Source organism: Bacillota bacterium (assembly GCA_013178045.1).
Classification (GTDB): domain Bacteria; phylum Bacillota; class Ch66; order Ch66; family Ch66; genus Ch66.
The window spans coordinates 57,672-115,342 of the sequence record JABLXP010000005.1 but is presented as its reverse complement, the minus strand read 5'-3'; the positions used below and the strand labels follow the sequence as shown (position 1 = coordinate 115,342).

Sequence of the window (57,671 nt, the reverse complement as noted above, 5' to 3'; positions counted from 1 at the left end):
AATGTCAACAAGTGGGGCAAGCGGCGACTGGCCTACGAAGTTGAGGGTTTCCGCGAAGGCTATTATACTCTGATCAACTTTACCGGGGAACCCGCTACAGCTCAAGAACTCGAGCGGGTACTGAGAATAACTGATGAAACGATGAAGTACCTGATTACCCGGAAGGATGCTTAAGAAAACAGGGTGGTGTTTATATGCTGAACCGGATCGTTTTGATTGGTCGTTTAACGCGGGACCCGGAACTCCGTTACACTCCAAACGGGGTGGCGATTGCCACTTTTACCCTGGCGGTTGACCGGCCATTTACCAACCAGCAGGGGCAGAGGGAAACTGACTTTATTGACATAATTACCTGGCGCCAGCTGGCTGAACTCTGTGCTAATTATCTGTCAAAAGGGAAGCTGGCGGCGGTTGATGGAAGATTAGAAATCCGCCCCTATGACACCCCGGACGGCCAGAGACGAAGGATTGCCCGAGTTGTAGCCGAGAATGTCCGTTTCCTGAGCCCGAAGGAGACGGTAGGTTCATCTAACGAAGCAGCGAATCTGGGTAATATCGGTAGTGAGATCAGTTTTAATGATGATGATATCCCATTCTAACCTGGAATGGTGTAAGGAGGTAAAACCTGATGCGACGTGAACGTGGGCGGAGGCCACGCAAGCGCGTGTGCAGCTTTTGTATAGAAAAAGTGGAACACGTCGATTATAAAGAAGTGAATAAACTCCGCAAGTACATAACTGAGCGGGGTAAAATCCTGCCGCGGCGGATTTCCGGCAATTGCGCTAAGCACCAACGGCAGGTGACGACTGCCATCAAACAGGCGCGCAATATCGCCCTGCTGCCGTTTACGGCCGAATAACCAGAAAAAATCAAGAGTATAACAGGGGAGCAAACCGTTTGCTCCCCTGTTATTTTAACCGGGATTGTATAGCAGTGTTTGTTGTCTAATTATCTTGAGTTTCCTGCTCATCTCGTGTAACTTGTTTTGGCTGTTTTCGTAGAGCGTTGAACGTAACAATACAAAAGATGCCAGCCATAATCAAGAGGGCAATGTAGCGGCGAACCAGTAGTGTGATTGCTGTCCAGTCCTGCCCGAGCAGGGTGCCCAAAGTAATAAACGTGGTAACCCAAAGCAGCCCACCGAAATAGGCATAAAAACTAAATTTCTGGAATGGCATCTCGGTCATGCCGGCAAAGTAAGCTGTCAGCTGGCGGATACCCGGGAAGAAATAACCGATCGGTAAAGCAAAACGGCCGTATCGTTCAAACCAGTTGTGCATAGTCCCGAGCTTCTGGGGAGTGACGCGGATAAATTTCCCGTACCGCTCAATCAAAGGCAGACCAAGGTAGCGGCCCAGGCTGTAGGTAACTGTTACTCCGAGGATACTGCCCAAAAAAGAGGACAAGAGGGTGTAGGAGTAGGTGAGCTTCCCCTGAGAGATGAGGTAACCGGCCAGGGTCATCAGGCACTCGTCGGGGATGGGCAGCCCAAAAACTCCCAGGGCGAGCAACCCGAATAAACCGCTGTAGCCGTGGTCCAGAACAAACTGAAGAAGCTTTTCTGAATGCATCTAGCTACCATTCCAGTCTAGGTGAATTTGCTATGCTTATTATACCCAGTGGATCTAGTGGTGGTAAAGGAATTATCTGCTTGTTACGGAAAGAAAAATGAGGGTGCCAAGTGTTCTCAAAGGCAGGAAAACCCTATTTTTTTGCCGAATAGTCCTTAAGACTGTTTGCCGAAGGGGCCAAGGGGGGAAACACCGTGGAGCCATCGCCGCGAGAATTCAATATCACCAGAAATATCAGAGTGATTGAATGGTTGAAAGCAGAACTGGTTGAGGCCGTGGCTGCTCTCTTTAAGGGCATGCTTAAGGGTAGCGAAGAAGCGATCGTAGACGGCCTGGCGAGCATCCTGATTACGGCTTACATATTAGGGAGACGAGTCGGGATCAGCTTCAGCCGTCTTGATTTAATGATTCAGACCAAGCTTAAATTAAGTATACATGAGGCCCACGAAGTAGAGAAATGGTACGGAGACCTTTCGGCATTGTATGAATACCTTGTCAATAATAAGAAGAGGTGACGGGTTTGAATTCAAGGTCAACGACACGACCACTGGTGGAAGGGGCCTTTTTGGCGGCCCTGGCGGCATTGCTGGCCCTGGTGGGGATTTATCTTCCATTATTGTCGGGTTTGGTTGATCTCATCTGGACGATCCCACTGATCGTGCTGGTGGTGCGCCAGGATTTACGGTTGGGCATCCTATCACTGCTGGTCAGCGGTTTGCTGATCTTAATGTTTTCCGATCCTCTCCGGGCTATATTTTTGCTGCTCCAGTTTGGCGCGGTCGGGTTGTTTTACGGGGTTGCCTTTAAGCGGCGGCTGATGCCGGGGCTGGCCCTGCTGGTCGGCGTAGCCATCGCCATTGTTTCGATGGCTGCGGTTATGTGGATCGGATTTTTGATGACAGGCTTGAGTTGGACCGACATTCAGCAACAAATTCAGGCCAATGTTAACCCAACGATTGAGTTTTATCGGCGCCTGGGGCTGCTCCAGGTGTATGCCAACCAGGGCATTTCCGAAGAGATGCTTCGCCAAATGACGGTACAAATGGTCAATCTTTTGTTGCGCCTGCTCCCTGGCATGTTGATTACCGGTGCGGCGATGGCGGCGGTGGTGAACTACTTCGCGGCTTACGCGGTGCTGAAACGGGTCCGCATTCCCGTGGCCAAAGTAGCTTCTTTCCGCGAATGGCAACTGCCCTGGTACCTGACCTGGGGAGTCATCCTGGGCTTCGCGGCCTGGTTAGGTGGAGATTACCTGAAAGCCACCTGGTTGGTAACGATTGGGCAGAATATCCTGGTGATATATGCCCCGTTTCTCCTGGTTTTCGGCTTGTCGGTGGTAACTTATTACTACCAGACCAGCCGCATACCCAAACTGGCCAAGTATGGTTTGCTGATCGTAGCGGTTCTGTATCTACGGGTCACGGTAATGATGCTTATTTTCTTGGGGCTGTTTGACCCCTTGTTTGACTATCGAAAGTTAAGGCGTCAGTCGTAGGCAGATAGAAAGGAGATCCAATAAGCGTGCCACGGAAAGATGGGATGGGACGAAAACTGTCAGCCCTGCCGCTGCTCTGTCTGGTGCTAGCCCACTTACTGGTGATTGGCGTCCTGGGATATTATTCCTGGCGCTGGGCGGCAGTGACTAGCTTTGTCTTTCTGCTCGAGGCGATCTTTTGGTGGCATGAGCGCCGCGGCCGGACTGCCGAATTTCTTGAACGAATAAGTGCCCTGGAAACGAAAGTCAATGTTTTAACCGAGGAAATAATTCAACAAGTGCCGATTGGGACGGCGATCATTGATTCCAATGGATTAATTGTCTGGCATAACGATGAGTTTGGTCGCATCCTGGACCAGGCCGGCCCATTGCGGGGGCGGATCGGGCAGTACCTGCCCCAATTGCGTTTTCGTAAGACTAACTTGTATCAGGAGTTAAGCAGTTCCCAGATCGCCATCCGGGATAAAATTTACCGGGCGACGCTGGGCCGGCTTGGCCAGAAGGAATGGGGCCGACGGATCATCTACCTGGAAGATGTAACTGAACAGGTTCTGGCCGCCCAGCGTTATCTGGACGAGCGCCCGATCATCGGCTTTCTGCAGTTGGACAATCTGGCAGAGGTTTTGGCGAACCTCGAAGAAGATCAAAAACCCGTCCTGATCGCGGCGGTTGACCGGCTGCTCTCCGAATGGACGCTCCAGTTGGAGGGCTACCTGCGCAAGTTCGCGGAAGACCGCTACTTGGTGATCATGAGTGCCCAATCACTGCGGGACTGTCAGAAAAACCGTTTTGAAATCCTCGACCGTCTGCGCGAGATCAACCTGGGTAACAAGATGCCAGTGACCTTAAGTATTGGTCTGGGGGCCGGGGAAGAAACAGCGGTTGATCTAGCGCGCCTGGCACAATCAGCCTTGGATATCGCTCTTGGACGGGGAGGCGATCAGGTGGTGATCAAGACCCCGGAGCGGGTCTGGTTTTACGGTGGTCGGTCACGGGGTGTCGAAAAGCGCACTAAAGTCAAGGCCAGAGTAATCGCTTTTGCCCTGCGCGACCTGATCCGCGAGGCGGGCAATGTGGTGATCATGGGGCACGAAGGGGCTGATTTGGATGAGCTGGGGGCAGCTCTGGGCCTGGCAAAAGTGGTGAGTGCCTTTGAACGCCCGGTCCACATCGTACTGGATAATTTAAATGCTCTGGAGAAAATGGTTGATCTGATCAATAAAAACGAAAACTACCGCGGGGTTTTAATCAGCGGTAATGAGGGATTACGTGTCACCAAACCCGATACCCTGCTGATTGTCGTGGACACCCACCGCCCGACCCTGCTGATTGAACCCCGGCTGCTTGAACTGGCGGGAAGCATTGTGGTCATCGACCACCACCGGCGGTCGGAGGAATTTATTGATACAGCCAGTCTGGTTTACCTGGAGCCCTATGCCTCTTCAACCAGCGAACTGGTAGCCGAACTCCTGCAGTACCTGGGGGAAGAGGTAGAGATTACGAAACTGGAGGCCACCGGGCTCCTGGCGGGGATTATTATGGACACCAAGAATTTTACTGCCCACACCGGGGCCAGGACCTTTGAAGCGGCTTCTTTCTTGCGCCGTGCCGGGGCGGACCCGACTGTTATCCAGGAGTTTATGCGGGATGATTTGGACGCGGTGGTCCGGCGAGCGGAAATTATTAAGAATACAGAGCTTGTCTTTGATGGCATTGCCGTCAGTACCTATGATGAACTCATTCCCCAGCCCCAGTTGACGGCGGCGCAGGCGGCCGACGCCCTGTTAAATGTTGATGGGGTTAAGGCCTCGTTTGTCATTTGTCGAACATCTGATGGAGTGGCCATCAGCGCTCGCTCACAGGGGGAGATCAACGTTCAGCTCTTAATGGAGAAACTGGGTGGTGGTGGGCACTTGAACGTGGCGGCGGCTCAATTATCCAGGGTTGACCCGGCTGAGGCCCGGGTTCGCCTCATGCGGATCTTGCAAGAGAATTTTAAGGAGGGGGAAAAGCCGTGAAAGTTATTCTGAAGCAAGACGTCAAGAACATCGGCCGTAAAGGCGACGTGGTAGAAGTAGCGGAAGGTTATGCCCGTAACTTTTTACTGCCCCGGCGGCTGGCGGTTGAGGCTACGGCGGGAAGAGTGAAGGACCTGGAGGTGCAAAAGCAAATCGCTGCTTCCAAAAAGGAAAAAGAATTACAGGAAGCCAAAGCCCTGGCGGCAAAACTGGAAGGGCGTCTGGTCCGTTTCCGCACCAAGACGGGTGAATCGGGCAAACTGTTTGGTTCAGTGACCACCAAGGAAATTGCCGAAACCTTGGTTAAGGATTTTGGATTGAATATAGATAAACGGAAACTGGAACTGCAAGGCCCGATTAAGGTTGTTGGTACATACCAGGTTGTGGCCAGGCTTTACCCGGGAGTTCAGAGCACTTTTAAAGTAGAAGTTCTTCCCGAGTAAGATGTTTGTTCCCCTTGCGCTCCGCAGGAACCAAAATCAGATTCAGTAGTACACTCTGAGGATAGAAAGGGGTACTAAAAAGTGAAGGGCTTTATTGATAAACTCCTGAGTCAAAAGAGCGTTCTTGCCGATAAACTTACGGAAGAAGAACAACTCAAACGTCAGGTCGGTGCCCTGTACAACCTGCTAGCGAATCTTTATGGATCAGACAAGCTGATTCTAAAGGCCAGCAAGGTGGAGGCCCTGGATTTGATGCGGTCGGGGATCCTGGAAGAACGTGTCCTGGGATTACAGAAACTGGTGTTTGGCGATCCTACAATTGATACTTTGCCCAAGTACGCCCAACTACCGGGTATTATCAACCAGATTGAAGAGGAACTGGCCGATTTTATTGCCCGGCGTTCGGTCGAAGATAAGATCGAGAAAAAGATCAATGAAAAAATGCAACAGCGGTATGAAGAGTATGTCAAAGACATCAAAATGCAGATCGTCAAAGAACATACTGGGCCAGAGAATGCGCAAACCCTCAAGCGGTTGGCGCGGTTGGAAAAGTTAAACCAGACCAGGTTAACCCAGTCGGCGATTGAGCTTCTGAAGCCCAAGTCGTTAGACGAGATTGTGGGACAGGAACGTGCGGTGCGAGCATTGGTCTCGAAGCTGGCTGCTCCGTTTCCCCAGCACATTCTGCTTTATGGACCACCGGGAGTCGGGAAAACTACCACGGCCCGTCTGGCGTTGGAAGCGGTAAAGCAGTGGGGTGGTTCAGTATTCAGCCCGGATGCTCCGTTTATCGAGGTCGATGGGACCACTCTGCGCTGGGACCCACGAGAAGTAACGAATCCGCTGCTGGGTTCGGTCCACGACCCGATTTACCAGGGGGCACGCCGCGATTTGGCGGAAACTGGCGTACCGGAACCGAAACTCGGGTTGGTTACCGATGCCCATGGCGGGATCCTGTTTATTGATGAAATCGGGGAAATGGATCCCATTCTGCAGAATAAATTATTAAAAGTCCTGGAAGACAAGCGGGTCACCTTCGAATCTTCGTATTACGATCCCCATGACGCCAATATTCCGCAGTATATCAAGAAAATATTTGAAGAAGGGGCGCCGGCAGATTTTGTCCTGATCGGGGCGACCACCCGGGACGCTGCGGAGATTAATCCAGCGATTCGTTCTCGTTGTGCGGAAATATATTTTGAGCCTCTCACCCCACCCCACATCCAGGAGATTGTGCGAAACGCTGCGCAGAAATTAGGGATCCGGTTGGAGCCGGGCGTTGCCGAGATCATCAGTGAGTACACGATCGAGGGACGGAAAGCCAATAACATCCTGGCTGATGCTTATGGTCTGGTCTTATACGAAAAAAAGAAAAGTGCGAAGGAGCGACCGACGGGCCAGGGAACGGAGGAGCCGGTTATTATAACCAAACAGCACATCTACGAAGTTCTCCAGATCTCCCGCCTGTCTCCCTTTGTCACCAGCAAGGCGACCACGAATGCAGAAGTTGGGAAGATCTTTGGTCTGGGAGTAGCCGGTTATGTGGGTTCAGTCCTGGAAATTGAGGCGGTAGCCTTCCCCGCCAGGGAGAGGGGAAAAGGATACGTACGGTTTAATGACACTGCGGGTAGCATGGCCAAAGATTCGGTCTTCAATGCCACTTCGGTACTGCGCAAACTGACGGGGGAGGATCTGGGTAATTACGATATTCACGTCAACGTGGTCGGCGGGGGGCGGATCGATGGCCCTTCGGCGGGAATGGCCATCACGTTAGCGATCATGAGTGCGGTCAAGAACCTCCCGATTTTGCAGAACGTGGCGGTAACGGGTGAGATTTCGATTCAGGGTCGGGTTAAACCCGTGGGTGGAGTTTTCGAAAAAATCTATGGGGCAAAACAGGCGGGGGTAAGCACCGTTCTGGTACCCAGGGAAAACCTGAAGGATGTTCCAGTTGGGCTGAAAGGGGTCAAGGTGATCGGTATCGGCAGTATTGAAGAGGCCATGCCTCACGTTTTCTCCTGCCTTCAAGAACAGCCTTTAGTGGGGTAAACTGATTGTAGGAGGGTTCCCTTTTGAGCGTCTCGTTTGACAAAATCCCACCACAAAACCTGGAAGCCGAGCAATCGGTCTTAGGCGCGATGATGCTCGACGCGGACGCGGTCAGCGTTGTCGAAGGCATCCTTCGTCCGGATGATTTCTACCGGGACGCTCACCGCGTTATCTACGAGGTGATCATCAGTCTCCATGAGCGCAACGAACCAATTGATATCATTACTGTCACGGATGAATTGCGACGGCGAAATGCGCTGGATAAAGTAGGCGGAGTGGCTTACATCACTCTGCTGGCTGACAGCGTACCCTCGACGGCCAGTGCGGAGTATTACGCCAAAATTGTGGTTGAGAAGGCACTCTTGCGGGGTCTGATCAGCATCTCTTCGCGGATCAGTTCAAAGAGTTATGAAGGCAATATTGAGGTTACTGATCTCATTGATGAAGCCGAGCGGATGATTGTGGAACTGTCTCAACGCGGCGTGGGGCAGCCTTTCGCGCCGGTGCACGATATTTTGCTGGAAACCTTTGACCGACTGCAGCGGCTGTACGAAAGGAAAAGCAGCATTACCGGGGTACCCACTTATTTTACCGATCTGGATCGACTGCTGGCCGGCCTCCAGCCAAGCGAGCTGATTCTGCTGGCTGCCCGGCCAGGTATGGGCAAGACCAGTTTTGCTCTGAACATTGCCCAGAATGCCGCCATCAGACAGCGGGTGCCGGTGGCCATCTTCAGCCTGGAGATGTCGAAGGAGCAACTGGTGCAGCGGATGCTGTGCGGTGAGGCGATGATCGACCAGAACCGTTTGCGGACAGGTCAGCTTCTGGAGTCTGATTGGACAAAACTGGTCGAAGCGGTTGGACCGCTTTCAGAAGCACCGATATACATTGATGACACCCCGGCCATCAGTGTGGCGGAAATGCGGGCGAAAACCAGACGGCTTAAAGCCGAAAAAGGGCTTGGCCTGGTAGTGGTGGATTATCTGCAATTGATGCAGGGACCCCGCCGGGCAGAGAATCGCCAGCAGGAAATTTCTGAGATTTCGCGTTCGCTAAAAAGTCTGGCTAGAGAGCTGAATGTGCCTATTCTGGCTTTATCCCAGTTAAGCCGGGCGGTGGAACAGACTCAGGAGAAGCGGCCTAATCTGAGCCACCTGCGCGAATCAGGCGCACTGGAACAGGACTCTGACGTGGTAATGTTTATTTATCGGCACGATTATTATTTTCCCGAATCAGAAAAAAAGAATATCGCCGAAATTATCGTCGCCAAGCACCGGCACGGGCCGGTTGGTACGGTTGAACTTGCTTTTTTAAAGGAATACACCAAATTTTTTAATCTGGCCAAGGAGCCAGGTTAATGTTGGCTCCCTTTTTATTGACACTGGTCAGCGGGCCTGGTAAGATAGAGATGGTCGATCCGATCAACATAAAGTAGAGTTGGCCGGAAAAACTATAAATACACGAAGTTGTCCTGGGAGTAAAAATCTGTCCTGACTCAATGGGAAGCCATGCGGTTCTCGGTTGAGTCATTATTTATGTTTGGATCAGCTTAGCGGAGGTGTTACGAGTGCCAGCAGTGGTCTTAATCGGAGCGCAGTGGGGAGATGAGGGTAAGGGTAAGATTACTGATTTCCTGGCGGAACAGGCAGACCTGGTTGTTCGTTATCAGGGCGGTAGTAACGCGGGTCACACCGTCGTGGTTGGTGATCAGGAATTTCGTCTTCACCTGGTTCCTTCCGGCATTTTGTATGCCAAAACAGTTTGTGTGATTGGTAACGGGGTTGTCGTAGACCCGCAGCTTTTAATTGAAGAAATTGATGGATTAGAGGCTAGAGGAGTCAGCGTGCAAAACCTGCTGATCAGCGGCCGGGCGCAAATCTTGATGCCTTACCATAAACGGATTGACGAACTTGAGGAGGAACGCCGCGGAGACTACAAGATTGGCACGACTAAACGGGGGATTGGGCCAGCCTACATGGATAAAATTGGCAGAGTTGGCTTGAGAATGGTTGATTTAATGCATAAGGATGTCTTCGCGTCCAAACTGAAGCGAATCGTGGAAGAAAAAAACCACCTGTTTAAACAGGTATACGGGGTACCGGGATTTGATTATGAGCAACTGCTAGAAGACCATCTGCGTTATGCCGAACGACTCCGTCCCCATGTAACTGATACCTCGGTGGTTATTGACCATGCCATTGTGGCCGGCAAAAAAGTCCTGTTTGAAGGGGCTCAGGGTACCTTGCTGGACATTGACCACGGAACCTATCCGTACGTGACCTCTTCGCATCCAATCGCGGGTGGCGCCTGTGTTGGTGCGGGGGTTGGACCTACCCGTATCAGCCGGGTGGTTGGGGTGGCCAAGGCCTATACCACCCGAGTAGGGGAGGGGCCCTTCCCGACCGAGTTGTTTGATGAGCTGGGCAACCGGATCCGCCAGCGCGGCCGTGAATATGGGACTACAACCGGTCGACCCCGCCGGTGCGGCTGGCTTGATGTAGTCATTCTGCGCTACGCTGCCCGGGTTAACGGGCTTGACCAGATTGCCATCACGAAATTGGACGTCCTTGATGACCTGCCGCACATCAAAATTTGTACGGGTTACCGGTACAACGGCGAAGTCTTGCGCGAACTGCCGGAGAGCCTGGAGGCCCTGGCCGGTTGTGAACCTATTTATGAGACCCTGGAAGGGTGGCAGCAGGACATTACCGGGGTGACCCGGTTCGAAGATCTGCCGGTAAATGCCCAGAGGTACCTGCGGCGAATTGAGGAATTGACCGGAACGCCGATTAGTCTGGTGGCGGTGGGACCCAAACGTGACCAGACGATCGTCCGGGGTGAGGTATACTAAAGTGTTGGCGAACCCATGGAAAATGGGAAAAAGAGGTTATTGACAAGCGCTTTCCCATCATGTAATATATATCACTGTGAGACACATTTTGTGGGCCATTAGCTCAGTCGGTAGAGCACCTGACTTTTAATCAGGGTGTCGGTGGTTCGAGTCCACCATGGCTCACCATCTTTATCTAATAATATCTGGCCCGTTGGTCAAGTGGTTAAGACACCGGCCTTTCACGCCGGCAACAGGGGTTCGAATCCCCTACGGGTCACCATGGGCGATTAGCTCAGTCGGTAGAGCGCATGCCTCACATGCATGAGGTCGGCGGTTCGATCCCGTCATCGCCCACCAGGAGGAATTTTAGTTTTACGGAGCTGTGGTGTAGTGGCCTAACATGCCTGCCTGTCACGCAGGAGATCGCGGGTTCGACTCCCGTCAGCTCCGCCATCTTCTCTTAAATTTTATGGCGGCTCAGTAGCTCAGTTGGTAGAGCAGCGGACTGAAAATCCGTAAATCTGGATAATACGTGCGGAAGTAGCTCAGTGGTAGAGCACCGGCTTCCCAAGCCGGGTGTCGCGGGTTCGAATCCCGTTTTCCGCTCCACAATGAAAACACTTCTTTCCTGAAGTTCAGGTTAAGAAGTGTTTTTGTCTTACCTTAAACCAGCTGGCCAGGCAGGAGGTGCTCTCTTTTTTTCTTGGTTAGAAACGCTTGCCCTGTTATCTAAACCCTGGTACAATTAAAAAGCGCCCTATTCACTCCCTATTCACTTTTATAAAAGGAGCTAACGCCATGGTCGGTTTGGAGAAAGCCTTAACCTATTTGGCCTTGATCGTCATCGCTTGGCTGGGCGGGCGGCTGGCAGCTAGACGGATACCCCCCGAACGACGGCGCGGGTTTGGGCTCATGGTAATTCTTTTGGTCATCATCCCCTTAGTCATTTTGAATGCTAATCTAGAAATATTTCCACGTGGAACAACCAGATTGGCGCTGATGCTGCTTAGTATCGGGTGGATTGTCGGGGTCTCTAAAGTATGATATAATACTATCTGCAATTCTAAGAGGAGGTTTGTGCGTGATGGAAAAGAAAACTGTCCACATTCAACCCGTAGTTAAGTTCTCGTTAACCGAAACCAGTAAATCCGGCGGTTGCGGTGAGTGTCAAACTTCCTGCCAATCAGCCTGCAAGACTTCTTGCACGGTCGGTAACCAGGTCTGCCAGAACCGAAACTAATGCCTTTCGAGCATATCCTCTTTTTAGACGCGGGTTCATTCGTAGTCTCCTGGTCTAAGGGGATTATTTTTTTGCGGAGGTAAGTATGCTCCAAATAGAAGGTTATGACTTCAACAGCGGCATCCATAAGTTCCAGTTCAACGACTACCGTATCCTGCTGGATGTTAACAGCGGCTCAGTGCACTTGATTGATGAAATCACCTGGGATCTCCTTGATGCCCTGGAACAGACCAGGGGCAATTGGCTACAGGCCAGACAAGCGCTTGAAAAGAAGTATTCGGTTGGAGAAATCGAGGAAGTGGGAGCGGAGCTCCAGCAATTGAAAAACGAAAGGGTCTTATTTAGCTTTGATGATGTTCCTGAGCGGATAAACCACGATGAGCCGGTGGTTAAATCGCTCTGCCTCAACGTAGCGCACGATTGCAATCTTCGTTGTGCATATTGCTTTGGGACGACCGGGAACTTTGGTGGCCCGCGGGGATTAATGCCGCTCGAAGTTGGGCAGGCGGCTGTTGATTTTTTAATTGCCCACTCCAAGGCCCGCCGGCACTGCGAAATTGATTTCTTCGGCGGTGAACCTTTGCTCAACATGGCCGTAGTCAAGGAGATCATCGCCTATGCCCGGCAGCGCGGACGAGAGACAAACAAGGAGTTCAGGTTCACCCTCACGACCAATGGGACGCTGTTAAACAGTGAAAACCAACAGTATCTTAATGATGAGCAGGTCAGTGTCGTGCTTAGTTTAGATGGACGAAAGGCTGTTCACGATCGACTGCGCGTCAAAGCAAATGGTAGTGGGACATATCAGGAGCTGTTGCCACTGCTCCTTGAATTTGTCGCCTCGCGCGGCTACCAGAACTACTATATCCGTGGGACTTACACCCGATATAACCTGGACTTCGCCGAAGACGTCAAGCACTTGGTCGGGCTGGGTTTTGATCAGATCTCACTGGAACCGGTGGTGGCCCCTGCGGGTACCAATTACGGGCTGCGGCTGGATGATCTGCCCCGGCTATTTGCCGAGTATACGGAGTTAACCCGTTATTACGAGGAAACACGAAAACAAGGCCGACCATTTACCTTTTTCCACTTTAATCTCGATCTCGAACGTGGGCCATGCCTGCCCAAACGTCTGTCAGGTTGTGGGGCCGGCCATGAATACCTGGCAATTACTCCAACGGGAGACATCTATCCCTGCCACCAGTTCATCGGCCGAGAAGGGTATAAAATGGGCAACCTGCTGGAGGGGGGACTGGTGAGAACAGATCTGGTGGCCATTTTCCGCGGGGCAGATATTTACCGAAAGCCGGCTTGCCGGCAGTGCTGGGCGCGGTTCTACTGCAGCGGTGGCTGTCATGCCAATGCGGTGGCGTTTAACGATAACATTTTTACCCCTTATCAACTGGGATGTGCGTTGACAAAAAAACGTTTAGAGTGCGCTATCTATCTCCAAGTACTACATCGCCTGGTTTAGGCGATTTTCTTTCTAATATCAACGTCTAGATCCATTGGGTTCGTTCGCACTCTGACTTAGGGGTTTACGACCAGGTTTTTCTATGTTATAATAAGTGCAGGTTGTGTTTCCAGCTTTTAGTCCGAAAGGATTGAAGTTATGAAGGAACTTAAAGAGAACTTTATTGCTGCTCAGATTAAATTTAACAATGAGGTGGTTAAACCCTGGTTTCGCAAAACCAAGCGCCAACTAAACAAGGTGCGCGATAGATATCCCCGACAATTAATCATTGTGGTAATGCTGGTCATGATTGTGGTTTCTGTTGGTATATATTACCACACTACCAAAAGCGCCCTGGCGGTAATGGTTAATGGTAACGAGGTGGGATTGGTCAGTAGCGAGTCAATAGCCAAACAAGCCATTGAAGAGTTGAAAAACAAAAAGAGTACGGCGCTGGGTGGACAAGTAGTACAGATCGCTGACCAGATTACATACACGCGGACTTATGGACAACGCAAGGAGCTTTTGTCTAAAGGAGAACTCGAAAAGCTTCTGGAGAAGCAACTGCGGCTGGTTACTACCGGGGCGGTAGTGTTGATCAATGGAGAAAAACGTCTGGCGGTAGCTAATCCAACAGTTGGGGAACAGGTTTTAAACCGGGTCAAAGAGTATTACGCCAGCCAAATAGAAGGACAGGAACAGCTCCTGGCCGTTACCATCGAAGATAAGGTGGAGTTTAAAGAAGAGACTTTAGCCGTTAACGACATTCTCAGTCCGGAGCAGGCCGTGGATCTTTTGATCAACGGAGCGGACCAGACAGTCAAATACAAAGTAAAAGCGGGTGACTCGCTCTGGTCGATCGCCCGAGCACACGGTCTACTGATAAAAGATCTCCTCGACGCTAATCCGAATTTGACGGAGAAACTGAATATTGATCAGGAAATAAGCGTGGTGAAAGTCCAACCGCTACTCACGGTGGTTACCAGTGTGCGCGGCCAGGGGACAGAAGTGATCCCCTATCAGGTAAAGGTTGAACGGGACCCCAATCAATGGCGAGGCACCGAGACTGTTAAACAAGCGGGGACGGAAGGGAGTAAAGAGGTTACCTACGAACTGGTCAAGCGAAATGGCCAGACGGTTGAACGTAAGATTATCGAGGAGACGATAATCAAAGAACCGGTTGATAAAGTGGTTGTGCGGGGCAGTAAAATAATGGTGGCCTCCCGGGGTGAAGACGGAGGCGGTAAACTTGGCTGGCCTCTGCGGGGAAACATTACATCTCGGTATGGCTTCCGGGGGCGTGAATTCCACCCCGCTATCGATATAGATGGTTCGACCGGCGATCCTATTTTAGCTGCTGAAGGCGGCAAAGTCACGTTTGCTGGCTGGGATGGTGGGTACGGGCGAATGGTGGAAATCAGTCACGGTAACGGTCTGACGACACGTTACGCCCACTGTTCGGCGATCCTGGTCAGAGAAGGTGATGAGGTTTCCCGGGGACAGATTATCGCCAAGGTTGGCAGTACCGGCCGCAGCACCGGTTCCCACTTACATTTTGAGGTTCGAACCTATGGGGTTCCGCGAAATCCGATGAACTACCTGCGGTAGCTGGGGTAGAAGCGATCGCGAAATTTAGCCACCATTCAGTCTGGTGGCTTTTTCTTCGTCTAGGTATACAGTCAATGAAGTCGATTTTCTTGTACCCGGCATGTATCGTGAACCAGCCGGGGAAAATATACCAAGTAAAATATACGAAATAAGATTTTAGGAAGGGTGCGAAATATGGAAATATATGATGTGATTATCATTGGCGGTGGTCCAGCCGGGCTAACGGCTGGACTCTACACCGCACGGGCCAAGCTGAAAACACTTCTTTTTGAGCGCGGATTGCCAGGTGGCCAGGCCAGCACTACCGATCTTATTGAAAACTACCCGGGCTTCCCACAGGGAATTGCCGGACCCGAGTTAATGATGAACTTTCAAGAGCAGGCTATGCGTTTTGGGATGGAGTTAAAGATTGACGAAGTTATTGGTCTGGAAATCGGCGAGCCTAAAAAAGTGAAAACGGTCGGCGGAGTCTTCCAGGCCCGAACGATTATTATTGCCAGCGGAGCTAAGCCGAGGCCGCTAGGCGTACGGGGGGAGCTAGAGTTTTGGGGTCGCGGTGTTTCCTACTGTGCTACCTGTGACGGCGCTTTCTTTAAAAGCCGGAACGTTGTTGTGGTGGGTGGTGGTGATGCGGCGTTAGAAGAAGGGCTCTTTTTAACCAAGTATGCCAATCGGGTAACGCTGGTACACCGACGTGACCAATTCCGGGCGGCCAGGATTATTCAGGAGCGGGTCTTCAACAACCCGAAAATTGATATCCGTTGGGATACCGTGGTGGAAGAGATTAAAGGTGGAGATAAGGTGGAGAAGGTTGTTCTCCGCCATGTCAAGACAAACCAAAAAGAAGATTTTGTGACCGATGGGGTGTTTGTTTTTATTGGGGTCGATCCTAACAGCGATTTTTTAAAGGATATCGTTACCCTAACCCCAGAAGGTTACGTTATTACGAACCAAAATTTAGAAACCAACGTGCCTGGACTATTTGCGGCTGGTGATGTCAGGAACAAAATTCTCCGTCAGGTGTCGACCGCGGTAGGGGACGGGGCTCTAGCGGCGGTATCGGCAGAAAGGTATCTGGCCAGTTTGGGGATTTAATCTGTTCCTTCTGCAACCATAAGGGGAAGAAGTCAGTAATTTGTCTAGAAACTTTACGACACCAATGAAATAGTCGCGGACCCCAAGAGAATTGGTTTCCTGTAATTCCCAGACCCCGCGATCAGGCTGATATAGTATAATGTGGACAAGGAGGAGCCTGAAGGGAGCGATCCCAACGGGGGAGGGGGTTATAGAGGTGAATGCCCAAAGGGTGGTGGGCAAAGCCAGATTGTTGTTCAATCTGGGGCTGGCGTGTTTTTTGGTCCTCGGGACCGTGTTCTGGCGTTATCCGGGTTTGGCCCGACAGGCCTTCTACACGGTCTTTCGCGAGTACGTGAAAACTAGTTTAAATTTACAGACCCAGGATTACCAGCTGGCTGAGAGTGAGCACTTTCAAGTAAAATATCAGTTTCAGGATGCGAACGTGATTCCCCTTGTCCTGGAAACGGCTGAGCAAATCTATCAACCGATAAATGAAAGGCTGAGTTTTCACCCGCCAGGTAAGATTCCAATTATCGTTTACCCGAATATGGTGGCCCTGGGGAAAAGTTTCGGCTGCAAAGCCGACCAGCGCGCGATGGGTGTATACTGGATGGGGACAATCCGTTTGCTGTCGCCTAACTCCTGGCTTGGGGAAAGTGAACCAGACCAGATGAAGCGTGTTTTTCAGCAGATTGGACCCATGGCCCACGAGTACACACATCTAGTAGTTGATTATATTACCAAAGGCAATTATCCCCGCTGGCTCACCGAGGGGATTGCCCAGTACGAGGAGCGCCAACTAACGGGTTTTGCTTTCGACCCGCCATCACAGCTCGACCCGAGTCAGCTCTATACGTTAAACCAATTGGACCGTACGTTTGATGTCATGCCTGACCAGACCCTGGCCTATTGGGAATCGCTGGCCGCAGTTGACTTTATCGTCAGTACCTATGGAAAAGACAAGCTGATGGTAATTTTGGACCAGCTTGGCCAGGGTCGAAGCATAAATACAGTGATGAAGCAAGTATTGGGCTGTAACTTGACCGGTTTTGAAAGCCAGTTTCGCGTTTGGTTAAAACACAACTTAAATTAAATCTATAACCTGGTAAGCTCACCAGGTTGTTTTTTGGGTAAAATCATGCGGCTTGGGCAAAATATACGAAAAGCCTGATTAAAGGATACACGCAACGGCAAGGGGGTTTAGAAAACTATGCACGACCAGGAACGGAAACTGAAGGCAGCAGTTGAAAGAGCCATTATAAATAGTTTGCAGCACAGTGGCGAGGGCATCCATGTCGACGTGCAAGGGGGATTGGTTAGACTGTCGGGGGTGGTTGATGTTCTGGCGGAGAAAAGGAAGGTGGAGGAAGTTGTTAAACAGGTGGCCGGCGTAACTGCAGTCGATAACAGTCTGACCGTCAGTTGGGATAATCCCGGGAGCGATCGGGACCTGCAGCAAGCGGTTCAGGAACGTCTGGAAGCAGTAGCCCTCAATTTACATGAGATTGAGGTCAGGGTTGAGGACGGAGTAGTTTACTTATATGGTCATGTGGAATCAGCGGCAGAGGAAGCGCTGGCCATCCAACAAAGCGAGCAGGTGCCAGGAGTCAAAGCGGTTTTTAGCCAGTTGGCGGCCGGTGGTGGGGAAGACGAGGTCACGATCACCAATGCGGTTGAACTTGCCTTATCCAGAACAGATACGGTCCCGGCCCATGATGTTCGTACTCAGATTGAACACCAGCCCGGAAAATGATTGAGAGACAAATATACAGCGTGCTGTCTAGAAACAACACGCTTTAACGTGCTAGCCAGTAATTCCCAAGGCGAAAAGCAGGATTTTGCTGGTTTTGCGGCAGGAATATTCACCCCGTCCTAGAATATAAATTATGTCGTATTATGGCTGATGAAAAGCCTGGGCAAGGCCTGAAGGAGGAAACCTCGAGTGGATAAAATCGTGGTCAGGGGTGGCCAGAAATTAGTCGGGAAAGTCAGAATTAGTGGGGCGAAGAACGCTGCCCTGGCGATCATCGCGGCCAGTGTTCTGGCTAAAGGGGAAACGATTCTGGAAAACATTCCGCGGATTCAGGACGTGGAAACATTATTAAATATCCTGACTTCACTAGGAGCGGAGACGGTCTGGTTAGAACCGGGAACCGTGGCGATTCGGGTCCCCGATAATGTTATGTTTATTACTCCTTATGACCAGGCCAAAAAGTTGCGAGCTTCAAACCTGTTGCTGGGATCGCTGGTTGGGCGACGAGGAATCGCCGAGATCAGCCTCCCCGGTGGTTGCAACATTGGCTCGCGACCGATGGATTTACACATAAAAGGGCTGCAGCGGCTCGGGGTAGATGTAGCGCTTGAGCACGGGTTTATTAAGGCCAGAGCGGGAACATTGCAGGGAAATAAGATCTATTTGGACTTCCCCAGCGTTGGCGCGACAGAAAACATTATGATGGCTGCTAGTGTTGTGCCGGGGACGACCACCGTGGAAAACGTGGCCAAGGAGCCGGAAGTGGTTGACCTGGCCAATTTCTTAAACGCGATGGGGGCCAAAATTCGCGGAGCAGGAACTGATATAATCAAGATTGAAGGGGTTAGTGAACTGCGTGGTGTGCGTTATGCGGTCATCCCGGACCGGATTGAGGCGGGTACCTTCATGGTAGCGGCTGCGGCGACCGGTGGACAGGTTTGTCTGGAGAACGTCATTCCTACCCACCTTCACCCCATTATCGCCAAGCTGCGCGAGACCGGCACCACCGTGATTGAAAAGGATGAAAGCGTAGAAGTAATTGGACCTGAAGAAATATCTGCCGTTGACGTGAAGACCCTGCCGTATCCGGGTTTCCCAACAGATATGCAGTCCCAGATGATGGCCCTGCTGTGTCGGGCCAACGGAACCAGTGTAATCGTGGAGAACGTTTTTGAGAACCGCCTCCAGGTTGCTGACGAACTGAAGCGAATGGGAGCCAGAATTAAAGTGGAAGGCCACACGGCGGTGGTGGAAGGGGTGCCGAATTTGTACGGTACCTGTGTCAAAGCTACGGATTTGCGAGCCGGTGCGGCTCTCCTGATCGCCGGCCTGGTGGCGGAAGGCGAAACTATTGTGACGCAGGCACAGCATATCTCCCGGGGCTACGAAAACGTGGTGGAAAAGTTCTCCCAATTGGGGGCATTGATGCGGGACGTAGAAGAATAAAGGGTCTTTTTTCATTTCCTCCCTGTACATTTAGCCGGTTGAAAGTGGAAACACTATTAGGAGCAAGGCATCCTGGGCCGAAAACAGGAATTTGGTCCTTGTACAACCGGATTAGATAGGGAGGAGTTTTGATCAATGACAATTTTACGTGATGAAAACGGTCCCGCCAGAAACAGATGGTGGTCATACCTGGCGGTCGGGGTCCTGAGTGCCGTTCTGGGTGGTTTGCTGGTCGCCGGACTCTTCTGGCGCACGGTCGGTGGGATTATTCCCTCGCCCAATCTAGCCCCGCCCGTCTCCCCCACAGCTGTTCAAGGTGCGGATCCGGTCGTTGATATCGCCAAAAATGTTAGTCCTGCGGTGGTGGGGATTTCCAGTCAGGCGAGGGTCTTTGGTTTCTTCGCCGGTCAGGGTAATGAGCGGACCGGCTCGGGAGTAATCTTTGACCCGAGTGCGGGTTACATCGTGACCAACAACCACGTGGTTGAAGGCGCCTCGCACTTTATTGTTACTTTAGCTGACGGGCGGCAGATCAGTGGGGATCTGGTTGGGCGGGATCCCCGAACCGATCTGGCCGTGCTGCGCATAAAAGCCGACAACCTGACTGGGGCAACGTTCGGCGATTCCGACCAGGTTAATGTAGGCGAATTAGCGGTGGCCATTGGTAATCCCATGGGGATGAAATTTGCCCGTTCCGTCACGGCCGGGGTAATCAGCGGGCTGAACCGTCCCCTGACCACCGATGAAGGCTACGCTTTTCGTCTGATTCAAACCGATGCCGCGATTAACCCTGGCAACAGTGGCGGAGCTTTGGTTAATGCCCGCGGAGAAGTAATCGGAATCAATACCATTAAGGTGACTCTGCCGGGTTTTGAGGGTATGGGCTTCGCGATCCCGAGCAATCAGGTCAAAAAAATAATTAACGACCTGATTCAGTATGGGAAAGTAATTCGACCGGGCCTGGGAGTTATTATGCAGGGGGAGATCACCCCGGAGGTGGCGGATTATTACGATTTGTCGGTTGACTACGGTGTGCTGGTGAGAGTTGTACCGGGTGGGCCCGCTCAGAAAGCTGGCCTGCTCAACGATGATGTGATTATTGCCATTAACGATCGAGTGGTGAAGACGGCCAGTGACCTGCAGGATGCCTTGCTGGACTATGGCATTGGCGATGAGGTTCAGGTCAAAGTTGATCGGCGGATCAAAACAGATAAGAAGACGACCGACAAGCAGCTGGTTTTTAAGGTCAAACTGGCTGAACTGACGGAGGCCAGGTAATACACCGGATGGTCATTGAGCCAGGTTTTAGCCAGGATTTAAATGGCGTCCTGGCTTAACTTTTGCCAAAATTCCACTATACTAAAGGTAGATCAAGCTGAGGAGAAGTGTTGGCCATGCGCGTGCAGATTATCGCGGTGGGTAAACTGAAAGAAAAATACCTGCATGATGGGATGGCTGAGTACCTGAAACGGCTGACCCCTTATGCCCGGGTGGAAATCATCGAGGTCCCCGATGAAAAAATCCCTGACCGGGTGTCACCCGCGCAGGAAGACCAGGTCCGCGAAAAGGAGGCGGAACGGATTCTAAAGCAGATTAAACCCGACAGCCTGGTTATCCCCCTGGCCATTGCCGGACGGGCCTGTACGTCCGAGCAGTTCGCCCATCTGCTCCGTGACCTGGAGCAGCGTGGCCACGGTGAAATCACCTTTATCATCGGCGGGAGCCTGGGCTTATCCCCGCGGGTCCTGGCCAGAGGCCATTTTCTCCTGTCTTTTTCTACGATGACTTTTCCCCACCAGTTGATGCGGCTGATCTTGATAGAACAGATTTATCGTGCGTTTAAGATAATCAGGGGGGAGCCGTATCACCGTTAACCTCAAACGCTTTTTGTTCATCTGTATCTTTGCCAAACTGCATAAGATCCAGTTCTGAGAAATGCAGGATAATTTCTTCGGCAAGCCTTTCGTCTATGTTGTCGCTTTTCTTTATGCGGATTTCTTTGATCAGGGTGTGCAGTAATTCCTTTTGCTTTTCAAAAGGAGCACTGTCAAATACAGCATCAAAATTTTGCAGCATATTGGCGATTTTCTCGGCGTTTAAAGTATTGTTCCTAATACTTTCAATCTGGGCAGAAAGTTTTTCTTTTTCCTCCTTTTAAACTTTCGGAGCCAGTACCATAACTGTCGGGGTGTTACATTATGGGCTGCACACCATTCTTTAGCACTCTGTCCGCTGGCTCGATATTCGGCAATCCGAGTCTCCCATTCTTTTTGCTGTTCGGCTTTGGTCATAAAGAAAATCCTCCTATCTCAATCTTTTTACATCATGTTCTCAAGGAGGATTATCGCTCAAGCCTAAGCATAAGACCAGGTGGGTACAGTTTGACGCTTACCTTGAAATCAAATGCCAATGATATGGCATTTTTTTATTTGTCATGAAATGAGAATATGTATAACTTTAAGTGCAAAGATAAGAGGTAAAAAACGGAGTATAGCGAATTATGTTGTATTAATTGGCATTATAGATAAGAGCAAAAAATAGCTTCACAAGAGATATTAATGATTTTACCTAATTTCAAGGGAGAAATTATGGATGATTTATATTTTTGTAGATGAGAGTGAGGATGAAAGCATATTTGTTGTTGGCGGGATCGCAACTTTTGATAGAAACAAGCTGTTGGATGGAATATACGAGACCAGAAGGTATATCAGAAACAAAAAAGGTTTGTCTGAAAAACAGAAATCTATGCTACTGAATGAGTTAAAAGACTATGTGCTCCACTCAAGCTATGAAGAAATTAAAGCAAATTTCATAAAGAATATTGTTTATGAAACACCAAAGAAAAATTCAAAAGGTGCAGAATTGAAGATAAGGGATTACTTGAGGGCTATATGTGTTTATTATCGTAAACAATGCGGCGAATATTTTAACCAGAATCGAAAAGAAGAAGTATATATTGCTTGTCTTGAAAAAGTTATTGAGGTGTTGGAACCTTTTGCTGCCAGCCAGGATGGGATCGGTTTAGTTTATGATATTATATATGATGAATTTGGTGGAGCAGATTTTGAAAGAGAACTGAGGCAGCATCTTCAAACCCGTTTTCCTAACATCAAGATAATTGTGCCTGGAAAATCCAACGAAGTAAAGGAGCTTCAAGCTGCTGATGTTTGTATTGGATGTATGCGGAGGAGCTTGAGCAATGAGGACATGGATAATTTTAGTAAATTAAAGCAATTTTCTTTATTTGCAGAAGTAAAAGTACCATACGATTTCAAAAAATAAACAAAATAAAAAAGTAGATAGTCCTAATGGCTTTGCTGTCATAACATCAGCTTCTACCCCGACTCTGGCGCCAAGGAAGCCATTAGCGACTCTACTTTGTTAACATTATATGCAGTTTAAATAAATTTAATTATACCTTTCCTTGACTTAATTATAACAAAGCTCATATATTCAGTCAATCTAAACGAAAATTTCCCAACTGCTGTTAGTTTAATTTTAGCGGGCAGGATTTGGCACAGTTCGGCAAGGAAGTGGCACAGATATTGTGCAACTACGGACTTCTAGAAAAAGAACCTTATGAAATTCTTACAGGTGAGGTATGATTAAATCGACAGTGTATACTCAAAATTGCATTTGAGGTAATGGTTGATACGCTGAACCGTATCATAAATAGCCTTAAAATTCGTGGCGCATTGAATAGAGAGATGAATGGGCAGCCGGGTTGAAAGCCCGGTGATTTTGTTGTAATTTACGGGAATTCGCTGTAAAATAGCTGTAAAATACGACTTGATTGCGGTGGACGGTCTTTCTGCACGTGATCAATGTGTAGGCGGAACCCCTTCCCAGTATATGTGCCCTGAATATCTTTATAAGCCTTATATCCTTTGCCATTGATCTGCTGTAATTTTTCTCGTAATCGTTCCAAAAGAAAGCCCTCCGTTTGTTTTACTCATTACAATTATTCATTTACGTTTATTAAAAATAAAATGCTGATTCGGAATTTCCGCTTTTGTATAGTATTTTGCCCCCTAAATTATTATAGTACACTATTGTATAATTTATTTCAGGAGACCCTGATCGCAAGTGAAGAGAGAATTATCCGGCATACAGGCAGGATTTTTGGTTAATATATGGAAAATGAACCAATTGTATTGTACGGACATGGTATAATCGAGAAGATATAATGGTATTAATCGGTTACGTTGGGCGAAAATAAGGCAGCAAACTGTTTAAGGAGGAAGTAAACATATGGAAACACCAAACATTGAACAAAACAATGTCAACAAATTACACGTGAGGCCGTCCAACTTTATCGAATACCTGATCATCGAAGACTTGCAAAACAACAAGTATAAAAAAGTGCACACCCGTTTTCCTCCAGAACCCAATGGCTATCTGCACATTGGCCATGCCAAATCCATCTGTCTAAATTTTGGGACTGCGGCTGAATTTGGTGGCCTGTGTAATTTACGCTTCGACGACACCAATCCCAGCAAAGAAGATGTAGAATTTGTCGAATCGATTAAAGAAGACGTGCGCTGGCTTGGTTTCGACTGGGAGGACCGGCTGTACTATGCTTCCGACTATTTTGAGCAGTTGTACGAATACGCCGTTCAGCTGATCAAAGCGGGCAAGGCCTATGTCTGCGATCTGAGTCCGCAGGAAATCAGGGAATACCGCGGCACTTTGACAGAGCCGGGAAAGGAGAGCCCGTACCGCAACCGGTCGGTCGAGGAGAACCTGGATTTATTCGCGCGGATGCGCGCCGGCGAATTCCCGGACGGTTCCCGCGTCCTCCGGGCCAAAATTGATATGGCTTCGCCGAACTTAAACCTGCGCGACCCGGTCCTCTACCGGATTATGCGGGCCACGCATCACCGAACCGGTGACAAATGGTGCATTTACCCGATGTACGACTATGCCCATCCCCTCTCGGATGCTATTGAGGGAATCACCCATTCCATTTGTACGCTGGAATTTGAAGACCACCGCTCGTTGTACGACTGGGTGATTGAAAACGTCGATACAGGTAGCCGCCCCCGGCAAATTGAATTTGCCCGGCTTAATCTCACCTACACCGTGATGAGCAAGCGCAAGCTCCGGGAACTGGTGGAACAGGGGTATGTCTCTGGTTGGGACGATCCGCGGATGCCGACGATCTCGGGTCTACGGCGGCGGGGCTACACCCCGGAGGCAATCCGCGACTTTTGTGAGCGCATCGGCGTGGCGAAGAGCAACAGCGTGGTGGATATCGCGCTGCTGGAACACTGTATCCGGGAGGATTTGAACCGGCGCGCCGCCCGGGTGATGGCGGTGTTGCGACCCTTGCGGGTGGTGATCGAAAACTACCCGGCAGACCTGGTGGAAGAGTTAGAGGCTGAGAATAATCCGGAGAATCCGAGTATGGGGTCGCGGAAAGTACCGTTTTCCCGCGTTCTTTATATCGAAAAGGATGATTTTATGGAGAACCCGCCGAAAAAATTCTTCCGCCTGGCTCCCGGCCAGGAAGTGCGCTTGAAACACGCCTACATCATCAAGTGCGAGCAGGTGGTTAAAGATGAGCGCACCGGGGAAATAATTGAACTCCGCTGTACCTATGACCCGGAAACCCGCAGCGGTGGAGCAGCCAGCGGGCGGAAGGTCAAAGGAACGCTCCACTGGGTTTCCGCGGCCCATGCCATAAGAGCCGAAGTCCGGTTATATGACCATCTCTTCCTGGTGGAAAACCCGGATGACGACCAGGACGGCGCTGATTTCAAAGCTAAAATAAATCCCCACTCGTTAGTGACGCTCACCGATTGTCTGGTTGAACCGAGTTTGGCCGGCGCTGCGCCCGGCAGCCGCTACCAGTTCTTGCGCCAGGGCTACTTCTGCGTTGATCCCGACTCAACCGAGGAAAAGCTGGTATTTAATCGGATTGTCCCCTTGCGGGATTCCTGGGCGAAAATCCAGAAGGATTAGCAGAACGGATAAGTAAATAGAGCGGATAAGTAAAAATAGGCGGATAAGTAATTAGTAAATAAAAGTGGGAGGGGTTAAGTTGTGAAAGGGGAAACAACTTTAACCCCTTCATAGCTTTGACCGTCCTTCAGGTCTTCTGTCCAGAGTACTTCGCAATGAAGGGCATAGGCACTGCCAATGATCATCGCGTCCCAAAAAGACAGCTTATATCGCTGCTGGATGGCAATGGCGGTGATGACATCGTCAACTGTTGGCAAATGAACAGTCCAGTGGCCAAGATCCGAAATGATGCGGGTAGCCAGTTCCGCGGGGAGCGGTTTGTTAACCTTCTGCGTCACTGTGACGTAAAATTCCTGCAAGACTTGCAGACTGAGGCAGCCGCTCCGGCTTTCCCACAGGGAAGCAACTAATTGCTGCGCGACTTGGTGTTTGAACCCGGCCGAGGCATCGTGGGCGTAAACTAAAACATTGGTATCGACAAACTGACGCGGTTCATCTTTCATGCAGTTCATCTCTTTTCCAGCCAATATTTCCCCCGGTGCCCAGGTCCAGGTCTTCTTTACGTGTCATATCAAGGGACCTTTTCGTTGAAAAACGACGAAGTGTTAAATATTTCTGGGAAAAGAATGACTGATGGGGTTGAGCTTCGGCAGGACTTGTCAATAATACAGAGAAAACCATAGTAGCCAATTTTCTAAGATGGGGCGAAGTATTCATGCGCCAGACGATTGAACAAGCCATCCGGGAATATCCGACACAGACCATGCAAATCAGCTGGTTGGAAACAGCGGTCCAGCGCCGCCTGGGCGCGGAGTTTATTGCCCGGGGTGGATATGTCGCTTTTGCCAGCGTGATTGAAGAACTGTGCCGGGAAAAGCGGCTCAGCCCCGTGCGGTCGTCGGGGTCGAACGGACGGACCCCGCCGCTTTTTAACCGTTACCGCAAACAGCGGGTCCGGCTGGACGAGTCAGGACAGCAACAACTGCTGTCGCTCCATCCGCGGATCAAAGTGGACCGGTACCTGGTTAGCCCGGCGCAGTACGACCGGGACCGGGATTATCTGCTGGCCCTGGATAAATTCTTCAAGGATCGAAAATTAAGTAAAACCCTGTCGACCCCGTACGCGGTCAACGAGCGGTCTTTTCAGATCTTTGCCGACGAAAAGTTCCTGGCCTCCAGTGCGGGGCGGGCTTTTCTCCAGCAGGTGGGCTTAACGTATGCCGACCTGGGGTGTTACCAAACCTATGAACCGTTTTTCTATGTTGATTACCGTCAGCCGGGAGAAGCGGCCGGTCAGATCCTGGTGGTGGAGAATAAGGACACCTTTTTCACCATAAAGAAGTGTTTTGCCACCGGCCGGCGGCGGATCGACGGGACGAGATTTAACTTCTTGATCTACGGCGAGGGACGGAAGATTGTCAGCAGTTTTGCCTTTATCACCGAGGTACCGGGCCTTTTGGTGGAGCGGAGTCGGGTCTACTATTTCGGCGATCTGGACCCGGAGGGGATCGATATTTTCGGTTCCCTGACCGCTCGTTACCCGGACTGGCTGGTGCAGCCCTGTGGATACCTGTACCGGCGGCTGCTCGAACTGCACGGCCACCGGGCACCGCGGCGCCGGGAAAAGCAGCAGCGCTTGCGGCCAGACTATCTGGACCGGTTTCTCCAAGTCTTTGATGCCCCGACCGCGGGCAAAATCTCTGAGCTTTTGACTGAGGGACGTTATCTACCGCAGGAAGGCCTACCCTTTCCTTTCTTTCTTGAGGAGCTTGAGGAGGTGAGGTAGATGGACGAGGTTTTGTTCGGGTTTGGCGAGCGGATGAAAAACATCGCGATTTTCCAGCCGCTTTTTGCCCTGCAAAACAGCCGCAAGTACAGTGAATACGATTGTGTAGCCCTGGGCTTTGCCGTTCTCCTGTTTATCCTGGAAAACATGCTGACCGGAAAAGAAGCCTGCGACCACCAGCGCATTGGCCAGTTCCTCCGGCAGGTGATCGAAGCCAATTATCAGCGGCGCTTGAGCGAGAGTGAAGGGCTGGAGATGGCTTACTATTTTCTGGACGTCCTGCGGAATGGTGGCTGGCCCTTCAGCTTTGCCTTCCGGGATTTAGAGCGCGGCCAGGATACCGCCTACAAGTTTGCCCTCATTGAGACAGCCGCTTACGAAATCCACGGCCAGATGAGCTTTCGGCTGACCAGTGAGGGATTGGATTTGCTGTTTAAGACCCGGGAGATCTACAAGGAACTGCGGATTACCATCTCCCAGCTCTACCTGCGCCAGCAGATCGAAAAGGGAGTTTTTCAGGAGGCTTTGCGCACGGTAGATGACCTGTACGTCCAGGTCAGCGAAATCCACACAAAACTGGAGCAAATGAAGCGGCGGGTCCTGCGCAATGTTTCCGAATTCTCTATCCAGGCCTATGTCGGGCTCATGGAACAGATTTACGACCAGCTGCAGCGAGAAAAAGAGGTGTTTACTTCGTTAAAGGAACTGCTGCGTCAGACCCAGGAATCATACCTCTACCGCGAGTTATCCGAACGTGAAAAACAGAGCCTCGATCAGTTGATGGCGGTCTCGCGGGGATTGGACCGGGTCATCAATGCCCACAATCGGCTCTTCACCCACAAGCTGGCGACGGCAGCCCTGCTTGAAGAGGCGATGCTGGACAGTCTGGCCAACACCTTTCGTACCCGGCTCAATTTTGAACAGGAGTTTGTGGATCGGGTCATCGAACACAACGCTGATCTGGAGGTCCTGCGGCAGCTGGTCCAACCCCTGTTCAAACCCAATCAAAACCGTTTTTTTAACATCATGCGAATCTTTGATGTTCAGCAAGTGGCCAGGGAAGAAACGCCAGAGCCGGATGCCTTGCTCGGTCCGGATGAGGTTTACCTGCAGCGGCTGGCGGAACGGGAAGTGGCCATCAAACGGCAGCGGGATGATCGTTACCGCAAATATCTGGAGCTGATCCTGCTACCTGCGCTGACCAGCCGTGAGTATTCCCTGCGCGATATTCTGGACCGACTGCCACCGGCGGATTACGCCCAGCTTGTCTCCGAGGTAGAGTTTTACATCTTCCTGGTCCAGGTACATCAACTGGGGGAGCTGACCCTGACCATCGACCCGGGGTTGCAAGAACGGTTGATCGATGCTGAATCAGGCAATTTACCGTATTTGCTGCTACAGGTCGTGGAGCGTTATCCTGACCTGCAGGGGCTGGGCGCCCTGGAAATTCGGGTGGGGCAGGAAGAACTGACGCTGGCCAACGGCAGCGTGGTTTCCAATTACTATTACCAGGTGCGGGGAAGGACGTGATCGAGCATGGGAGAATTTTATCGCGCGGAAAAAGTCAGCACGGCCATAAAGATCTTTTTGGAACTGGTTAGACGTGGCCAGCTCAATGCCGATGACGAACTCGAATTGGTTCAGGCCTATAAAAACGATGTGGAAGTGCAGACCCTGTTGACGGAAGTGCTGGAACCACTGGCAGATGTGCAGATTCTGGAAACGCTGGACCGGCTGTACCTGTCGCCCGGCCCGGACAACCGGTTTTTCGGCTACACGAATGAACAACTGCGGCAGCGGTTGAAGTTGTATGACAACAAGGAACTGTATCTGGCTTATTTTGTAATTATGTGTCTGCTGGCCATGTTTTACGGCAGTGACAGCCTGGAAGAAGTGACCCGCTATTACGTAACGGTGGAGGACCTGGAGCAGTTTGTGACCAGCAAGCTGGCCAACCTGCGTCAGACGGAGAACATCAAACAAATCGAAGCCGAGGTGGAGTACAATCTGTTAACTTCGGCCGAGCTCTGGCAGGACATGCCGGAATACGATACGGAAATCAAATATCTGCGCCGCACGACGAAAAACCGCATCAGCTTCATTTTGCGGGTCTGTGCCTTCCTGCAGGAGGAAGGACTGGTTGTCGTGCAGGGGGAACGGGAAATTTATCTCCAGGATAAGACCGAGCAAATGGTGCGCAAATACTATGCCGATCTGGGACGGAAAGAGAAACTGCTGGGTTTGATCGGCGGGAGCAAGGGGGTGAAATAAATGCCGCAGATCTGGCGGATGCGGTTGGTCAATATCGAATATGACGGGGGAAAAAAGGTCTACACCGACGAATTGTTCCGGCTACATGGCAAAAACACCCTCTTTAACTTGACGAATGGTGGGGGCAAAACCCTGCTGGTCCAGTTATTGCTCCAGGTCGTCCTGCCCAATGAACCCTTCAACAAGCGGGGGATTGTTGAACTGCTCGCCCACCGGCGGTACACGGGTCACATTGCGGTGGAGTGGCGGCTCGATACCAGAGAAGACAACTACCTGACCACGGGGTTTTGCTTTACCCGCGGCCAGGATGAAGACAGCCGGCTCCGTTATTTTCTGTACTGCATCAACTACCAGCAGGCCAATGAATTCGACATCAAGCACCTGCCCCTGGTCAAGGAGCGGGCTCCGCTGGGGTATACCGAGTTGTTGAGCCTGCTCAAGAAGAATACCGGTTCCCGTGAAGCGAGCATCACCGTTTTTGATCAGGATGATCGGCGCAGCGCTTACCTCGAACACTTAAAGACGTACAATATCTTCGCCAAGGAGTGGAAGAACATCAAGACCATCAACAACCGGGAAGGAGGAGTGGCCGAGTTTTTCACCGGGGCGACGACTACCAAACAGTTGCTGGAAAACCTGATCATTCCCGCCGTGGAGGAGGTGGTTTTCCAGAACGAGCAGGAAGCCCAGGAACTGGCCCGGTCTTTCTGGGAGTATTACCAGAGTTTGTTGCGGATCCCGGAACTGGAAAAGAATCTGGCCAGTTTCCAGTTATTGCGGACTGGCGGGGAAGCGGTCCTCAAGGAGGTACGGGGCTACGGTCAGCTGTTTGACCAATTGAGGGGCGGTCAACAACGCTTGCGCCAGCTAATTGACCGGGCCCAGGAAGAACTTGCCCTGGTCGTCGATCGGCAGCAAGAAACCGGCGATGTTTTGGTGCGACTGGCGCAACACCTGAAGCAACTGGCCTTTCAACAGGAGAGTCTGGAATACACCAGAATGGTCCGGGAACTGCACCAGGAACGCCTTGCCCTGGAGCGTCGACAAACAGCGTACCAGGAAGCAAAGCAGCGGTTAAAGGCGGCTGATTATCGGCTGCGGCGGGCCAGGGGAGAAAATAAGTTTCTTGATTATCAGCGGCTGGCGGCTGAGATCGCGGGCTGGGAGCAGGAGCGAGTGCTCCGCAGCCGGGGCCAGGAAGAAAAGCTGGCGGAGCTGGATCTCTACCGCGCGACGGTGCGGCGACGTTTGCAGGACCGCGAGCTGGCCTGGCAGAAGCAACGCGATGAGCTCAAGACCCGGATCGTCAGTGAACAAGCGGAAGAGGCCGCTTTGAAACAGCAGCTTTTGGCCTGGCGCACGGCGGAGAAAAATCTGGTTAGCCAGCGGGCGGCGCTGGAAACCCGGCTCCAGCAGTACCAGAATCGGTGGCGCGAATTGTGGGAGACTTACCAGAACCTGACCTGGTTGGAGGACCCGGCGGTCGCGCTCGCGGAGCTGGAGCAGGCCGGGGAACACTTACGTCGGCAACTGGCGGAGGTCGAAGGGGAAAAACAGCGTTGCCGGGAGGAGGAAGTGGTGCTCGAGCAGGAACTGCGCGAACTAGCGGTGACCATCACCCGGCTGGAAAATCAGCTCGCCGCTGACCAGCGGGAGGAGCAGCAGTACCAGGAAGACTGGCAGCAGTTGAAAGAGATGCTCTGGCGGCATTCCATCAACTGTCAGGATCCTTTTGCGGAACGCCCCCGCCTGGAGGCCCAACTGCTAAGTGCCAGCTTGAGTTTGCAACAGCAGCAAAACCGGCAGGCGGCTGAACTGGCCCGATTGGAGGAACGACTCAGCCTGCTGAAGGATCATGCTTATTACGTCCCCAACCAGGAAGTGCTGGAGATGCAGCAGAAATTACAGGAGCTCAATATCAGCACCCGGCTGGGCAGTCAGTGGTTAGCCGAGTTAAATCTTGATCCCGAACAAAAAGAGGCTTATTTGCGGCATAACCCGTTTCTGCCCTATGCCCTGGTCCTGGCCGAGTCTGACTTCAAACGCCTGCAGCGCCAGCAAACCATCTGGGCTGACCTGGTCTTAAACAGTCTGGTTCCCCTGGTGGTTCGCCGCGGTGAATTGGTGCCTCCCTGCGGGGAGAGCCATGAAGGCCTGGTACCGCTACCGGGTCAGCACGCTTACGTGGTGTGGCACCGGGGGTATCGTTATGTGCTGATGCCATCCCTCCTGGCGGAGGAACAGCCGGTCCTGGAGGATCAAATCAGGCGTCGACATGAGAACCTGCAGGGATTGCGCCTGAGTCTGGACGCCCTGCGACGCACCAGTGACGCCTTAAGCGGGTTTTATCAACGTTATGGCGCCGATTTTGTCAGGGCGCTGAAAGAACGGATGGCTGCGACGCAGGGGCGACTTGCTGATAGTCAACGGAAGAATCAGGATACGGAAAAGCAATTGACCCGGCTGCGTGAGCGTCTGCCCCAACTGGAGGATGAAGGCGAAAAGATCAAAGAACAGCTCCGGCAGACAGCGGCCAGTCGGCAGGATTGGCTCAAGTGGCAGGTGGAGCGAGACAAACAGCACCAGCTGGAAGCTGAACTGAAACAGCTGAAGAAACGCGAAATTACGCTCAAAGAGGAACAGGAGCGGCTCGAAGAGCGGCTGAGCCTTCTGGCCCAGCGCCTGCGCCAGGCCGAGGGCGAGCTGGGCCGGCTCGAATCAGAATTGGTCCAGATTAGGGAAAACCTGGCCTGTATTCCCGAACCCGGTCGTGAGACGGTTCCTCTCCCTGACGTTCCCTACGAGCAGGCTGCGCTGATCCTGCAAGGGCTGGAAAGGGATGTCAGCCAGGTGGCTTCTGATATATCTATTCTGGATGAGCAGATCCGACGTCATCGCGAGCGCATGGCGGAGCTATGCGGTGAGATTGAGCGGGAGCTGAAGCTGACCGTGGAAGAAGTCAGCGGGGCGGAGCGGCGTTGGACAGTATTTGAGCTGGAACGCTTGCAGGGTGAACTGGAGGAGGCTGAGAGGGAGGTAGATGCGCGGCGCCAGGAAGCAGATGAGCAATGGAAGTTTGTTACCAGGCTGGAGGCTCGAACGGAGGATAAAGCCGCGGATATTCAAAAAAATCACGGGTGTTTACCGGTGCAAGATTGGGAAGACGACCTGACAGCTGCGGCTGCCCGAATCCAGGCGGCGATCAGCGAAACAGAACGGCAGAGCCGAGAACATGAGTTATTACAGCGCCAGTTGGAAGAGACCAGAATTGAGCTCGAAAAAATCCTCGAAAAATTGGGGGACGCCGCACACCGTTTAGGGGCACCGAGTTCGGCCGAGCCGATGCCTGGCGAGGAATGGTCAGTTGTCAAGCCGCGGTTAAGACAAACGGCTGTAGAGCTGATTGCCCAGCTTGAGGGCTGGCGGAGCAGCCTCCAGAAACAGCGAGAACAGGTGCTGGTGACTTTCCGTCAGTATACCCGGGTCTTACAGGAGCAGGATAATCGTGTCCTGGATAAGTTCCTGGTACACCTGATCAATGATGAAAACCGATTGTTCGACGTGACCACCATGGAGGTTATCTTCCAGAAGTGTTTCACCCTCCTGGACACATACGAGCAAAAAGTGCGGTACGAGTTACAGCAGTGCGCCCGCGACAAACAGCTCCTGGTCGAACGGTGTGTCCAACAGGCAGAAAGGATCGCGGCCGAGATCAAGACCATTGACCGGTATGTCAAGGTTGACTACGCCGGCCAGACCACTAACGCGGTCCTGGTTAAACTGAAGGACTGGGATCCAGCGACCAGCCTGGCGGACATGAGCAGCCACATCGAGGCGTGTATTCTGAAATTGAAGGAAATGGTGGGTGAGCCCCAGGAGAAGCTGGAACGGTTTATCCAGAACCAGCTGTCTTCGCGTCAGCTGTTGCATGTGCTGTCGAACTTGAACCAGTGTGTGGTCAAGGTGTTAAAACCCGACCAGCACCCGGTTTCCCCGCGCTACGACAACTGGGAAAACGTGGAGAAATGGTCGGGCGGCGAGAAGTACGCGGGTTTCACAGCCATGTTCATGGCCATCCTGAGCTATACCCGCAGTAAACTGAGCAGCCTGCGTAACCCGGCCAAGGTGCTGGTGGCCGACAACCCGTTTGGAGCGGCTTCCTCGCCCCATGTGCTCAACCTGATTTTCCAGATTGCGGCCAATAACAACATCCAGATGATCTGCCTGACTGCGCTGACGGAAGAGGCCATTTTCAGCTTTTTCCCCGTGGTCTACAGTTTGCGGTTGCGCCAGTTTCTGGGGAAGGACTATGTTCAGTCTGTCGTGGAGAAAGGTTTTTATCAAATTGATCCCCTGGAGAAGGAACTGGTCAAAAAGCGGCAGTTGGCTTTGTTCGGAAATGAAGAAGATGAGGTTATAATTTAATTAAATTGACGGACCTTTCGGGCAATATTCTAGCGAAGGAGAGTTTTCCGTTATGTCAGAGGCAAATGTAAAAGTAACCGTTTTGGTCGAAAACAGTGTCGGGGTACCTCTGGGCCTGATTGGCGAATGGGGGTTAGCCATGCTGGTTGATTGGGCCGGCCACAAATTTTTGTTTGATACCGGCGAACAAGGGCACTTACTGGGTAACGCCGCCCGGCTGGGGGTGGATCTGCAGTCGGTGCATGCCCTGGTGATGAGCCACGGGCATTACGACCACACCGGGGGGATGCGGGCCTTTTTGCGCCACCGGGGTCAGCTGCCGGTTTACGCCCACCCCGATTTTTTCGCGCCGCATTACACCTCTTCACCGCAGGAGCAGTATATCGGTGTGCCATTTTGTCAGGAGGAATTAACCGGCAGTGGGGCCAGATTTATTTTCTCCCGCGAACCGGTGGAAATTGCCCCTGGTCTCTGGTTGAGCGGCGAAATACCGCGCCGGACCAGTTATGAGACGGGAGACAGCCGGTTGTATCGCGTGGTGGAGGGGAATAAGGTGGCCGATCCGGTTCTGGATGATCTGAGTTTGTTCGGCGTGACCAGTGAAGGGCTGGTGATCATTCTGGGTTGTGCCCACGCCGGCCTGGTCAATATTATCGAGCACGCCCGCCAGGTGACCAGGGTGGAGCGGGTCTACGGTTTGGTTGGCGGCACTCATCTGGGACCAGTTTCGGACCACCAGCGAGACGCCACCCTGGAGTATTTAAAACAGCTTGATTTACAATTTATCGCGGTGAATCACTGTACCGGCCTGCCGGTGATGGCCCAACTGGCCGGCATTTTTGGCCCGCGTTTCCGGTTTGCGCCGGCGGGAACGAAACTTGAATTGCCGGCACCAATAGCCCCTGCCCCTGCAGAATAAGGCCGGCTCGTGCAGTCGGCCTTCTTAATTTACCCTTCTCAGCGGTTTAAACTGAAGAAAATTAAAGAAATCTTGCCCTTTTTTTCCCGTCTTTTCAACTATTGTCAATCAGGTTGTCCCGCTTTCTTTTCGATAATATATAAACAGTGATGTGCGGGCTGGCGTGTGCCAGGTTGACATAAGGAGGATTCAGGGTGGGGAAAAAGCGGATCTTTGATTGCCGAGCGATCGCGGTTCTGGCCCTCTTGGTGTTTGTGCTCAATCTCGTTCCGCTGCCTTTGCTTTTGACCCTGGCGGCGGACGGTTTGGACATTGCTTTATCCCCGAGCAAGGGAAGTGAAAAAGGGGAATTTTATGTCCACATTCTGAATCAAGGAACAGTGGACTTCAGCGGTTCTACCGTTTATTTAATTGTCAACGGTCATGTCTCAAGCTTTTCCGAAGGCGATCCGCGGGTGGTGGTCACACCGCGGGAGATCCTGTTCTACATGCCGGCGTATGACGTCGGGATTAACCCGGAGCAGGAAGCCTTTATCTATGTCAAAAACGCTGATGGCAAGTGCAGCCCTTTGCGGAGCTTCTATTATGTCAATGACCCGGACATCGTGAGTGTCAATCAGAATACCCAGACCAGACTGATCCGGGATACCAGCGGGACCATTATCAGCACCGAGTTTGAAAAGCAGACCATCATCATCGGCGATAACTTCGGACTTGACGCCAGCGACAGCCGCCAGATAACCCAGGTGACCATCGGCGGCTACGACGCCCCGATTCGCGAGCGGCTTGACCGCACGGTGATCGTGAAAAACCCTTCGGCCATCAATGAGGGGCAACAGTACACCGTGATTGTCAAGAACCAGGTCGGAGGAGCCGGCTCGATGGCCAATGTGGTCGTCCGGCCTACCCCGATTATCCACAACTTATCGAAATTTAAGGTCCATCAAGGAAATATTCTCGATATAACCGGCGAAGCCTTTACCAGCGGCTCGGTGGTCAAGATCGACAATACGTTGATCACACCAACCGAAATTACACCCAACTTGATCCGTCTTACCATTCCCGATAACCTTGTGCCGGGTACCAGCAAGGATGTTGTCGTGATTGACAGCACGGGCCAGCGCGCCACCCTGGTTGATGAACTGGAGGTTTTACCGGCCTATGGTGATGTCCAGATCTTGAGCATTTTTCCCAATGCAGGATCCGTTAACGGGGGGACGACCGTCCGGATCGCCGGTAAAGGATTTCAGGCCAGTATGGAGGTCTTATTTGACGGCCGGCCAGCCACCAGCAAGACAATCGTTGACCCGTCTCCTTCGGATCCCCCGGGTACCACCAGCGTCTTCCGGGTGGTCACCCCACCCGCGGCGCCGGGTAAAGTTGGCCCCGTGTCCGTCCAGATTTGGGACCCGAACACGGAAAGCGTAATTACGGAGGACCCGGTGGGGTTTAACTACCTCCTGGCCAGCGAGACCCTGGTGATCACAGATTTTGTTGACGCCGACGGCAACCGGGAGGGGTATGATATCGGGGGGGAAAACATCTATCTGCACGGGAAAAAGTTCCTGTGGTGGATCTCCCCCAGCTCGACCGCAGACCGGACTATTACCTATCCCACCCGCGAGCAAACCACGACCAAAATGGTACAAACGATTGAACGCGCTACCATTCCTGACCCTTATATCAAGGATAACCCGCCGAATATTACCGTCTGGGTGTATCGCCAGATTACGCTGGACATCGGCGGCAAGGACGCCTGGATCTCCAGCATTACCGGGCCTGACGACGGGGAGCAACTGATCGCGGCGGAAACACCGCGGGTCAATCTTGATCCGCCAACGAAGACCAACTATTCGGTGAACGTTACGACGCGAACGATCATTAAAAGAGAAAACGGTGAGGTTATTCAGGATGTAGTAGAACAGGCCACTGCCCCGGCCAAATATGCTTACAGCCCCTACCCCAGCGCCCCTGAGATCGACAGCATTACGCCGGCCAGAGGACCATCAGTCGGTGGGACCACGGTGAAAATAATTGGGGTGGATTTCCGCACCAACGTGGCGGTATACTTTGGCGACATTAAGCCCCAGAACCGGGGGGTTGTTACTGGCCTGAAGCTCGGACCGGACCAGCGCGGGAATAAGCTGGTCGGAGAGATCACGGTGGTTACCCCGGGGACCTCCCGGCGGGGCAAGGTTGATGTCCACGTCGTCAACCCTGACGGGGGTAGCGTCACCCTGGTCCAGGGGTATGAGTACCACAGCAGCCCAACCATCACTAATTTCTGGCCAGCCAAAGGTTCTACCGAGGGCGGGACTTATGTCACCATTACCGGGGCAGAATTCCTGGCCGGGACAGATGACGGCGCGGTGGGGACAACCGTTTATATCGGCGATGTTCTCGCTGATAGTGTTCACATTGTCTCGAGCAGCGGGGCAGATATTACAGGACAGGCCGGGCAACTGGGTACCCGGGTGAAAGTACGCATTCCGCCGCTACCACCGCCTGAACGCTACCCGGCGGGGAAGTTTAAGATCAGGGTGGTCAACGCCGACGGCGGGACGGCCCAATCCCCTGACGGGATGGACTTTGAGTTTGTGGACCCGCCGGCTAACCCACCGCTGATTGGCACCATTACGCCGGCGGAAGGCAGCATCAAGGGCGGCACGTCGGTGACGATTACGGGCGGCAACTTTACCCGGAACATCCTGGTAACCATTGATGGTGAGCCTCTCACCGAGATCATCGTGCAAAATAATGCCACGATTACGGGCAAAACTCCACCCGGGAGCCGGGTTGGCCCGGTACCCGTCCAGGTGATTAATCTGGACACCGGGGGTACCGCCACAAAGGAGGGTGGTTTCCGTTACCACCGTATTGAAACTAACCCGAAAATTACCGGGATCACCCCTAACCACGGCACCCGGGGCACTAAAATAATCATTACGGGGTCAGATTTTGTCAAGGGTGGACTGGTCGACGGCCAGTTATTGCCTTCGAGTGCGGTCTACTTTGGCGATACGGTTGTGCAGACCGTAAACAACGACCCCGGTGATCCCCTGTACGTAGTCAGCCTTAACCAGATTATTGTCACGGTGCCCGATCTCGGGGTGCCGGGCCTGTATGAAGTGAAAGTGAAAAACCCCGACACCGCTGAGGCGGTGGCGACGGTCAAATTCAACTACCAGGTACCGCGCCTGCTACCGACGATCACCAGCCTGACTCCTACCATCGGCTCGGTTAAAGGCGGGACGGATGTAACGATCGAAGGGAAAGATTTCGAAGCGGGTGTCGAAGTATATTTCGGCACCAACCGGGCTACTGACGTGCAGTTAGAGTCCCTAGGGACTGATCCCGTTGATGGCCGCTGGATCATGCGGATCCGTGCCAAGACGCCGCCAGGGCCGGCCGGGCCGGTGAATGTGACTGTGGTCAACCCGACCGGCGGGAGTGACACCATCCCGAACGCTGTTGTTACCCAGGGCTTTACCTATGTGGTACCGCTCAGCAACCCGGAAATCACAGACATCAGCCCCGCCCAGGGTTCAGCGGCGGGATATGAAACGGTCACGATCAAAGGCCGCGACTTCCGCCAACAGGGGACGCTCAATCCGACTGTCACTATCGGCGGTCAGCCGGCCATCGTGCTCAACTTTGTCGACGATCCCCTTCAGGGCCAGACCCTGACGATCCTGACCCCGCCCTCTACGACGGCCGGGCCAAAAGACGTCACCGTGACCAATCCTGACGCCGGCACGGTAACCAAAAAGGCCGGTTACACCTATACTCAATCGAAAATTACTGTGACCGGTATTATTCCCCCCAAAGTCAGTATTGCCGGGGGTACGGTGGTCACGATTATCGGGAGTGGGTTTATGCGCGGGACCAGGGTGACCGACACCGTCACCATTCCCGCCACCCGGGTCTGGATCAACGGGACAGAGTTGACTGGTAGTGTGACCATCGGCGGGGTAACGCGGGAACGGGTGGAGGTAATCAGTCCCACCATGATGCGGGTGGTTACGACTGCAGTGAATGAGGCCGGCCGGAAAGAGCTAAAACTGGCCAACCCGGATAACTCGGCTTTTGTCGGGCAAATTGAGTATGTCTCCCCGGTGGTTTACCCGGTCATTACCGATATCCAGCCCCGGGCGGGGACTGTCGACGGGGGGACTCTGGTGACCATCACCGGACAGAACTTCCGTTCTGAAGTGGAGGTATACATCGGCGTAACCAGAGCGGAATTGGTGAGCTGCAACGAAACCGGCACCCAGTTGATCATCCGGACGCCGGCGGGTAATCCGGCTGATGTTGGCCGCAAGCTGGACATTACGGTTTACAACCCGGAAGACGGCGGCAGCGCTACCTGGATCGAGTGCTGGGAGTACAAGGCCCACGGTGTTAATCCGAAGATCACCAGCGTGCAACCTAATGAAGGGTCCACCCTGGGCGGAGACCTGATCACCATCAAAGGGGACAACTTTAGAACCGGCGCCAGCGTCTTCATCGGCACGGTGGCGGCAACTGACGGTCTTGAGGTTGTGGACTATCAGACGATCGTGGTCAGGACGCCCGCTCAGCCGGCCGGGGTTTACGACATTGTCGTCCGCAACCCTGACTACGGGGAAGCGACCCTGGCCAAGGGTTTTACCTACAAGGTAACCATCACTGAGCCGACCCCCGAATTCAACGTGCGGCTAAGTCGGGATGAGCGCGGGCTTAAGTTGACCTGGGCGGCCGTGCCCGGGGCTGATCAGTATGAACTGTACGGGTTTCATCAGCACAGCTACGACAGCAGCCCTGACGAGGAAGATTATAAGTTTATCACCGCGACGGCCAATACCTACTATTATCTGACCGATTTAGAGGCGGAGACCTATTATTACTTCCGCCTGCGTACCTTGAACAAATACGGGGCCTCTTCGTTCGTCAAGGCGACCATCTACGTGGACGACCCGAACAGCGTAGACTGGCCAACCCGGGTTAGCCGGGACGCCGACCAGGTTATGTTTCGGGGCGACACTCTCAACATCACCGTGGGCACAGATGTGCTTGATGACGATCACCATTACACCCACGTCATCGATCTTGACGAGAAGAAGTACGCTTCGGCGACAATGTTGCAGGTGAACGTGCCGGCGGAAGTCGTCCGCAGCAGTAGAAGTTACATAGCCGTCCGGACTCCCAGGTATGAAGTGACTTTCAGCCCCTATATCTTCTACAGGCACGAACTGCGGGAGGCAGAGGAGGATGAACAGAAGGTCTACGGGCGGCTCAGGTTGAGGGAGGCCGACCCCAGAGAAATGGAGCGGGCAGCCTTGAACTTATCCTGGGGAGAGCGGGTCGTCGGCAGTCTTGATTTATCCCTGGAACTGGCCGATGGGCATAAGATTATCCCGTTGATGGGCTTTAACGGAACGATCAGCGTGACCCTGGCCTACAACTCTAATGTTACAGGGCTGCCCAAGGGGGTCTATTTCTACGATCCAGTTACGCGGACCTGGGCGGACTGCCGCGGCTACGTGAATTCTTTCCGCAAGACGGCCAGCCTGGAAGCCCGGGACCCGGGCTGCTACGCGGTTGTCTATACAGTGCGTTAGTAATGTTTGGTGATATCCGCGAAGCGGATAGTATATATACGGAGGCGATACAGTGCGCAGGATCATTGCCGTTGTCTTCATCATGCTGGGTGTGATTGGCTGGTTGTGGCCCTATTCCCCGGCACCGACCGTGGCCGCTGTCAATTCGCCACTTCTTGGATCGGCGGTAATGCTGCCGAACAGCAACCCGGGATATATCCCTCCGCACAGCAAGGTTCGGTACGGGCGAGTCACGGCGATCGATCTGGCAGACAACCGGCTGGTGATCACCGGTCCGGCCGGGACCGAGGAATTTACCCTGGAGGATTCCATCCTGGTGACCAAAGAAAATCAGGTTGTGGACTTAAACCGGCTGCGGCTTGGCGATTGGGTTAAGGTTCAGTTCAGCGATATTTATACGGATACACCCAGCCGCCTTGGTATTGAAGGAAAGGACCGCCAGATCACGGCCTTATATAAAGGCCAGCTGGCCAATGTCTGGCCGCTCAGAGGGGAGATCGTGCTGCGCGAGGTGGAGCAGTACGGCCATACCAAATGGACGAAGGCTGAGGATTTATTAAAACTCGCAGTTGATCCGACGACGGAAATCTACCGACAGGGGCAGCGGATTTCCTTGACAGAGCTGAACGCTACCCGTGCCGGAACGGAGGTTTTTGCCGCGGTCAGTAATCACTTCGGGCAGCGCCGGGTGGTCAAACTGCTGGTGTCTCCAGGCTATGACCGGTCGTTTTACGACCGGATTGACGATATCGATTGGGCCAGCGCCCGCCTGGTCCTGGCAGGACGGGAGTTTAGCTTTGATGACGGGACAATTATCCTGGGTAACCAGCGTCTCCTGGATCCCGCTGCCCTCCAGGAGGATCAGGCCGCCCTGGTGGTGGGCACCCAGACGGAAAACGGTTATCAGGTAGCGGCCATTGTGGTCGAACAGGTGGCTGCGCCACGACTCCAGATCTACCGCGGTGAAGTTTATGATGTTACCAGTGACAGCTTCGCCCTGGAGGACTACGAAGAACTGGATGATAATGAGTGGGACGGTCATCGCCGACACAAATTTTTCTTAACGGAGAGAACCAAAATCATTGATTCCCGTGAGACGAACCGTGCCGCAATAACAGTGCCCTTAAATGAATTTGTCGACAGCCAGTATGAACAGGATCCTGATGGCTCGGATGAGGGGCGCAATACTGTTTATCCCTATGCCTACGTTGTCGCCGACGGGAATGTGGCCCTGGCCATAAATGTCCGAGATAGCGTAGATTCGAAATGGGAGCGGGTCAGTACCGGCCGAGTGGTGGCGGTTGACGAAGGTGCCCAGCAGATCACCCTGGATTTGGTCAAGGACTGGAGCGCTTACTATAACAAGTGGCAGATCAATCCCGCGCTCAACTACCTTCAGGTTAACCGGGCCGTGCTGGTCAAGAACGGCCGGGCGATTGATCTAACCGACCTGCTGCCGGGTGAACAACTGTATTTCGTACGCGATAACGTTCAGGCGACAGTAGTATTGGTTCAGGAGGACTGAAACGGGCATGGTGAAAACTGTTTGGCGTTGGGCGACTGTTTTGGGCGGGGTGGTTATCCTGACAACTGTCTGGCTTGGCCTTTCCCCGCTCGTAGCTGGGGCGGCTCTCGCGGTTTATGAGAGTGGGATCGCCAGTGACCAGGAATACCGGGAAGTGGTGTTTATCACCGGAGAGCCGCTCTTATTAAGCGGGGAATTAAAAGTGAGTCTGGGACGAGAAAAAAACAATGCCGTGACCAATACCTATTATTATAAACTGAGCAATGCCGCCGGCGACGTTAAACTGACCCGGCGGCTGACCCTGACGACAACCCGCGAGACCACCAGGCAGCAGACGGTGGAAGTCACCCGCCTGGACAAAATAACGGAAACGATTACCGTGACCCGGGGAAAGGTTAAAGACACCTATGTTTTGAAGGACAACGCTTACCAGTTTCACAAATCCGTAGTAACTGACCACCAAGCTGCCGTTGATTATTTTTCCGGGAACTGGAACGGCCGCAAAGTCTACACCATTAACAAAGATGAAGGCGAGGCGGTGGTTGAGCTTACGGGATCAACCGTTGGCTACAGCCACTACTGGGGCAGCACGGAAACCCAACTGGTAGACTATTACCTGGAAACCGACCGGTTGTCCGCGACCTCCGGTGGTGCCCGAAACCGCTGGACGGGTACGGCCCAGGTCAAACTGGCGCTTAACCGCACCAAAGACCTGACCTATGTGCCAAATGAACCCACTCCCATCAGTTTCCGTGGCGGTTATCTGCAGACGGAACAGGAGGAAAACGTCCTCCAGTATACTTATGATCTGCCGTGCTTCAGCGATGGTGCGGTGATGAGCGGCCGACGGAATCAGGGAGAAGATTCCTTCAAACTCCTGTCGGTGCCGACCCAGAAACGGCTGCCTGTGGCGACCATCCGCGATATCGGTGGCCACTGGGCGGAAGATGATATCGCCCGTCTGGCCAGTCTGGGGGTTTTTCAAGACACAACGTATTTTGGACCCACCTTGCCGATGCCGCGGGCGGAGTTTGCCCGGGCGCTGGCTTTGCTCACCAATATGGTGCCTGCTCCCGGCCCGGCCGTCAAACAGATCACTCTGGCTGCCAGCAAACCGACCAGCTCGGCCAGTCCGGCCCCAGCAGCGGCGGTCCCGTTTGTCGACGTTCCGCCCGGCCACCCGTATTACCAGTATATCGTAGAAGTTGAGAAGCGTGGGGTGATGCAGGGGGCGTCCAATTGTTTCTTTCCCGACGGCGCGCTAACCCGGGCGGAAGCGGTGACCACCCTGATCCGGGCACTGGGATTTGCGGGACTCGCGCCGGCCACCGGCTATCGAACTACCTATCTTGACGATACCGAGATCCCCATCTGGGCGGTGGACGCGATTTACCTCGCGACTGAATTTGGGCTGATCCAGGGTGACCGGGGGTATGTCTATCCAAACGAGCGTATGACCAGAGCGGAAGCGGCGGCTTTTTTAAACCGTTTCATCACGTTTTTACAGCGCGACTTGAAGGAACACTACCGCGAGCGGGTGATTTATCAGCATTAGAAAGGGGGAGGAAACGCATTGCGAACAACCAGAGCCCGGCTGTCAATTATGCAGACAATCGCCATCGTGGTGGTTGCCCTGCTGGGCACAGCCTTTTCCCTCGTTAACCTCTGGTCGGGCGGTGTCGGTATTGGCAGTGAACCTTCTGGCGGTTCCCCCTCCGTCAGTTCCCCGCGTCAATATGAAATAGACGCTACCCTGGATCCCCTGACCCGGACGGTGAGGGGCCAGAGTACGCTTTCTTTAACCAATGATAAATCAGCCTCTTTTACCTCGCTTTTCTTTCACCTCTACCCTAATGCCTTTGCCCAGGTAGAAACAACCCCGGCTCCCGTCTCCGCTTACGACCGGGGATTTCAGCCCGGCGGGATCGCCGTTTTCCAGGTAACTGTGGACGGGCAGCTCACCCCCAGCGAAATTAAAGGGACCCAGCTGCGCGTCGACCTGCCGGCGCCGATTAAACCGGGCCAGACGGTTCGGCTGCAAATGCGGTGGACGCTCACCGTTCCGCCGGCTGCCTACCGTTTTGGAAGTAAAGACGGTACGTTTATGCTAGGCAACTGGTATCCGGTCCTGGCGGTCTGGGATGACCAGGGATGGCACCTGGACGAGTACGCGAAAATCGGCGACCCCTTCTTCAGCGAAGTGGCTGATTACCGGGTCAGGTTGTGTGTTCCCACCTATGAAGTAGTGGCGGCTACTGGCGTACTGGAACAAGAGGAAATCCTAAACAGCCAAACGAAGAGACTCACCTTCAAGGCCGAGCGGGTGCGCGATTTTGCTCTGGTTGTATCCCCGGACCTGCAGGTTGCGACCGTGCTGGTTGGCCAGACCACCGTCAGGTCGTACTTCTACCCAGCCCACCGGGCCGCTGGCCTGGCTGCCTTAACGACCGCCGCCCAGGCATTGGACTACTACAGTCAGCGGTTTGGTGAGTACCCCTACCAGCAGTTTTCTCTGGTGGAAGTGCCGATGGAGGGTTTTGCCGGCATGGAGTACCCCCAACTGACCATGCTCAGTCATCGGCAGTATCCGGGGGCTGGTACGGTCGGTGACTGGGCGGCCCTGATTGCCCATGAAGTGGCGCACCAGTGGTGGTACGGGCTGGTTGGTAATGATCAGTTTGCGGAACCGTGGTTGGACGAAGCGCTGGCTGTTTATTCGGCTCAGGGATTTATGCGGGATGTGTTAAGCTGGCCGGTCAGCGGTGGGACGACCGTGACCGGTAAGGCAAAGTATAACAGTGACCGCCAGCGGGTCGGGCAGCCGTTGAGTGCCTTCCGGAACCAGCGGGACTATTTTACGTACATATATAATCAGGGCGCCCAGGTCTGGGCCGAACTGGAGAGAGGAGTTGGCCGGGAGTTAACTGACCAGATCTTGCGCCAGTACTGGCACCAGTACCGTTACCGCAACGCCACCACCAGAAATTTGCTTGAGGTGGCCAATAGTGAGGCTGGCCGGGACCTGACGGATTTCTTCCCATTGGTCTCACCGGCGCCAGTTTCCCAGGTGAACGAAGTAGTGCCGCAAGTAGTTCCCGAATCCGTAGCAGTACAGCCGGCGAGCAATAGCCAAACGCAAGAAACGAAACCAGCCGGCCCGGACTTGGTGATCAAGAACTTGACGCTGCTCAATTACCGCGAGCGCAGTCGATTGGTCATTCAGGTGGCTAACCTGGGCAATGAACCGGCCGGTGAGTTCCAGATTATCGCGGAAGAATCCACGAATGGACGGCGCTGGGCCAAGATTATCTCCAGCCTGGCCCCGGGGAAAACCTATACCTATAGCCTGGATGGCCCGTTTAGCCTGGGCCGAATCATGGTTGACGCAGAGGACCAGGTTAAAGAAGCTGACGAGAACAACAACGTGCGCGAGTATCAATCAATAGACTATCCATAATAAAAAGCAGATTATCCTACCAGACTTTTGGACAGGATATGGATAAATCCTGCCCCCAGGGTTTACTAAATTTTATTATCTTTTAAGAGGATAATTCGACCGCTAGGAGAATATACAGATACAAAACTAAAAATTGACGACGTGGTTGGCCACCAGTTCGTGAGATAAGGAAAAATGTTGCAAGTGGGGTATGTCCGTGTAAGTTACATCGAACGCGAAGGGGGTGTACCCGGGCATCGCAAAGTTGTGCTCAGGGACGAATATAATGAGTGTTGTGGAACGACTGAAGCAAAACATTATTACCCGCTTGGCTCAAGCAGCGGCAGCGGCGAAAGAAGCAAACGAACTAAAATATGATGAACTACCCGACTTTGTTCTGGAAGTACCGCGGGAAAAACAGTTTGGCGATTACGCCACCAACCTGGCCATGGTCATGGCCAGGGTAGCCAAGCTCCCGCCGCGCAAAATCGCGGAGATTCTGCTGAAATTCTTCGATCCCCAAGATACCTGGGTCAGTCGCACCGAAATAGCAGGCCCAGGGTTTATCAACTTTTACCTCGACCACCGCTGGCTGTATGAAGTACTCCCGGAGGTGGTAGCCGAAGATCAGCGGTACGGTTATTCTAACCTTGGGGCCGGCAAAAAGGTGCAGGTGGAATTTGTCAGTGCTAACCCAACCGGTCTACTGCACATGGGGAATGCCCGGGGAGCGGCCCTGGGTGATTCATTGGCCAGCATCCTCGCTGCGGCGGGCTACGAAGTAACCCGGGAGTTCTACATCAATGACGCGGGCAACCAGATCGAAAATTTTGGCAAATCCCTGGAGGCGCGTTACCTGGAAATCCTTGGCCACGCGGTTGTCTTCCCGGAGGATGGCTACCACGGGCAGGACGTAATTGAGACCGTCCAGAGATTTGTGCAAGAGTTTGGGAACAAATACGAGAATGTTGACCCGGTTTTACGTCGGGAAATGTTGGTTCAGTATGCGCTGCAGGAAAAATTGGCTAATATCAAACAGGTGCTGGCCGACTTCGGGGTTCACTATGATGTTTGGTTCAGTGAGCAGTCCTTGCATGATTCAGGGGCAATTCAGCGGACGTTAAACGAACTGCGCGAGAAAGGCTATATCTATGAAAGCGAAGGAGCCCTCTGGTTCAAATCCACCCTCTTTGGCGATGAGAAAGACGAAGTCGTGGTGCGCCGCAACGGGGTTCCCACTTACTTCGCTGCTGATATTGCCTACCACAAAAACAAGTTTGAACGCGGTTTTGACTGGGTGATTAATATCTGGGGAGCGGATCACCACGGCCACGTCGCCCGGATGAAGGGAGCGATGGCGGCCCTGGGTTATGACCCGAACCGTTTGGATGTCATTATCATGCAGCTGGTTCGCTTGTTCCGGAGCGGGGAAATCGTGCGGATGTCGAAAAGAACAGGACAATACATTACCTTAAGCGATTTAATCGAAGAGGTCGGGCGGGACGCGGCCCGTTATTTCTTCGTGATGCGCAGTGCGGACAGCCACCTGGACTTTGATCTGGACTTAGCCAAATCCGAATCAGCTGACAACCCGGTTTACTACGTGCAATATGCCCATGCGCGCATCTGCAGCATCCTCCGTCAGGCGGCTGAAGCCGGGTTTACCGTTCCCCCAGCAAGCCAGACCAGGCTGGATGTGCTGACTGACCCGGCGGAACTGGAACTGATCCGCCACATTGCCAACCTGCCGGCTGAGGTGATTAACAGTGCCGCCGTTCTGGAACCCCACCGGTTGGCCCGGTACGCCCACGACCTGGCGGATGTATTCCACAGTTTCTATAATTCCTGCCGGGTTTTGACTGATGATGAGGCCGTCCGGGGAGCCCGGCTGATCCTGGTGGACGCAACCCGGATCACGCTCCGCAATGTTCTGACCCTGCTTGGGATCTCTGCTCCAGAGCGGATGTAGTTGATTTGATAGCCTCCATTGTTAAGGGGGTTATTTTTGATTGTTGTTTAACTGCAGCAGGAAAAATATTCAAGGAAGTAGAATAAAAGAAAATCGTATTCACTGCCTGAAACAAATAGTTGGGGGGAGAGGGTTGACCATGAAGGATGGCCGAGATATGGAGTTGGATAAGCTTTCAGAAATTGACCTGGTTTATCAAATACTCCGGCAGAAAGGCGAACCCACTTACTATCGCGAGCTGATTGAAGAGGTTTTCAAACTCAAGTCCATTACCCCCGCAAATTGGGCCCAGGCTGTTTCGGCGATTTACACCCAGATCAATCTTGATCCCCGTTTTACCTATGCTGGCGATGGCTGCTGGGGTTTGAAATCCTGGTTTCCGAATAAAAATACTCGCCGGCTGCCTTTGGCAACTTTTTTGCACAAGACAATAGATTATGACAGCCAGATGCGAATTAAGAACAAGGCGGGTAAATTAGAGGATGGCCTGGGTGAAGCCGGTTACGACATAGAATTTCGGACCACTCTCGAAAGCTCTGAGTATTACGGGGATGACGAAGATGAGTGGGAAGGCTAACGCGCCGGGAGCTTGAATCTACTGCTTGACAGCGTTTCTCAAAAAAGTATAAAATGTTTGAGGTACCCAATAACCGGCAGCCAGAGGAAGAGGGGAGATCCGTGGCTAAGTACATCTTTGTGACCGGGGGCGTTGTTTCATCGTTGGGAAAAGGGATTACGGCAGCGTCTCTGGGGTGTCTTTTGAAAAGTCGTGGTCTCAAAGTCGCTATTCAAAAGTTTGACCCCTACATCAATATCGACCCTGGGACGATGAGCCCCTATCAGCATGGAGAAGTTTTTGTAACTGACGACGGAGCAGAAACAGACCTGGATGTTGGCCACTACGAGCGATTCATCGACGAAAATTTGAGTAAAAGTTGTAATGTTACCACCGGTAAAATCTACTGGTCGGTGTTGCAGAAGGAACGGCGCGGCGAGTACCTGGGACGGACCGTTCAGGTAATCCCGCACATCACGAACGAAATAAAGGACCATATCTGCCAGGTTGCCCGGGAGCGTGACCCGGATATTGTCATCACCGAAATCGGAGGGACGGTAGGGGACATTGAGTCCCTTCCTTTTTTGGAAGCCATTCGGCAGTTGAAGAGCGATATCGGACGGGAAAACGTGTTATACATTCACGTTACCCTGGTACCGTATCTGGAAGCGGCGGGCGAACTAAAAACAAAGCCGAGCCAGCACAGTGTGAAAGAGCTGCGGAGCATCGGGATCCACCCGGATATTCTGGTCTGCCGCAGCGAAAAGCAGTTATCCAAAGAGATGGAAGAGAAACTGGCCTTATTCTGTGACGTGGCCCCGGAAGCGGTTATTCAAGCCGTTGATGCCGAGACCATTTATGAAGTTCCATTGATGCTGGCGGAACAGGGCCTGGATGATATCGTGATTAAACGCTTAGGGTTGCAGTGCGGACCCCGTGACTTGACTGAATGGGAAAAGATCGTTGATGCGATCAAGCACCCTAAACACCACGTAACCATTGCGATTGTGGGAAAATATGTGCAACTCCCGGATGCGTACATGAGTGTGGTCGAAGCCTTGCGTCATGCGGGGGTAGCCCACGAAGCCGCTGTCCGCCTGAAGTGGGTTTATGCGCAGGACCTGGAGACAATCGATCCAGCGGATTGCTTGCCGGACGTAGATGGAATTCTTGTCCCAGGTGGCTTCGGCGACCGGGGAATCGAGGGGAAAATTCGGGCGGCCCAGTACGCCCGAGAAAAGAAGGTGCCATTCCTGGGGATTTGTCTGGGCATGCAGTGCGCGGTTGTAGAGTTTGCGCGTAATGTCTGCGGAATGGTGGGAGCCAACAGCGCCGAGTTTAACCCGGCCAGTCCCTATCCAGTGATCGATTTAATGCCGGAGCAGAAACTGATCCTGGATAAGGGCGGCACCATGCGGCTGGGCAGTTGGGACTGCCGGTTGAAACCGGGAACGCGGGCCTATGCTGCTTATGGTCAGGAACTGATCGCCGAGCGGCATCGCCACCGTTATGAATTCAATAACGATTATCGTCAAACTTTGGAGGAGGCCGGCCTGGTTTTAAGTGGGACAACCCCTGATGGTCGGCTGGTAGAAATCATCGAGTTGAAAAATCATCCCTGGTTTGTCGCTTCTCAATTCCACCCTGAGTTCAAGTCACGGCCAAACCGGGCCCATCCTTTATTCCGCGATTTTGTTGGGGCGGCCCTGAAAAGATAAAAAAAGGGGACAGGCAACTTTTTAGCCGTACTTTACTAACGGTTACGATTATACGATTATAAAAAGTAGCCTGTCCCCTTATGTATACCGCTAACAACCGGGAGCAACACTAGGAAAGTAGACCATTAATAGGAGGAGACCACGTGAATCTGTCTGCCCGAGAAATAGGCCCCTCTGAGCGCCAGCGGTTCAATGCTTTTTTAGAACAATCTCCTAAAGGCCATATCCTGCAGTCCTGGGAGTGGGGGGAAGTCAAGGCCACGACCGGGTGGGTTCCCCTGCGATTGATCGTCGAAGAGGATAGACAGATCGTGGCGGCGATTTCGCTCCTCAAAAGAAAACTGCCGGGGATAAATAGATCCATCTTCTATGCTCCCCGGGGACCTGTCCTCGATATAGGTAATGAGCGGGTATTTAAATTTCTCTTAGGTGCGGTGCGCGAATTAGCCCGAAAGCATCACGCTATTTTCCTGAAGATTGACCCTGATATACCGGTGACCAACACGGCCTTTATTGAATTTTTGCACAGCCAGGGTTTTCGACCAGCGGAAACGGAAGAGGGGTTTGAGGGGGTGCAGCCAAAATATGTTTTCCGACTGGATCTTACCCCCAGTCTGACCCAGTTGTTTGAGAATCTGCACAGTAAGACCCGCTACAATGTCCGGCTGGCGATAAAAAAGGGGGTCAAAATCAAGACTAACTGCACCAAGGCTGACCTGCCGACCTTCTACCGCATTCTGGTGGAAACAGCCGAACGTGACCGTTTTCTGATCCGCTCCTACGCGTATTTTGAAACCATGTGGGATCAGCTTGTTCCCCCCGGTTACGCCAAATTATTTTTGGCCGAATATGAAGGCATCCCGATCGCCGGCACCCTGGCGTTTATATTTGGAGATAAGGCCTGGTACATATACGGGGCCTCCAGTAATCAATACCGCAACGTGATGCCCAACTATCTGCTCCAGTGGACGATGATTGAATGGGCGAAAGAGAATCAATGCCGGTTGTATGATTTCCGTGGTGTCCCAGGGCCCGTGCCGGAAGACCATCCGCTTTACGGGCTGGTCCGCTTTAAGAAGGGGTTTAATGGTGATTATACCGAGTTTGTTGGCGAGTACGACCTGGTTTACGCCCCTTTCTACTACTGGGCGTGGAACACGGCTGAACCTTTGTACGCTCAGGGGATCCGGAAATTGATCGCCCTGCGGAAGAAACTGCGGAAAAGCAGGTGATCCTTGATGCCGCGTATGCTTAACCAGCTGCCGGCCCGATGGGTGGAAGTAGATCTCGATGCCATCATCCACAACCTCAAACAGGTCCGGAGTCTGCTGGCGCCTGGTGTTTCCTTGATGGCGGTGGTTAAGGCCGATGCTTACGGACATGGAGCGGTTGAGGTCGCTCGAACGGTGCTCTCCAATGGCGCCGACCGACTGGCCGTAACCACCCTGGATGAAGCCATCGAATTGAGGGAGGCAGGGATAACCGCGCCGATCCTGGTGTTTAGTCCACTGCTTAAAGAAGAAAACGAAATCGCGATTGACCATGACCTGGCAGTGACAGTCGGTTCAGCGGAAAATGTCGATGACCTGGCCGAGGCCGCTGAGCAGCGGCGAAAACCCGTGGCCGTCCATCTCAAGGTCGAAACCGGCATGGGGCGGACCGGTGCCTTCCCGGCGGAGGCCATTGAATTGGGGCGACGGATCTCCAGCCGGCCCGGACTTAAGCTGGAAGGGGTTTATACCCACTTTGCCGTGGCTACACTCAAAAATAAGTCATACACCGAAGAGCAATTTCGTAAACTTATGCAGGTCATAAACGAGCTGGAAAAACAAGGGGTTCAGATACCCCTGCGCCACGCTTGTAACAGTGCCGCTACGCTGGATCTTCCGCATATGCACCTGAATCTTGTCCGCGTCGGTACCCTCCTGTACGGGCAGTATCCTTCGCTTTACGTCCAGCGAAAAATCTCCTTGAAAGACTCCTGGCAACTGAAAGCCCGGATCGTTCATCTGAAGGAGGTACCAGCGGGGACCAGCATTGGCTACGGCCGGACCTACCGTACAACCAGGCCAGCCCGCATTGCCGTTTTGCCCATCGGTTATGTTGATGGCTACACGCTGGACCCGATTTTACGGCCTGATAGTTTTATTGATCTGCTTAAATTTCTAGCCAAGGATGTTTTACATTACCTGGGTTTTGCCAATCGGCATTTATCGGCGGAGGTCAACGGACGGCGGGTGCCGGTAGTGGGTAAGGTGGCCATGCAACTATGCATGTTGGAGTTCGGTCTTAACGAGCCAGTTCGGGTTGGAGACGTGGTCAGACTGATGGCCAGACGGACGACGATCAGCCCGCGTCTACCCAAGTTGTACGTGAAGGACGGCCGACCCTACAAGCTTAAGTACTGGCGAGGCGAGGAGTACTTGCTTAGCAGTAAAACGGAAGCGGTCGACGGACTGGAGACTTGAATAACAGAAAGCTGGCGAAGGGGCCCTTGCCCCCGTATCGTGAATGGCCGTCCTGGAAGAAACTGCGCGTAGACATATCTGAAAGGAGTGAAAGCGTGAACCGCAAGCGACTGATCATCGGCATGGTGCTGGGCGCTTGCTTACTGACCCTGATTTTGGCCTTATTCATCCCCAGCAAGCAGATGGAAAAAAAGCGTGGGGTTTTAGGGCGTAATTCGGGAGTTGTGGGCGTCATCAACATCGAGGGGCCAATTGTCGGTTCTACCGAAGGTAGCACCTTCAGCGGGTTCGCCAGTTCGAAGCGGATCATGGAACAACTCCGTCAGGCTCGCGATGACGAGGATGTCGTGGCTGTGGTGCTGCGCATCAACAGCCCCGGTGGGTCCGCTGCGGCTTCGCAGGAGATCGGGGTGGAAGTCAACCGGCTGCGGGAGGCCGGTAAAAAAGTAGTGGTCTCCATGGGTGATGTCGCGGCTTCCGGTGGGTACTGGATTGCCGCGGGGGCAGATAAGATAGTGGCTAATCCCGCGACGATGACCGGTAGCATAGGCGTGATCATGGAACTGCAGAACTTTCAAGGGTTAATGGGAAAACTGGGCATCCGGTCCGAAGCCATTAAGAGTGGACCCCATAAAGACATGGGTTCACCCACCCGAGAAATCACGGAGGGCGAGCGGGATATTCTCCAGGGAATGGTTAATGATATCTACACCCAGTTTATTGATGTGGTGACCAAGGGGCGTGAGGGTAAAATGACGCGGGAACAAGTGATTCAGTTGGCCGATGGGCGAATTTTCACCGGCCGCCAGGCGCGCGAACTGGGCCTGGTTGATGAACTGGGCAACTACTACGATGCCGTGCGGTTGGCGGGTCAATTGGCCGGGATCGCCGGCGAGCCCCAGACCCGGGAATACACCACGGAAAACCTGTTGGATTGGCTTTTTTCCGGCTGGCGCTCTTTCGTGGCCTGGCCGGGCCTGCTGATGCCCGAACAGTTGGAAGCTTGGCGCCAGCTGCGCTTGCCTGAGCTTAAATAAGAAGAGAAAGGGGCCTTGCTGATGTTTAACGACCAGAACCGGCCCGCTCCTGACCAACCGCTCGGGCATAAAGCGGGTAACGATATCTTGACCGAGCGGGCGACCGCCGTCCCGGTGGATACCTACGCGAACGGGCTTGATATTCTCTATGGAATATTGTTTCAACCGGTCCAGACACTGCGTTACGTTGGCCAAACCAGGCCGATCGGTTTGGCTTTCCTGGTCGTGCTTGGCGTGCAGCTTTTCACCTGGAGCGTCAATACCAGTCTGGGAGCGCAAACGGCCTGGCCGGGCCGGGTTCCGCCTGGTTTGCCGCCTCATCTTTCTACCTATTTTCCCGAGATGCTGCATCGGTTGACGGTGGCAGGCGGCCTTATTTGGCTGGTTATGACTTTGTTTTTCTGGTTCTTTGTCGCCGCGGTCTTTAATCTATTAGCCGAATTCCTGGGTGGGCAAAGCAATGGAAGGGGAATGTTTGCGGCGGTTGGTTTGGCTGGATTACCGGGGATCCTGGTGCCGCCGCTGCGGTTGTTGAAGCACCTGGGGTTTCCTAGCTGGTTGTTTATTTTCCTGACGGTGGCCGTCTCATTATGGATCATCGCGCTTTATATTCTCGCCATCCGTGAAGTTAATGGCCTTTCGACGGCACGGGCAGTGGTTGTTTTTGTGACCCCGCTGGCGGCCTTGCTTGGGCTGGTCATCCTGATAGTGATCACGATGGCGGTGCTGATGCTTCCGTTTTTGCCTGGAGGTATTTAGCGTTTTGCCTATAAAATCTGACTGCTAATATTTAATTGTTTTATTGGCAGGAAATTAACCTTGGGTGGCGAAGTTAAACCAACAGGAAATACCAACCAGGAGGTGTAACCCGTTGAGCGAACCAACCAGCAATCATTCTATACTAGTCGTCGACGATCAGATGGGCGTTCGCCGTTTGCTTTTTGAGGCTTTTAAAGAAGATGGTTATGAAGTTCGACTGGCGGCCAGTGGATTCGAAGCCATTTCTCAGGTTAATTCCGCTCCCCCGCAGCTCATCTTAATGGATATGAAAATGCCCGGCATGAATGGATTGGAGGCTTTACGGGAGATCAAGCGAATCAATCCTGATATCGCGGTGATTATGATGACGGCCTACGGGGAACTCGAGATCGTGGCCGAAGCGATGAAGTTAGGGGTTAAAGAATATATTACCAAGCCGTTTGATATCAACGAACTTCGGGAGCTTGTCGGTAAAGTCCTGAGCGGAGAATACGTCGGCCAAAAAGATAGCTGGCGCTCCTCTTCCATCTGATCAAACCGGAAAAAGAGCAGGATTTTGGTGAACTTTAGAGAATAACATTTTGTAACGATCGGTGAGAGTGATCAGTGAGGGCCCAAGCGCTTTTTTAAGGAATCTTGGAAGAAAGGGGGGCACCCATGCTAATTCCAACTACCACTGTAATCGGTGTGCGTTGCCCTGATTGTGGTAAAATAGGTTTTCATGCGGTTTCCCTGTTCGCTTTTTCTGCTGGACAACCGGTAATCATCGCTTGTTTTTGTGGGACGGAGATTATCAGTCTGGAAACAAAAGACCGTCGAAACTTCTGGGTCCAGGTTAATTGCCTCTTGTGCGAGACGAGACATGTCTTACGCCACTCGCGAAGGCAGATCTGGTCAGGGGAAATATTGTCAATCTGCTGCCCAGAAACTGGCCAAGAGCTAGGGTTTGTTGGGGCGATAGACAAGGTGCGTCGGGCGACCCAGAATCTAGATAAATCTCTAAGGGAAATGGCGTTGGACCTGGGCTTAATTGACTACTTTGATAATCCTGACGTAATGTATGAAGTGCTTGATTGTCTGCAACGTCTTGCTGAAAAGGGGAGCCTTTTCTGCCAGTGCGGAAATTTTGACATTGATGTCGAGATTTTCCCGGAAAAGATTGAACTTAGCTGTGGGGTTTGTGGGGCGCACAGGTTTATTTACGCACAATCGGAAGATGATTCCGAGGCAGCGCGGCGGTTGAGCGAAATTCACTTATCAAAAGAAGGATATTCTTCGGCGAACTCGAAACAACTCAATAAATCGCGCCGCCGTTCGAAAAATAAAAGAAATATTTAATTGCAGAATACCATGCCTAAAAAAGCGCCCGGCGCTTTTTTAGGCATTTTTAGCGGTTGGTTTGGGGTATAATAGGCATATCAGTCAAATCAAAAAAGGGGACAGGCTACTTTTTTCATACATACAAATACAAATAAATAAAAGGGAGGGTTTTTTACCATGCCATTCGTTAGTGTCGCAGAGTTGTTAAAAGAGGCGGAAGCTGGCGGCTATGCGGTCGGAGCGTTTAACTGTAATAACCTGGAGATTGTCCAGGCCATCATTGAGGCCGCGGAAGCGGAAAAAGCCCCGGTGATCATGCAGGCCAGCCAGGGGGCGATCAAATACGCCGGCCTGGAGTACATTACCGGGATGGCCAGGATCGCGGCCGATCACGCCACCGTGCCGGTTGCTCTGCACCTGGACCACGGCACCAGCTTTGAGCAGGTCGTCCAGTGTATCCGCAGCGGGTTCAGTTCCGTCATGTACGACGGTTCGAAACTGCCGCTGGAAGAGAATATCGCGATGACCAGGAAAGTCATTGAGATTGCGCGGCCGGTCGGGGTCTCGGTTGAGGCCGAGCTGGGTAAAATCGGTGGCACGGAAGACGATATCAGTGTCAGTGAGCGTGAGGCCCTGTTCACCGATCCACAAGAGGCCGAGTATTTTGTCCAGCAAACCGGCGTGGATGCCCTGGCAGTCGCCATCGGCACCGCGCACGGCCAGTATAAAGGTGAACCCAAACTGGATTTTGACCGGCTGAGTCAAATCCGGTCATTGGTCAAGATCCCAATCGTTTTGCACGGCTCTTCCGGCGTACCCGATGAGGCCATCCGCCAGGCGATCTCGCTCGGGGTGCGGAAGGTCAATATTGACACGAATATTCGGGAAGCCTTTGTTTACGCGATTCGTGATGAACTTGCCCGGTCGCCCAAGGAAATCGACCCCCGGAAGATCCTGGGGCCGGCCAAGAAACAGGCAGTAGAAGTAATCAGAGAAAAAATCCGCGTATTCGGCTCAAGCGGCCAGGCGAGATAACAACTGGAGGTATGCAAGTGCGCCTTTTTATTGACAGTGCCAATATTGAAGAAATCAAACAGGCCCACGCGCTGGGCGTGATCAGCGGGGTCACCACCAATCCATCGCTGATCGCCAAAGAAGGCCGAAACTTTCGTCAGGTGGTCCAGGAAATCGCCAGCATCGTCGATGGACCGATCAGTGCCGAAGTGATCAGCCTCCAGGCTGACGAGATGCTTGCTGAGGCACGGGAGTTGGCGGCCATCCACCCGAACATCGTGGTCAAGATCCCGATGACGGGGGAGGGGCTGAAGGCCGTTAAAACCCTAACGAGCCAAGGGATCAAGACCAACGTGACCCTGATCTTTTCCGCCAATCAGGCGTTAATGGCGGCTTTAGCGGGAGCGACGTATATCAGCCCGTTCGTCGGCCGGCTGGACGATATCGGATATGATGGTCTGACGCTGGTCAAAGAGATCGTAGAGATCTTCGACCGTTACCTGTTTGACACGCAGATCATCGCGGCCAGCATTCGACATCCTTTGCATGTGACCTTGGCGGCCAAGCTGGGGGCCGACATTGCTACTGCACCGTACCAGGTGCTCATGCAGATGCTGAAACATCCGTTGACCGACCTGGGGATCGAAAGGTTTCTGGCCGACTGGGAAAAGGTGAAGGACAAGTAACTGGTGTTGAGGATGTAAGGGGAGGGACAATCTTGATGAAAGTTCGGCGAGGGATGGAGCGCGAGCTGGCTCTGGAGTTTGCCCGGGTCACTGAAGCGGCGGCTCTGGCTTCTGGTCGCTGGATGGGCCGGGGTGATAAAGAGGCAGCCGATGCGGCGGCGGTAAACGCTATGCGGGCCGTGTTCGATACCGTCCAGATTGACGGAGTGGTTGTTATTGGAGAAGGAGAAATGGATGAGGCCCCGATGCTCTACATCGGGGAAAGGGTAGGTACCGGCGTGCCGCCCCAGGTCGATGTCGCGGTCGATCCCCTGGAGGGCACCAACGTCGTGGCCAAAGGACTGACGGGGGCAATTTCCGTCATGGCAGTCACGGAGCGGGGCTGTCTGCTTCACGCCCCGGACATGTATATGGACAAGATCGCGGTGGGACCCCGGGCAGCGGGGCGGATCAGCCTGGATGCTCCGGTCGGCGAAAATTTGCGCGAGATCGCCAGAGCGCTGAAAAAAGACATCTCCGACCTGACGGTGGTTATTCTCGATCGCCCGCGCCATAATGAATTGATTGCGGAGGTAAGGCGAGCGGGGGCCAGGATTCGGTTAATCACTGATGGCGACGTTTCACCTGCGGTGGCGGTGGCCTTTGAAGAATCGGGCGTCGACGTCCTGATGGGGATCGGCGGAGCGCCGGAAGGGGTACTGTCTGCTGCGGCCTTGCGCTGTTTGGGTGGGGAGATGCAGGGACGGCTTTGGCCCACGAACAGCGAAGAAAGAGAGCGGGCCAAGCAGATGGGGATAACTGATGTGAACAAGATCCTAACCATGGATGACCTGGTGAAAACCGATGATGTCATCTTTGCGGCGACAGGCATTACTGATGGCGACCTCTTGCGGGGGGTCCGCTACTTCGGTCAAACGGCAAAAACCCATACGGTGGTTATGCGCGGGAAGACCGGGACGGTCCGCTTTATTGAAGCCATTCACCGGTTTGATAAAAAACCGAACTATGCGTTTAAATAGTTTTTTTCAAACATTGACTAAATCCGGAAAAAAGTGCTATACTATCAACTGAGCTTACTTTAAACCTTCTCAATCCCCCCTCAGAGTGGATGAGAAGGTTTTCTTGGTCAGCTCAACTGCCCTGAAGGAGAAAATTATGACTGTCCGCAGGCTGGTCAGATACTACTTGCTCAAGTTTCTCCGCCTCAACGGTTCTCCCCGTAAAGTGGCCCT

The 57,671-nt window shown here is 52.8% G+C and carries 48 protein-coding genes, 5 tRNA genes and 1 pseudogene (2 of these 54 cut by a window edge); 49 read left to right on the top strand and 5 right to left on the bottom strand.

Annotated elements, in window-relative coordinates; all coding sequences use genetic code 11:
* The 3 genes in view from HPY81_04765 to HPY81_04755 are tightly spaced (at most 29 nt apart) and all read left to right on the top strand, a layout consistent with a single transcriptional unit that may run on beyond the window.
* On the top strand, nt 1–174 hold the 3' portion of the coding sequence (locus tag HPY81_04765; GenBank protein NPV26768.1) for a 30S ribosomal protein S6. 114 nt of this gene lie to the left of the window's left edge; 174 of the gene's 288 nt are visible here — the last part of the coding sequence; the start codon falls outside the window, past its left edge; the stop codon is at nt 172–174.
* Between the two features lie 20 nt (nt 175–194).
* Entirely contained in the window at nt 195–599 is a 405-nt protein-coding gene (gene ssb, locus HPY81_04760) for a single-stranded DNA-binding protein (GenBank protein ID NPV26767.1), read from the top strand.
* Between the two features lie 29 nt (nt 600–628).
* Nucleotides 629–859, top strand: coding sequence for a 30S ribosomal protein S18 (locus HPY81_04755; GenBank protein NPV26766.1), 231 nt, complete (start codon nt 629–631; stop codon nt 857–859).
* A gap of 85 nt (nt 860–944) precedes the next feature.
* Here HPY81_04755 and HPY81_04750 read toward each other — a convergent pair whose 3' ends face one another.
* Nucleotides 945–1,571 (bottom strand): DedA family protein, encoded by a 627-nt coding sequence (locus tag HPY81_04750; GenBank protein ID NPV26765.1) that lies wholly within the window; start codon nt 1,569–1,571, stop codon nt 945–947.
* Between the two features lie 194 nt (nt 1,572–1,765).
* Here HPY81_04750 and HPY81_04745 point away from each other — a divergent pair, with 194 nt between their 5' ends.
* The 22 genes from HPY81_04745 to rlmH all read left to right on the top strand — a co-directional run bounded on the left by HPY81_04745 (nt 1,766) and on the right by rlmH (nt 20,860).
* The gene (locus tag HPY81_04745) at nt 1,766–2,086 is read left to right on the top strand and encodes a hypothetical protein (GenBank protein NPV26764.1); all 321 of its coding nucleotides are present in this window, start codon (nt 1,766–1,768) and stop codon (nt 2,084–2,086) included.
* A gap of 5 nt (nt 2,087–2,091) precedes the next feature.
* Entirely contained in the window at nt 2,092–3,066 is a 975-nt protein-coding gene (locus HPY81_04740; protein NPV26763.1) for a YybS family protein, read from the top strand.
* Between the two features lie 26 nt (nt 3,067–3,092).
* A complete protein-coding gene (locus HPY81_04735) occupies nt 3,093–5,084 on the top strand; it encodes a hypothetical protein (GenBank protein ID NPV26762.1) in 1,992 nt (663 codons plus the stop codon).
* The gene (locus tag HPY81_04730) at nt 5,081–5,527 is read left to right on the top strand and encodes a 50S ribosomal protein L9 (protein ID NPV26761.1); all 447 of its coding nucleotides are present in this window, start codon (nt 5,081–5,083) and stop codon (nt 5,525–5,527) included. The genes HPY81_04735 and HPY81_04730 overlap by 4 nt, the downstream gene beginning before the upstream one ends.
* Nucleotides 5,528–5,608: 81 nt before the next feature.
* Nucleotides 5,609–7,576, top strand: coding sequence for an ATP-dependent protease, Lon family (gene lonC, locus HPY81_04725; GenBank protein NPV26760.1), 1,968 nt, complete (start codon nt 5,609–5,611; stop codon nt 7,574–7,576).
* Nucleotides 7,577–7,599: 23 nt separating this feature from the next.
* On the top strand, nt 7,600–8,934 hold the full coding sequence (dnaB, locus tag HPY81_04720) for a replicative DNA helicase (GenBank protein NPV26759.1): 1,335 nt from the start codon (nt 7,600–7,602) through the stop codon (nt 8,932–8,934).
* Between the two features lie 209 nt (nt 8,935–9,143).
* The gene (locus HPY81_04715) at nt 9,144–10,427 is read left to right on the top strand and encodes an adenylosuccinate synthase (protein ID NPV26758.1); all 1,284 of its coding nucleotides are present in this window, start codon (nt 9,144–9,146) and stop codon (nt 10,425–10,427) included.
* Between the two features lie 92 nt (nt 10,428–10,519).
* Nucleotides 10,520–10,595: transfer RNA gene (locus tag HPY81_04710), tRNA-Lys, on the top strand.
* A gap of 19 nt (nt 10,596–10,614) precedes the next feature.
* Nucleotides 10,615–10,689, top strand: a tRNA-Glu gene (locus HPY81_04705).
* A 1-nt stretch (nt 10,690) separates the two neighbouring features.
* Nucleotides 10,691–10,766: transfer RNA gene (locus HPY81_04700), tRNA-Val, on the top strand.
* A gap of 19 nt (nt 10,767–10,785) precedes the next feature.
* Nucleotides 10,786–10,862, top strand: a tRNA-Asp gene (locus HPY81_04695).
* Between the two features lie 81 nt (nt 10,863–10,943).
* Nucleotides 10,944–11,018, top strand: a tRNA-Gly gene (locus HPY81_04690).
* Between the two features lie 189 nt (nt 11,019–11,207).
* A complete protein-coding gene (locus tag HPY81_04685) occupies nt 11,208–11,453 on the top strand; it encodes a hypothetical protein (GenBank protein NPV26757.1) in 246 nt (81 codons plus the stop codon).
* A gap of 40 nt (nt 11,454–11,493) precedes the next feature.
* Nucleotides 11,494–11,649 carry a six-cysteine peptide SCIFF gene (gene scfA / locus HPY81_04680; protein NPV26756.1) on the top strand — a complete coding sequence of 52 codons (156 nt, stop codon included), beginning with the start codon at nt 11,494–11,496 and terminating at the stop codon, nt 11,647–11,649.
* Nucleotides 11,650–11,734: 85 nt separating this feature from the next.
* Nucleotides 11,735–13,123: a thioether cross-link-forming SCIFF peptide maturase gene (scfB, locus tag HPY81_04675; protein NPV26755.1), complete on the top strand. Its 1,389-nt coding sequence runs from the start codon at nt 11,735–11,737 to the stop codon at nt 13,121–13,123.
* Between the two features lie 138 nt (nt 13,124–13,261).
* Complete coding sequence (locus HPY81_04670) at nt 13,262–14,710, top strand: peptidoglycan DD-metalloendopeptidase family protein (GenBank protein NPV26754.1); 1,449 nt, start codon at nt 13,262–13,264, stop codon at nt 14,708–14,710.
* A gap of 174 nt (nt 14,711–14,884) precedes the next feature.
* On the top strand, nt 14,885–15,805 hold the full coding sequence (gene trxB, locus HPY81_04665) for a thioredoxin-disulfide reductase (protein NPV26753.1): 921 nt from the start codon (nt 14,885–14,887) through the stop codon (nt 15,803–15,805).
* Between the two features lie 196 nt (nt 15,806–16,001).
* Complete coding sequence (locus HPY81_04660) at nt 16,002–16,880, top strand: hypothetical protein (protein ID NPV26752.1); 879 nt, start codon at nt 16,002–16,004, stop codon at nt 16,878–16,880.
* Nucleotides 16,881–16,997: 117 nt separating this feature from the next.
* Nucleotides 16,998–17,540, top strand: coding sequence for a BON domain-containing protein (locus HPY81_04655; protein NPV26751.1), 543 nt, complete (start codon nt 16,998–17,000; stop codon nt 17,538–17,540).
* Nucleotides 17,541–17,729: 189 nt separating this feature from the next.
* A complete protein-coding gene (murA, locus tag HPY81_04650) occupies nt 17,730–18,986 on the top strand; it encodes a UDP-N-acetylglucosamine 1-carboxyvinyltransferase (GenBank protein ID NPV26750.1) in 1,257 nt (418 codons plus the stop codon).
* 135 nt (nt 18,987–19,121) lie between these two features.
* A complete protein-coding gene (locus HPY81_04645; protein NPV26749.1) occupies nt 19,122–20,264 on the top strand; it encodes a PDZ domain-containing protein in 1,143 nt (380 codons plus the stop codon).
* 116 nt (nt 20,265–20,380) lie between these two features.
* Nucleotides 20,381–20,860: a 23S rRNA (pseudouridine(1915)-N(3))-methyltransferase RlmH gene (rlmH, locus tag HPY81_04640; GenBank protein ID NPV26748.1), complete on the top strand. Its 480-nt coding sequence runs from the start codon at nt 20,381–20,383 to the stop codon at nt 20,858–20,860.
* On the opposite strand, the gene HPY81_04635 is transcribed toward rlmH, so the two are convergent.
* The gene (locus HPY81_04635) at nt 20,835–21,062 is read right to left on the bottom strand and encodes a hypothetical protein (GenBank protein ID NPV26747.1); all 228 of its coding nucleotides are present in this window, start codon (nt 21,060–21,062) and stop codon (nt 20,835–20,837) included. The genes rlmH and HPY81_04635 overlap by 26 nt on opposite strands.
* A 71-nt stretch (nt 21,063–21,133) precedes the next feature.
* Nucleotides 21,134–21,277: pseudogene (locus tag HPY81_04630) on the bottom strand (helix-turn-helix domain-containing protein).
* Nucleotides 21,278–21,578: 301 nt separating this feature from the next.
* Between HPY81_04630 and HPY81_04625 the strand changes: the two are divergent.
* A complete protein-coding gene (locus tag HPY81_04625; protein NPV26746.1) occupies nt 21,579–22,268 on the top strand; it encodes a DUF3800 domain-containing protein in 690 nt (229 codons plus the stop codon).
* A 469-nt stretch (nt 22,269–22,737) separates the two neighbouring features.
* Here HPY81_04625 and HPY81_04620 read toward each other — a convergent pair whose 3' ends face one another.
* Nucleotides 22,738–22,914 (bottom strand): hypothetical protein, encoded by a 177-nt coding sequence (locus tag HPY81_04620; protein ID NPV26745.1) that lies wholly within the window; start codon nt 22,912–22,914, stop codon nt 22,738–22,740.
* Nucleotides 22,915–23,237: 323 nt separating this feature from the next.
* Here HPY81_04620 and HPY81_04615 point away from each other — a divergent pair, with 323 nt between their 5' ends.
* On the top strand, nt 23,238–24,950 hold the full coding sequence (locus HPY81_04615; GenBank protein NPV26744.1) for a glutamine--tRNA ligase/YqeY domain fusion protein: 1,713 nt from the start codon (nt 23,238–23,240) through the stop codon (nt 24,948–24,950).
* 74 nt (nt 24,951–25,024) lie between these two features.
* Here the strand turns inward: HPY81_04615 and HPY81_04610 are convergent, their stop codons facing one another.
* On the bottom strand, nt 25,025–25,462 hold the full coding sequence (locus HPY81_04610; protein NPV26743.1) for a PIN domain-containing protein: 438 nt from the start codon (nt 25,460–25,462) through the stop codon (nt 25,025–25,027).
* 203 nt (nt 25,463–25,665) lie between these two features.
* Between HPY81_04610 and HPY81_04605 the strand changes: the two genes are divergently transcribed.
* The 22 genes from HPY81_04605 to HPY81_04500 all read left to right on the top strand — a co-directional run.
* Nucleotides 25,666–26,736, top strand: a complete 1,071-nt coding sequence (locus HPY81_04605) for a hypothetical protein (GenBank protein ID NPV26742.1) — start codon at nt 25,666–25,668, stop codon at nt 26,734–26,736.
* Entirely contained in the window at nt 26,737–28,266 is a 1,530-nt protein-coding gene (locus tag HPY81_04600) for a hypothetical protein (GenBank protein ID NPV26741.1), read from the top strand.
* Between the two features lie 6 nt (nt 28,267–28,272).
* Nucleotides 28,273–29,007: a hypothetical protein gene (locus HPY81_04595; protein ID NPV26740.1), complete on the top strand. Its 735-nt coding sequence runs from the start codon at nt 28,273–28,275 to the stop codon at nt 29,005–29,007.
* On the top strand, nt 29,008–33,432 hold the full coding sequence (locus HPY81_04590) for a hypothetical protein (protein NPV26739.1): 4,425 nt from the start codon (nt 29,008–29,010) through the stop codon (nt 33,430–33,432).
* Nucleotides 33,433–33,484: 52 nt separating this feature from the next.
* The gene (locus tag HPY81_04585) at nt 33,485–34,351 is read left to right on the top strand and encodes an MBL fold metallo-hydrolase (GenBank protein NPV26738.1); all 867 of its coding nucleotides are present in this window, start codon (nt 33,485–33,487) and stop codon (nt 34,349–34,351) included.
* A gap of 194 nt (nt 34,352–34,545) precedes the next feature.
* Entirely contained in the window at nt 34,546–39,951 is a 5,406-nt protein-coding gene (locus HPY81_04580) for a hypothetical protein (protein ID NPV26737.1), read from the top strand.
* Nucleotides 39,952–40,003: 52 nt separating this feature from the next.
* Complete coding sequence (locus HPY81_04575; protein NPV26736.1) at nt 40,004–41,476, top strand: hypothetical protein; 1,473 nt, start codon at nt 40,004–40,006, stop codon at nt 41,474–41,476.
* A 7-nt stretch (nt 41,477–41,483) separates the two neighbouring features.
* Entirely contained in the window at nt 41,484–43,031 is a 1,548-nt protein-coding gene (locus tag HPY81_04570) for an S-layer homology domain-containing protein (protein NPV26735.1), read from the top strand.
* 18 nt (nt 43,032–43,049) lie between these two features.
* Nucleotides 43,050–44,933: a hypothetical protein gene (locus HPY81_04565; GenBank protein NPV26734.1), complete on the top strand. Its 1,884-nt coding sequence runs from the start codon at nt 43,050–43,052 to the stop codon at nt 44,931–44,933.
* A 265-nt stretch (nt 44,934–45,198) separates the two neighbouring features.
* The gene (locus tag HPY81_04560; GenBank protein NPV26733.1) at nt 45,199–46,881 is read left to right on the top strand and encodes an arginine--tRNA ligase; all 1,683 of its coding nucleotides are present in this window, start codon (nt 45,199–45,201) and stop codon (nt 46,879–46,881) included.
* A gap of 133 nt (nt 46,882–47,014) precedes the next feature.
* Nucleotides 47,015–47,458: a DNA-directed RNA polymerase subunit delta gene (gene rpoE, locus HPY81_04555; GenBank protein NPV26732.1), complete on the top strand. Its 444-nt coding sequence runs from the start codon at nt 47,015–47,017 to the stop codon at nt 47,456–47,458.
* Nucleotides 47,459–47,559: 101 nt separating this feature from the next.
* Nucleotides 47,560–49,155 (top strand): CTP synthase, encoded by a 1,596-nt coding sequence (locus tag HPY81_04550; GenBank protein NPV26731.1) that lies wholly within the window; start codon nt 47,560–47,562, stop codon nt 49,153–49,155.
* A 143-nt stretch (nt 49,156–49,298) separates the two neighbouring features.
* A complete protein-coding gene (locus HPY81_04545; GenBank protein ID NPV26730.1) occupies nt 49,299–50,387 on the top strand; it encodes a peptidoglycan bridge formation glycyltransferase FemA/FemB family protein in 1,089 nt (362 codons plus the stop codon).
* 6 nt (nt 50,388–50,393) lie between these two features.
* Nucleotides 50,394–51,623, top strand: a complete 1,230-nt coding sequence (gene alr / locus HPY81_04540; protein NPV26729.1) for an alanine racemase — start codon at nt 50,394–50,396, stop codon at nt 51,621–51,623.
* A 122-nt stretch (nt 51,624–51,745) separates the two neighbouring features.
* The gene (gene sppA / locus HPY81_04535; GenBank protein NPV26728.1) at nt 51,746–52,660 is read left to right on the top strand and encodes a signal peptide peptidase SppA; all 915 of its coding nucleotides are present in this window, start codon (nt 51,746–51,748) and stop codon (nt 52,658–52,660) included.
* A gap of 21 nt (nt 52,661–52,681) precedes the next feature.
* A complete protein-coding gene (locus tag HPY81_04530; protein ID NPV26727.1) occupies nt 52,682–53,419 on the top strand; it encodes a hypothetical protein in 738 nt (245 codons plus the stop codon).
* 112 nt (nt 53,420–53,531) lie between these two features.
* Nucleotides 53,532–53,951: a response regulator gene (locus HPY81_04525; protein ID NPV26726.1), complete on the top strand. Its 420-nt coding sequence runs from the start codon at nt 53,532–53,534 to the stop codon at nt 53,949–53,951.
* Nucleotides 53,952–54,076: 125 nt separating this feature from the next.
* Nucleotides 54,077–54,757, top strand: a complete 681-nt coding sequence (locus HPY81_04520; protein ID NPV26725.1) for a hypothetical protein — start codon at nt 54,077–54,079, stop codon at nt 54,755–54,757.
* 159 nt (nt 54,758–54,916) lie between these two features.
* Nucleotides 54,917–55,774, top strand: a complete 858-nt coding sequence (locus tag HPY81_04515) for a class II fructose-1,6-bisphosphate aldolase (GenBank protein ID NPV26724.1) — start codon at nt 54,917–54,919, stop codon at nt 55,772–55,774.
* Nucleotides 55,775–55,791: 17 nt separating this feature from the next.
* A complete protein-coding gene (gene fsa / locus HPY81_04510) occupies nt 55,792–56,439 on the top strand; it encodes a fructose-6-phosphate aldolase (protein ID NPV26723.1) in 648 nt (215 codons plus the stop codon).
* Nucleotides 56,440–56,492: 53 nt separating this feature from the next.
* Entirely contained in the window at nt 56,493–57,458 is a 966-nt protein-coding gene (gene glpX / locus HPY81_04505; GenBank protein NPV26722.1) for a class II fructose-bisphosphatase, read from the top strand.
* 136 nt (nt 57,459–57,594) lie between these two features.
* Nucleotides 57,595–57,671, top strand: partial view of a DUF2062 domain-containing protein gene (locus HPY81_04500; GenBank protein ID NPV26721.1) — the beginning only. 397 nt of this gene lie beyond the right edge of the window; only the first 77 of its 474 coding nucleotides appear in the window; it begins with the start codon at nt 57,595–57,597; its stop codon lies off the right edge, out of view.

Bases quoted from the DNA above. Each gene is read 5' to 3' on its own strand.
- ssb (NPV26767.1), top strand. From the start codon at position 195: ATGCTGAACCGGATCGTTTTGATTGGTCGTTTAACGCGGGACCCGGAA.
- HPY81_04755 (NPV26766.1), top strand. From the start codon at position 629: ATGCGACGTGAACGTGGGCGGAGGCCACGCAAGCGCGTGTGCAGCTTT.
- HPY81_04750 (NPV26765.1), bottom strand. From the start codon at position 1,571: ATGCATTCAGAAAAGCTTCTTCAGTTTGTTCTGGACCACGGCTACAGC.
- HPY81_04685 (NPV26757.1), top strand. From the start codon at position 11,208: ATGGTCGGTTTGGAGAAAGCCTTAACCTATTTGGCCTTGATCGTCATC.
- scfA (NPV26756.1), top strand. From the start codon at position 11,494: ATGGAAAAGAAAACTGTCCACATTCAACCCGTAGTTAAGTTCTCGTTA.
- scfB (NPV26755.1), top strand. From the start codon at position 11,735: ATGCTCCAAATAGAAGGTTATGACTTCAACAGCGGCATCCATAAGTTC.
- HPY81_04670 (NPV26754.1), top strand. From the start codon at position 13,262: ATGAAGGAACTTAAAGAGAACTTTATTGCTGCTCAGATTAAATTTAAC.
- trxB (NPV26753.1), top strand. From the start codon at position 14,885: ATGGAAATATATGATGTGATTATCATTGGCGGTGGTCCAGCCGGGCTA.
- HPY81_04655 (NPV26751.1), top strand. From the start codon at position 16,998: ATGCACGACCAGGAACGGAAACTGAAGGCAGCAGTTGAAAGAGCCATT.
- HPY81_04645 (NPV26749.1), top strand. From the start codon at position 19,122: ATGACAATTTTACGTGATGAAAACGGTCCCGCCAGAAACAGATGGTGG.
- rlmH (NPV26748.1), top strand. From the start codon at position 20,381: ATGCGCGTGCAGATTATCGCGGTGGGTAAACTGAAAGAAAAATACCTG.
- HPY81_04635 (NPV26747.1), bottom strand. From the start codon at position 21,062: ATGCTGCAAAATTTTGATGCTGTATTTGACAGTGCTCCTTTTGAAAAG.
- HPY81_04625 (NPV26746.1), top strand. From the start codon at position 21,579: ATGATTTATATTTTTGTAGATGAGAGTGAGGATGAAAGCATATTTGTT.
- HPY81_04615 (NPV26744.1), top strand. From the start codon at position 23,238: ATGGAAACACCAAACATTGAACAAAACAATGTCAACAAATTACACGTG.
- HPY81_04610 (NPV26743.1), bottom strand. From the start codon at position 25,462: ATGAACTGCATGAAAGATGAACCGCGTCAGTTTGTCGATACCAATGTT.
- HPY81_04605 (NPV26742.1), top strand. From the start codon at position 25,666: ATGCGCCAGACGATTGAACAAGCCATCCGGGAATATCCGACACAGACC.
- HPY81_04600 (NPV26741.1), top strand. From the start codon at position 26,737: ATGGACGAGGTTTTGTTCGGGTTTGGCGAGCGGATGAAAAACATCGCG.
- HPY81_04595 (NPV26740.1), top strand. From the start codon at position 28,273: ATGGGAGAATTTTATCGCGCGGAAAAAGTCAGCACGGCCATAAAGATC.
- HPY81_04590 (NPV26739.1), top strand. From the start codon at position 29,008: ATGCCGCAGATCTGGCGGATGCGGTTGGTCAATATCGAATATGACGGG.
- HPY81_04585 (NPV26738.1), top strand. From the start codon at position 33,485: ATGTCAGAGGCAAATGTAAAAGTAACCGTTTTGGTCGAAAACAGTGTC.
- HPY81_04570 (NPV26735.1), top strand. From the start codon at position 41,484: ATGGTGAAAACTGTTTGGCGTTGGGCGACTGTTTTGGGCGGGGTGGTT.
- HPY81_04560 (NPV26733.1), top strand. From the start codon at position 45,199: ATGAGTGTTGTGGAACGACTGAAGCAAAACATTATTACCCGCTTGGCT.
- alr (NPV26729.1), top strand. From the start codon at position 50,394: ATGCCGCGTATGCTTAACCAGCTGCCGGCCCGATGGGTGGAAGTAGAT.
- sppA (NPV26728.1), top strand. From the start codon at position 51,746: ATGGTGCTGGGCGCTTGCTTACTGACCCTGATTTTGGCCTTATTCATC.
- HPY81_04530 (NPV26727.1), top strand. From the start codon at position 52,682: ATGTTTAACGACCAGAACCGGCCCGCTCCTGACCAACCGCTCGGGCAT.
- HPY81_04520 (NPV26725.1), top strand. From the start codon at position 54,077: ATGCTAATTCCAACTACCACTGTAATCGGTGTGCGTTGCCCTGATTGT.
- HPY81_04515 (NPV26724.1), top strand. From the start codon at position 54,917: ATGCCATTCGTTAGTGTCGCAGAGTTGTTAAAAGAGGCGGAAGCTGGC.
- glpX (NPV26722.1), top strand. From the start codon at position 56,493: ATGGAGCGCGAGCTGGCTCTGGAGTTTGCCCGGGTCACTGAAGCGGCG.